49 protein-coding genes and 2 tRNA genes (1 of these 51 cut by a window edge) are annotated in these 57,671 nt (G+C 50.8%); 39 read left to right on the forward strand and 12 right to left on the reverse strand.

Annotated features, from left to right (window positions below; genetic code table 11):
* Positions 1 to 93 precede the first annotated feature (93 nt).
* From AC23NW_RS15205 to AC23NW_RS15225, 5 genes are all read left to right on the forward strand, one after another.
* On the forward strand, positions 94 to 555 hold the full coding sequence (locus AC23NW_RS15205) for a hypothetical protein (RefSeq protein ID WP_487450491.1): 462 nt from the start codon (positions 94 to 96) through the stop codon (positions 553 to 555).
* Positions 555 to 2,717, forward strand: coding sequence for a DUF5977 domain-containing protein (locus AC23NW_RS15210; protein ID WP_487450492.1), 2,163 nt, complete (start codon positions 555 to 557; stop codon positions 2,715 to 2,717). Before AC23NW_RS15205 ends, AC23NW_RS15210 begins: the two co-directional genes overlap by 1 nt.
* Before the next feature lie 2 nt (positions 2,718 to 2,719).
* A complete protein-coding gene (locus tag AC23NW_RS15215; protein WP_071501665.1) occupies positions 2,720 to 3,256 on the forward strand; it encodes a hypothetical protein in 537 nt (178 codons plus the stop codon).
* A gap of 67 nt (positions 3,257 to 3,323) precedes the next feature.
* Positions 3,324 to 7,703: a phage tail tape measure protein gene (locus AC23NW_RS15220; RefSeq protein WP_487450493.1), complete on the forward strand. Its 4,380-nt coding sequence runs from the start codon at positions 3,324 to 3,326 to the stop codon at positions 7,701 to 7,703.
* Between the two features lie 53 nt (positions 7,704 to 7,756).
* The gene (locus AC23NW_RS15225) at positions 7,757 to 9,163 is read left to right on the forward strand and encodes a hypothetical protein (protein ID WP_487450494.1); all 1,407 of its coding nucleotides are present in this window, start codon (positions 7,757 to 7,759) and stop codon (positions 9,161 to 9,163) included.
* Between the two features lie 52 nt (positions 9,164 to 9,215).
* Here the strand turns inward: AC23NW_RS15225 and AC23NW_RS15230 are convergent, their stop codons facing one another.
* From AC23NW_RS15230 to elbB, 4 genes are all read right to left on the reverse strand, one after another.
* Entirely contained in the window at positions 9,216 to 10,784 is a 1,569-nt protein-coding gene (locus AC23NW_RS15230; protein ID WP_487450495.1) for an ATP-dependent nuclease, read from the reverse strand.
* Positions 10,785 to 10,830: 46 nt separating this feature from the next.
* Positions 10,831 to 12,111 carry a tyrosine-type recombinase/integrase gene (locus tag AC23NW_RS15235; protein ID WP_487450496.1) on the reverse strand — a complete coding sequence of 427 codons (1,281 nt, stop codon included), beginning with the start codon at positions 12,109 to 12,111 and terminating at the stop codon, positions 10,831 to 10,833.
* 2 nt (positions 12,112 to 12,113) lie between these two features.
* A tRNA-Leu gene (locus AC23NW_RS15240) sits at positions 12,114 to 12,195 on the reverse strand.
* A gap of 73 nt (positions 12,196 to 12,268) precedes the next feature.
* Positions 12,269 to 12,961, reverse strand: coding sequence for an isoprenoid biosynthesis glyoxalase ElbB (elbB, locus tag AC23NW_RS15245; RefSeq protein WP_487450497.1), 693 nt, complete (start codon positions 12,959 to 12,961; stop codon positions 12,269 to 12,271).
* A 216-nt stretch (positions 12,962 to 13,177) separates the two neighbouring features.
* On the opposite strand from elbB, the gene AC23NW_RS15250 reads away from it, so the two are divergent.
* Positions 13,178 to 13,561 (forward strand): DUF3127 domain-containing protein, encoded by a 384-nt coding sequence (locus tag AC23NW_RS15250; protein ID WP_487450498.1) that lies wholly within the window; start codon positions 13,178 to 13,180, stop codon positions 13,559 to 13,561.
* Between the two features lie 33 nt (positions 13,562 to 13,594).
* On the opposite strand, the gene AC23NW_RS15255 is transcribed toward AC23NW_RS15250, so the two are convergent.
* Positions 13,595 to 13,667, reverse strand: a tRNA-Lys gene (locus AC23NW_RS15255).
* 258 nt (positions 13,668 to 13,925) lie between these two features.
* On the opposite strand from AC23NW_RS15255, the gene AC23NW_RS15260 reads away from it, so the two are divergent.
* On the forward strand, positions 13,926 to 14,468 hold the full coding sequence (locus tag AC23NW_RS15260) for an SH3 domain-containing protein (RefSeq protein ID WP_487450499.1): 543 nt from the start codon (positions 13,926 to 13,928) through the stop codon (positions 14,466 to 14,468).
* A 24-nt stretch (positions 14,469 to 14,492) separates the two neighbouring features.
* Here the strand turns inward: AC23NW_RS15260 and AC23NW_RS15265 are convergent, their stop codons facing one another.
* Genes AC23NW_RS15265 through AC23NW_RS15280 form a run of 4 tightly spaced genes read right to left on the reverse strand, consistent with a single transcriptional unit; the run spans position 14,493 to position 19,396 of the window.
* Complete coding sequence (locus AC23NW_RS15265; protein WP_487450500.1) at positions 14,493 to 16,595, reverse strand: ComEC/Rec2 family competence protein; 2,103 nt, start codon at positions 16,593 to 16,595, stop codon at positions 14,493 to 14,495.
* Positions 16,595 to 17,047: a GNAT family N-acetyltransferase gene (locus AC23NW_RS15270; RefSeq protein WP_487450501.1), complete on the reverse strand. Its 453-nt coding sequence runs from the start codon at positions 17,045 to 17,047 to the stop codon at positions 16,595 to 16,597. The genes AC23NW_RS15265 and AC23NW_RS15270 overlap by 1 nt, the downstream gene beginning before the upstream one ends.
* A 56-nt stretch (positions 17,048 to 17,103) precedes the next feature.
* The gene (locus AC23NW_RS15275; protein WP_487450502.1) at positions 17,104 to 18,465 is read right to left on the reverse strand and encodes a M43 family zinc metalloprotease; all 1,362 of its coding nucleotides are present in this window, start codon (positions 18,463 to 18,465) and stop codon (positions 17,104 to 17,106) included.
* Positions 18,446 to 19,396, reverse strand: coding sequence for a PhoH family protein (locus AC23NW_RS15280; RefSeq protein ID WP_293839015.1), 951 nt, complete (start codon positions 19,394 to 19,396; stop codon positions 18,446 to 18,448). The genes AC23NW_RS15275 and AC23NW_RS15280 overlap by 20 nt, the downstream gene beginning before the upstream one ends.
* A gap of 287 nt (positions 19,397 to 19,683) precedes the next feature.
* Here AC23NW_RS15280 and AC23NW_RS15285 point away from each other — a divergent pair, with 287 nt between their 5' ends.
* Positions 19,684 to 23,613, forward strand: coding sequence for a replicative DNA helicase (locus AC23NW_RS15285; protein ID WP_487450503.1), 3,930 nt, complete (start codon positions 19,684 to 19,686; stop codon positions 23,611 to 23,613).
* Positions 23,614 to 23,681: 68 nt separating this feature from the next.
* Here AC23NW_RS15285 and rlmD read toward each other — a convergent pair whose 3' ends face one another.
* Positions 23,682 to 25,133: a 23S rRNA (uracil(1939)-C(5))-methyltransferase RlmD gene (gene rlmD, locus AC23NW_RS15290; protein ID WP_487450504.1), complete on the reverse strand. Its 1,452-nt coding sequence runs from the start codon at positions 25,131 to 25,133 to the stop codon at positions 23,682 to 23,684.
* A 122-nt stretch (positions 25,134 to 25,255) separates the two neighbouring features.
* Here rlmD and AC23NW_RS15295 point away from each other — a divergent pair, with 122 nt between their 5' ends.
* Positions 25,256 to 27,514 (forward strand): T9SS type B sorting domain-containing protein, encoded by a 2,259-nt coding sequence (locus tag AC23NW_RS15295; protein ID WP_487450505.1) that lies wholly within the window; start codon positions 25,256 to 25,258, stop codon positions 27,512 to 27,514.
* Between the two features lie 138 nt (positions 27,515 to 27,652).
* On the opposite strand, the gene AC23NW_RS15300 is transcribed toward AC23NW_RS15295, so the two are convergent.
* Positions 27,653 to 29,134 carry a Gfo/Idh/MocA family protein gene (locus tag AC23NW_RS15300; protein WP_487450506.1) on the reverse strand — a complete coding sequence of 494 codons (1,482 nt, stop codon included), beginning with the start codon at positions 29,132 to 29,134 and terminating at the stop codon, positions 27,653 to 27,655.
* Between the two features lie 281 nt (positions 29,135 to 29,415).
* On the opposite strand from AC23NW_RS15300, the gene AC23NW_RS15305 reads away from it, so the two are divergent.
* Complete coding sequence (locus AC23NW_RS15305; RefSeq protein ID WP_487450507.1) at positions 29,416 to 30,723, forward strand: tyrosine-type recombinase/integrase; 1,308 nt, start codon at positions 29,416 to 29,418, stop codon at positions 30,721 to 30,723.
* A 189-nt stretch (positions 30,724 to 30,912) separates the two neighbouring features.
* Here AC23NW_RS15305 and AC23NW_RS15310 read toward each other — a convergent pair whose 3' ends face one another.
* Complete coding sequence (locus AC23NW_RS15310) at positions 30,913 to 31,104, reverse strand: hypothetical protein (protein ID WP_487450508.1); 192 nt, start codon at positions 31,102 to 31,104, stop codon at positions 30,913 to 30,915.
* Positions 31,105 to 31,265: 161 nt separating this feature from the next.
* On the opposite strand from AC23NW_RS15310, the gene AC23NW_RS15315 reads away from it, so the two are divergent.
* From AC23NW_RS15315 to AC23NW_RS15455, 29 genes are all read left to right on the forward strand, one after another.
* Positions 31,266 to 31,616 carry an HNH endonuclease gene (locus AC23NW_RS15315; RefSeq protein ID WP_487450509.1) on the forward strand — a complete coding sequence of 117 codons (351 nt, stop codon included), beginning with the start codon at positions 31,266 to 31,268 and terminating at the stop codon, positions 31,614 to 31,616.
* Positions 31,617 to 31,809: 193 nt separating this feature from the next.
* The gene (locus AC23NW_RS15320; RefSeq protein ID WP_487450510.1) at positions 31,810 to 32,139 is read left to right on the forward strand and encodes a hypothetical protein; all 330 of its coding nucleotides are present in this window, start codon (positions 31,810 to 31,812) and stop codon (positions 32,137 to 32,139) included.
* Between the two features lie 44 nt (positions 32,140 to 32,183).
* A complete protein-coding gene (locus AC23NW_RS15325) occupies positions 32,184 to 32,393 on the forward strand; it encodes a hypothetical protein (RefSeq protein WP_487450511.1) in 210 nt (69 codons plus the stop codon).
* 12 nt (positions 32,394 to 32,405) lie between these two features.
* Positions 32,406 to 33,356 (forward strand): hypothetical protein, encoded by a 951-nt coding sequence (locus tag AC23NW_RS15330; protein WP_487450512.1) that lies wholly within the window; start codon positions 32,406 to 32,408, stop codon positions 33,354 to 33,356.
* A gap of 238 nt (positions 33,357 to 33,594) precedes the next feature.
* Entirely contained in the window at positions 33,595 to 34,053 is a 459-nt protein-coding gene (locus AC23NW_RS15335; RefSeq protein WP_487450513.1) for a phage terminase small subunit P27 family, read from the forward strand.
* Between the two features lie 35 nt (positions 34,054 to 34,088).
* Positions 34,089 to 35,792 carry a terminase large subunit gene (locus AC23NW_RS15340; protein WP_487450514.1) on the forward strand — a complete coding sequence of 568 codons (1,704 nt, stop codon included), beginning with the start codon at positions 34,089 to 34,091 and terminating at the stop codon, positions 35,790 to 35,792.
* Between the two features lie 35 nt (positions 35,793 to 35,827).
* Complete coding sequence (locus tag AC23NW_RS15345; protein WP_487450515.1) at positions 35,828 to 36,031, forward strand: hypothetical protein; 204 nt, start codon at positions 35,828 to 35,830, stop codon at positions 36,029 to 36,031.
* An 81-nt stretch (positions 36,032 to 36,112) separates the two neighbouring features.
* On the forward strand, positions 36,113 to 37,429 hold the full coding sequence (locus AC23NW_RS15350; protein ID WP_487450516.1) for a phage portal protein: 1,317 nt from the start codon (positions 36,113 to 36,115) through the stop codon (positions 37,427 to 37,429).
* Positions 37,386 to 38,093, forward strand: coding sequence for an HK97 family phage prohead protease (locus AC23NW_RS15355; protein WP_487450517.1), 708 nt, complete (start codon positions 37,386 to 37,388; stop codon positions 38,091 to 38,093). Before AC23NW_RS15350 ends, AC23NW_RS15355 begins: the two co-directional genes overlap by 44 nt.
* A gap of 105 nt (positions 38,094 to 38,198) precedes the next feature.
* On the forward strand, positions 38,199 to 39,446 hold the full coding sequence (locus AC23NW_RS15360) for a phage major capsid protein (RefSeq protein WP_487450518.1): 1,248 nt from the start codon (positions 38,199 to 38,201) through the stop codon (positions 39,444 to 39,446).
* A gap of 13 nt (positions 39,447 to 39,459) precedes the next feature.
* A complete protein-coding gene (locus AC23NW_RS15365; protein ID WP_487450519.1) occupies positions 39,460 to 39,759 on the forward strand; it encodes a hypothetical protein in 300 nt (99 codons plus the stop codon).
* Positions 39,759 to 40,280 carry a head-tail connector protein gene (locus tag AC23NW_RS15370; RefSeq protein WP_487450520.1) on the forward strand — a complete coding sequence of 174 codons (522 nt, stop codon included), beginning with the start codon at positions 39,759 to 39,761 and terminating at the stop codon, positions 40,278 to 40,280. The genes AC23NW_RS15365 and AC23NW_RS15370 overlap by 1 nt, the downstream gene beginning before the upstream one ends.
* Positions 40,277 to 40,435, forward strand: coding sequence for a hypothetical protein (locus AC23NW_RS15375; protein WP_487450521.1), 159 nt, complete (start codon positions 40,277 to 40,279; stop codon positions 40,433 to 40,435). The genes AC23NW_RS15370 and AC23NW_RS15375 overlap by 4 nt, the downstream gene beginning before the upstream one ends.
* Positions 40,432 to 40,761: a phage head closure protein gene (locus AC23NW_RS15380; RefSeq protein WP_487450522.1), complete on the forward strand. Its 330-nt coding sequence runs from the start codon at positions 40,432 to 40,434 to the stop codon at positions 40,759 to 40,761. Before AC23NW_RS15375 ends, AC23NW_RS15380 begins: the two co-directional genes overlap by 4 nt.
* Positions 40,762 to 40,779: 18 nt before the next feature.
* Positions 40,780 to 41,268: an HK97-gp10 family putative phage morphogenesis protein gene (locus AC23NW_RS15385; RefSeq protein ID WP_487450523.1), complete on the forward strand. Its 489-nt coding sequence runs from the start codon at positions 40,780 to 40,782 to the stop codon at positions 41,266 to 41,268.
* On the forward strand, positions 41,265 to 41,651 hold the full coding sequence (locus AC23NW_RS15390; protein ID WP_487450524.1) for a gp17 family tail completion protein: 387 nt from the start codon (positions 41,265 to 41,267) through the stop codon (positions 41,649 to 41,651). The genes AC23NW_RS15385 and AC23NW_RS15390 overlap by 4 nt, the downstream gene beginning before the upstream one ends.
* 26 nt (positions 41,652 to 41,677) lie before the next feature.
* Complete coding sequence (locus tag AC23NW_RS15395) at positions 41,678 to 42,139, forward strand: phage tail protein (protein WP_487450525.1); 462 nt, start codon at positions 41,678 to 41,680, stop codon at positions 42,137 to 42,139.
* An 83-nt stretch (positions 42,140 to 42,222) separates the two neighbouring features.
* Positions 42,223 to 42,600 carry a hypothetical protein gene (locus AC23NW_RS15400; RefSeq protein ID WP_487450526.1) on the forward strand — a complete coding sequence of 126 codons (378 nt, stop codon included), beginning with the start codon at positions 42,223 to 42,225 and terminating at the stop codon, positions 42,598 to 42,600.
* Positions 42,601 to 42,611: 11 nt separating this feature from the next.
* The gene (locus tag AC23NW_RS15405) at positions 42,612 to 42,914 is read left to right on the forward strand and encodes a hypothetical protein (protein ID WP_487450527.1); all 303 of its coding nucleotides are present in this window, start codon (positions 42,612 to 42,614) and stop codon (positions 42,912 to 42,914) included.
* Positions 42,914 to 45,799: a tape measure protein gene (locus tag AC23NW_RS15410; RefSeq protein WP_487450528.1), complete on the forward strand. Its 2,886-nt coding sequence runs from the start codon at positions 42,914 to 42,916 to the stop codon at positions 45,797 to 45,799. Before AC23NW_RS15405 ends, AC23NW_RS15410 begins: the two co-directional genes overlap by 1 nt.
* Positions 45,796 to 48,075, forward strand: a complete 2,280-nt coding sequence (locus tag AC23NW_RS15415) for a hypothetical protein (protein ID WP_487450529.1) — start codon at positions 45,796 to 45,798, stop codon at positions 48,073 to 48,075. Before AC23NW_RS15410 ends, AC23NW_RS15415 begins: the two co-directional genes overlap by 4 nt.
* Before the next feature lie 88 nt (positions 48,076 to 48,163).
* Positions 48,164 to 48,853 carry a hypothetical protein gene (locus AC23NW_RS15420; RefSeq protein WP_487450530.1) on the forward strand — a complete coding sequence of 230 codons (690 nt, stop codon included), beginning with the start codon at positions 48,164 to 48,166 and terminating at the stop codon, positions 48,851 to 48,853.
* 2 nt (positions 48,854 to 48,855) lie between these two features.
* Positions 48,856 to 49,788: a hypothetical protein gene (locus AC23NW_RS15425; RefSeq protein WP_487450531.1), complete on the forward strand. Its 933-nt coding sequence runs from the start codon at positions 48,856 to 48,858 to the stop codon at positions 49,786 to 49,788.
* A gap of 3 nt (positions 49,789 to 49,791) precedes the next feature.
* Positions 49,792 to 51,198, forward strand: coding sequence for a hypothetical protein (locus tag AC23NW_RS15430; protein ID WP_487450532.1), 1,407 nt, complete (start codon positions 49,792 to 49,794; stop codon positions 51,196 to 51,198).
* A gap of 218 nt (positions 51,199 to 51,416) precedes the next feature.
* Positions 51,417 to 52,595, forward strand: a complete 1,179-nt coding sequence (locus AC23NW_RS15435) for a putative Ig domain-containing protein (RefSeq protein ID WP_487450533.1) — start codon at positions 51,417 to 51,419, stop codon at positions 52,593 to 52,595.
* Positions 52,595 to 53,359 carry a hypothetical protein gene (locus tag AC23NW_RS15440; RefSeq protein WP_487450534.1) on the forward strand — a complete coding sequence of 255 codons (765 nt, stop codon included), beginning with the start codon at positions 52,595 to 52,597 and terminating at the stop codon, positions 53,357 to 53,359. The genes AC23NW_RS15435 and AC23NW_RS15440 overlap by 1 nt, the downstream gene beginning before the upstream one ends.
* A 52-nt stretch (positions 53,360 to 53,411) precedes the next feature.
* Complete coding sequence (locus AC23NW_RS15445; protein WP_487450535.1) at positions 53,412 to 54,803, forward strand: hypothetical protein; 1,392 nt, start codon at positions 53,412 to 53,414, stop codon at positions 54,801 to 54,803.
* Positions 54,804 to 54,813: 10 nt separating this feature from the next.
* On the forward strand, positions 54,814 to 57,483 hold the full coding sequence (locus tag AC23NW_RS15450) for a phage head spike fiber domain-containing protein (protein ID WP_487450536.1): 2,670 nt from the start codon (positions 54,814 to 54,816) through the stop codon (positions 57,481 to 57,483).
* Positions 57,483 to 57,671, forward strand: partial view of a hypothetical protein gene (locus tag AC23NW_RS15455; RefSeq protein WP_487450537.1) — the start only. The gene runs 363 nt beyond the window's last position; only the first 189 of its 552 coding nucleotides appear in the window; the start codon lies at positions 57,483 to 57,485; the stop codon falls past the right edge of the window. The genes AC23NW_RS15450 and AC23NW_RS15455 overlap by 1 nt, the downstream gene beginning before the upstream one ends.

Here is a 57,671-nt window from a genome sequence, read left to right on the forward strand (position 1 = left end):
TAAGAAATTATTTTTTTGACATGATACTATTAAAGATTATGTCCTGTTTCCGGCAATTGCCGCTTGGCATCTTTGCCGGAAACAGGATTTTGTATGAAGACAGGTACCCTGCTAAACTATGTGGCCTACTTTCAGGAATGGGCCGACAATGATCCGGAACTAACCTTTTTTATGTTCGGGTCAGTCGAACTCGGACTGGAAGCGCCCCGCTCGCACCCCGATTTTAACTACCCCTTTGCCTGGCTGGAGCAGCCGACCATCATTTCCGACTCGACCGGTAATCATAACTTCAACGAAGTTTTTCAGTCGGGTATCTCCGTACTTTTTGATGCCCCTCAGGATGATCATGACGCGCAGATCAGGGCGTATGACAGCGCTTTGTCCATTCTGTACCGGCTGCAAAGCAAGCTTCACAAAGACACAAAAGACGGGTCAATTATCTGTGAGGTCACGGGTATTAAAAAGGAGGCCGTCAGTCAGCTCTGGCTGGATAGTCATTACGGTTTCCGGATGGAGTTTATGGCTACGTTTAACCTGTCAACCGTTTATAAGTGATGATTGATCCGTTTGCCACCGCTATGTATCTGCCGGTCCGGCTGAGCCGGAATTATCTGGTTATCCGGCAGGCCTCGCTCGACCCTGTGACCTATCCCAACCGGGCCGAAATCCGCTACACGGCCGATCTGTACGTGCAGGAGTTTTTCCGCGCCAACACATTCACCAAAATGACGGCCAATCCGCTGGAGGCCTCCGAAGCACCACCCCGGCAGTTTGGCGGGAATCTGGTGTATGCCGGTGCGTCGTTTGAGCTTCAGGATATTGCTGATTCACTGCTGGCCGTCTCGCTGCCTAAGTTCAATCAGCAGTATATCAGCATCTGCGAGCAGATGACACGGCAGTTTTACACCATTCAGACGATTATTTACGAGAATAATACGGCGAGCTCTGATCAGTCAAATACCGAATGGATGATCAAAGCCGGTATTGCTGAGCGCGATTATGCATTCTGGGGAATGGGCGTATTTGTAAGCCCGTTTGCACTGGCCGGAAGGTTCCTGACCTGGCAACCTGACAGCAAGAAAGTTCTGCCCGGTCAACCGGAGTTCCTGTATTTTCTCAATAACCTGAGTCCGTCGCCAGTGGAGCTCCGGTTACGGGTGCAGTATACCTTCGATGATGATACGACGGAGACAGTAACACTGCTGACAGCAACTGATGTATCATCAATGACGGTGTACTGTATACCGGTCGGGCCAGCTGTAGTGGGGGCGTTTGCAAAAGAAAAGCGGGTTAAGTTCTATCAGGTGTGGCTATCGAACGAGAGTACGGAACGGATCAGCGCAGTACGCCGGTATTATCCCGATCAACGGTATTACCGGCAATGCCGGTTTATTCTCTTTTCGAATTCATTAGGCGGGGTCGATACGCTGAGCCTGGTCGGTACCGGCAGCGAATCCCTGAAACCGGCGCGATCGGTAGCCGAGCGGGCGGGGGATACCTATGGTGTTGCCAGCTATACCGAACAGGTGGTTACCGACGTGCAGGGAACCCGTGAGCTCATTGTCAATACCGAATACCTGACCCCCTTGCAGCGTACGTGGCTTCAGGAGCTGGCCATGTCGCATGATATCTTTCTAGTAACCGACCGTGCCCATCTGCCGCTGGTGCTTCAGGGCGATAGCTATCTGGCCGCAAATGACGACGAGCAGCTGATCGGCCGGCAGTTTTCGTTTTTGTATGCCAATAAGGAGCGTAATATCTCTAACCTGCCCACGCCGGTGGCATCCAGTACCCAGCCGACAGCCTGGGAGAGCTTTACGTTTGCCTGTGAGCTGGACGCCAACGGAAAGCGTACCGGTCGTCAGATTACCACGCTTCGCCGTCAGATTTATCTCAATACCGGAGAGCCGGTTATCCCGCCGGTGATTGTGATCAATCTGCCGGACAGTACCGATTACATTCCGCCTCAGGAAGCGGAGTCATGTGCGGTGACTCCGTTTCTCAATGTCCGGATTGAGCGGTACGGAACGTTCCACCGGAATAACTGTCAGCCAAATCAGGTAGGGTCAACGGCATTGATTGTGATTGAAGCCGGTACCTATGGTTCTGAAATCTCGCAGGCCGATGCGGACAACAAAGCGGAAGTGGCCTGGTCTTCCTTCAATAGTCAGGCGTATGTAAATCAATACGGGGGTTGTACGCTGGCTCCATATCTGAACGTGGCCATTAACCGGTATGGGACCTATGTTAAGCAGGGGTGTGGGACTGGAACCATCGGGTCGAGTGCCTTAATCAATGTAGCCGCCGGTCAGTATGGTTCCGGGATCAGTCAGGCCGATGCCGATGCGAAGGCTGAAGTAGCCTGGTCGGCCATTAACACGCAGGCGTATGCCGATCAGTGCGGAGCCTGTGTCAATGCCACCCAGTCGGTTTATGATAACGGGACGGCCATCTATATTCTGTTAACCCGCAATCCGGATCAGAGCTACACGCTGACAATGAAGCTTCGGTTTGTGGCATCAATGACCAACATGCAATGGTCGGCGGGTCCGTGTGTGATCAATGAGCCGTTTGGTGCGTTCGTAACCCAATACATACTGCAATTGCCCGCGTCACTGCGGGGAACTGTTGTACCGGCAGCGACGGCACACTATTATCAGAACACCGGTGGTGTTTATGCTGCAACGGAAAACATTGGCTCCTTTACGTTTTTCTGATCATGGATTTAACCTTCGACGAAATTGCGACGGAAGTGCTCGAGGAGCTGACGGCCGACGCGTTGTTGTACTTCCGGCGGGCGCTGGAAGCCAAACGGCTGGTGCTGACCGAAGAGCTGATGCGCTCATTCCGGTATCATATTGTGCGGTCGGCTACGCAGGTGGCCGCTGAAATAGATTTGCTGAATTATGGCCGGTTCAAGGATATGCGCCAGCTCCGCTATCGGGGCAGTATGCCGCCCATCGATGCGATGGAATTCTTTGTGGAGAAAGTGGGTATCGGAAATTTTGCTTATGTATCCGGTTACTGGGACCGCACCGGATCACGCATTGCAACCGTACCTAATGCCGTGCGCAGGATTGCGGCCGGTATCAGCTTCAGCCGGAAGGTGTATACCACTAAACGGCCGTATTCCGGAACGTGGTACAACGAAACCAAAATGAATATGGTGAATGTCGGTAAGAAGCGACTTGCCTGGCGTACCTCGGAATGGATTGCCGCACAGATCAAAATGACTGCAGAAGAAGATACTGACTGAAATATTGTCCTGTTTTGCCCGAAAGCCACGCCGCACCTTGCAGCGTGGCTTTTTTTATTCACATCCAATGGGACAATTAGATGAAAGCGTAAAGCTCCGGACTGAGATAGATACCGATGAAGCGTCGGTGTCGCTGGAAGGCCTTAAGTCCGAGCTGCGTGAGGTTAAAGGCGAGCTCCGGGAAATGGGGCAGGTGTCGGACGAATGGACCGATGAGCAGAAAGAAGCCTATACCGAGCTGCGCAGACGTCAGGCTGATCTGACCGACGAAATCAAGGAGTATACCCGCAGTATTGATCTGAATGATGCCAGTCTGAACGAGCTCAGGGCCAGTAGCCGGCTGCTGCACCAGGAACTAAACCAACTCAAGATCGGCTCGGAAGAGTGGCTGGAAAAGATGGAGCAGGTCAAGGATGTCGACGGCAAAATTGCCGACGTCCGGCAGGAAATGCGCAATCTCAATGATGCCGTTGATCAGCAAAGCAGCCTCTGGGGACAGCTGAAAGATGATTTCCTGAGCACTTTTGCCGCCATTCAGCTCGATGACGTCATCGACGCCGTTGTCGATTTCGGTAAGGAGTCCGTAGAAGCAGCTGCTAAGCAGTCCGATGCATTTGCCGACATCCGGAAGGCCACCGGTATGACAACCGAAGAAGTCGAAGGGCTGAACGAAACGCTGAAAAATCTGGATACCCGCAGTAGTCAGGAAGCGCTGCTGGATATTGCGCAGGTAGGTGGTCAGATCGGTATTGCCACCGATGAAATGCGCGGTTTCGTCGAGATGACCGACAAAGCCAACGTTGCGCTGGGGGATGAGTTCTCGGGAGGAGCTGAAGAAGTGGCGTCTAAAATGGGAACGCTATCGCAGCTTTTTAAGGAAACCAAAGACCTGAACGCCGGCGAAGCTATCAACCAGATCGGTTCGGCCATGAACGAGCTAGGGGCGGCCGGATCGGCGACCGCTCCGGTAGTGGCCGAGTTTACCACACGGATCGGTCAGCTGGGCAACCTCGCTCCGCAGATATCGGAAACGATGGGTTTGGGTGCCGCCATGCAGGAGCTTGGGCTATCGGCCGAAATCGCCGCCGGTGGTATTACCAATATCATGCTGACGGGGGCAAACGAGATTGACGCGTTTGCCAAGCAGATGGGCATGGCTAAATCAGAAGTTCAGGGGCTAATTAACACCAATCCGAATGAGTTTCTGCTGAAACTGGCCGAATCTTTCAAGGGGCTGAGTAATACGCAGGTGGCCCAGCGACTGGCAGAAATGAAGGTCGGTTCCCAGGAGTCAATTAAGGTGATGAGTCTGCTGGCCAGCCAGACCGATGTGGTACGTGATAAGCAACAGCTGGCAGCCAAAGCGATGGCTGAAGGTACCTCGTTGACCAATGAGTTTAACCTGAAAAATCAGACGGCCGCTGCCGAGCTGGAGAAAGCCAAAAAACAGGTCGAAAACTTCAAGACTGAACTGGGTGTGGGCCTCATGCCGGTGGTCACCACGACAGTTTCCGGTCTGGTCCTGTTTTTAAATGCAATCCGGAACATTCCGCAGTTTGTGACCGAGAACAAAACAGCGATCGGCTTACTGGCGCTGGGGCTGGTGACGCTGAACGCTAATATGATTCAGGCGCAGGTAACCACCCTGGCTAAAGTCGCGGCCGACAAGGCGGCAGCCGCAGCATCTACGCTGGCCGCTGCTGCTGATCAGGTACGGGCCCAGCGCACAGCTGCTACCACGACGGCTGAGACGGCTGCCGGTGCTGCTACCAAATCACGCACGTTGCAGGAAACACTGGCCAACGCTCAGACCACCATCAGTAACGGACTGACACAGGCAAAAGTGGTGCTGACCAATGCCTGGACGGTGGCTCAGAATGCACTCAATACAGCTTTGAAAGCCAACCCGATCGGTATCGTCATTACGGCAATTGCCGCTCTGGCGGCTGGTCTTGTCATTGCCTATGAAAAATCGGAAACCTTCCGTGGAATTGTCAATGGTGTATGGGCTGCGCTGAAGGTACTGTGGGATATGCTTTCGCCGGTGCAGGATGCCTTTTCCGGTTTATTCTCGCTGTTGCAAAAAGGTGTTGCATTATGGCTAAATCTGCAACAGGCCGTCGTCGGTTTTGCGGCCGGTGCCCTTCAGGCGATTCTGGGGGCATTCTATGAGCCGGCCAAAAATGCGATCATGTCGCTCTGGAATGCTATCGCTGATTTCGGCAATAAACTGCTGGAGTTCGGTGGTAAAATAGCCGCTTTCCTGGGACTCGACGACGTGGCCGCTAAAGCCAAAGCCGCCGGCGAAAAGATGGGAACCGCTTTCAAAGAGGCCTATGATAAGGAGCTGACCGCTGCCCGGACGAAAGATGCCGCCGATCACGATGCTCATGTAACGAAGAAAACCAGTGCTGATAGCGCCGCTGCTCTGAAATCAGCTCAGGCGATGTTAAATGCCAATAAGGATGCACTCACAGGTATGGGTTCCGATAATGACGGCCACCGCACGAAAGAGCAGCAAAAAGAAGCCGAACATGCCAAAAAGGTAGCTGAAGAAAAGAAAAAGGCCAATGTTGATGCGGTTAATGATATCCGGAGCCGAAACATTGAACTCATTGCCGATGAGCAGACCCGCAAGCTGGCACAGCTCGAATTTGAGCGGGATAAGGAACGGGCACGGATTGCTGAATCGAAGGCCGATCATGCGCTGAAAACCCGGCAGATGCAGCTGGTCGAAAAACAGTATGAAGCCGATGTGGCGGCCGTGCAGAAAGACTTCCGCGATAAGAAAGCAGCTGAAGAAAAAGCGGCCATGGAGAAATATCTGGCCGATCAGGAAGCCAGAAAGCAGAAGGAGAAGCAGTTATTTGATGAGCTGATCCAGTATGAGCAGGCGACCAATAAAACCAACTCGGAGTTTCAGCTGAACCTGACCACGCTGACCGAAAGCCAGAAACTGAACCTGCGTAAACAGCAGCTCCAGCAGTCGTATAACGAAACGGCGGCGGCCATCAATAAGGAATATGCCGATAAGGTAAAAGAGATTCAGGATAACGTGCGCGACAATGATGAGCGCATGAAGGCGATCAAAACCCTGAATGAATGGAAGAACAGTCAGTTGTCGGCCGCCGATCAAAAGCACGCGCAGGATATGACGGCCCTGAATCAGGAACATCTGGAGAAACGCCGGGCCAATACCAAAGAGTTTTTCGATGGTATCAATGGCCTGATGAATGGCGACTACACTGCCTTCATGGGCTTCCTGAACAAGAAGCTGGCCAATGATAAAGCGGCCAATAACCAGAAACTTCAGGATTTCACGCAGAAGGGTACCGAAACATTGGAGGTGGCCGGTCAGGTGGTGCAGTCCTTACAACAGCTGAATCAGAAGTTTCTGGATTCCCAGCTGAAGAAAATCCAGAAAGAAAAAGATACGCAGGTCAAGAGCTGGGAGGATCAGTATAAAGCCGGCAAGATCTCGAAAGAGCAGTTTGATAAGGAGGTAGATAAAATCAATCAGGATTCAGCGGCCAAAGAGAAGGAAGCCAAACTAACCGCCTGGAAGCGGGACCAGAAGTTACAGATTGCCATGGCGCTGATCAACGCAGCAATGGCGGCGCTGAAATCGCTGGCCACGATGGGCTTTCCGCTGGGTCTGATCGGGGTAGCAGCTTCGGCCGCGATGGCCGCGATTCAGATCGGGATCATCAAATCCCAGAAACCACCGGATTTTGCCCGTGGCGGGTTTGTCAACGGCGGGGTGCCGGTGGGTCCGCGTCACGGCTCCCGTTACGGGGAAGCCGGTCTGGCCATCGTCGAACGTAATCCGGATGGTACCTATGGCGAAGAAAAAGGCGAGATGGAAGGCGGGGAGCCGGTTATGATTCTGAGCCGTAACACTTACGCCAACAACAGACCGATCATTGACCGGCTGCTACACTCCAGTCTGCACCGCAACGGTGCACCGATCTATAAAGCCGGTGGTATCGTTGGGTCAGACGGCGGCAGTTACCGCGATTATCTGGAGCCGCTCCGGAAAGGACAGATGTATCTCTTTGGCAGCAAGAAAAAGCGGGAAGCCGAAGAAGCGGCGGCGGCCGCGCAGGCCGAAGCGGATGCTGCAATGTCGGACATGGGCGGCGATTACAGCGGAGATGACGGCGGCTACAGCAGTACCACGGCCGGTTCTGCCGATGATACGGTATCTATGACCAATGAGGAAATCGGTAAGTCACAGAAACTGATGGAAGGCATTGAGACGAATACGGCCGACACCGTAGATAAACTTGGTAATGCCAACTTTGCTCTGGGAGCCATCTCCATTAAGCTCGATACAGCCAATGGTTATCTGGCACAGATTGCGGCCAAGAACCTCAATGTGAGCGTCACCAATATCATTAACATTCAGAATAACATTGAAGCGGTCAACCGGGATTCGAATCTGTAGGCCGTTACAGCGTTACAAAATTTCAAAAAGTTGCAGCGTTAGCTCAGTTAAGCATGTTAGACATTAGACTGGAAGGCGAGTCGGTAGATATCAAACCCGGTACACAACTGGTGCTGGAGCGGTTTAACCCGATGTTTGATTTTGATACCATTCAGGGAGCCAAAGTGCTGGATTTTAACCTGCCCGATACACCGGCAAACCGGCGGATTCTGGGGTATGCTCATCTGCCGCAGGCGGGTAACCCGCGTCGCCGGTGGTACTGCGAGAAGTATCTGAGCACAAACCTCATTGAGCGCGGGTTTATCAAACTTCGTGAGGTTAACCCTGAATACAACCTGTATTTTACCCAGAATCTGGGGGAGCTGTTCGGGGATTATCAGGACGTGCTGTTGTCGGAAATGCTGGAGCTGGGCAGTGAAGCGGCACCGGCGGCACCGGTGGCTGATCCGGATCTGACTACGGCTAAATATTGCCTGCCGAGCATCCTGAATCCGTCGTTTTACGGTAACGTCGCCGTGGCGGGCTATAACGGCATCATGAATCAGTATGCGTCGGGTTATATGACCAATGCCCGTGTGCCGATGTTCTTTGTGCGATGGGTGCTGGCTCGGATCGGTCAGCTGACGGGCTGGACCTTCCGGGGCGACTGGTGGGACAGCAATGTCGGGCAGCGGCTGATCTTTTACAACCTGCATAGTCTGGATCAGGCTGCCACGATGACTTACTGCAACCATTTGCCGCCCATCTCCCCCCGGAATCTGCTGAAGGAACTCCGGAAGATGTTTAACCTGTACCTTGACTTTGACGTCCGGCGTAAAGTAATTACGATGGATTTCGTAGATGATGTATTACGGCAACCGACCTTATACAACTGGACAGAAAAGAGTGATCCGCGGCATACCAAGCTGCCTGACCTGCACGGCCGTCTGGAGCTTTCGTTTGATATTGATCAGAACGATGCGACCATGAAGCCGCTTCCGCTGGTGCTGGATAAGTATACCACGCCGGAAACGGCCGAAAATGAAGGCGGTGCACTGATCTCGGTGAAGTGTGCGTTCTCGACGCTGTTAACCGATGGCGGATCAGGGTTTGCCCATACGGATCAGCAGGGCTACAGCCCGCTGAACAAAGACAGTAAACCGGTGGCCACCGTGCGCTTTTTGATCTGGAACGGTATGCAGAACGGAGCCCCGAGAGCTACCGCCGGCGATGGCAATATGATACTCAACTGGTCAGGAGCCAACGGGCTGGCAAAAAAATACTGGAGGGTGTATGAAGGATTCCGATCACGAACGTTTGCGCTGAAGAAAATGCTTTATCTTTCACCGGCCGATCTGGCCAGCTTCAGCATGCGGCAAAAGATTCATGTCAGGGGAGTCGATTATGTGATTGGCGATATGAAGGCCGGTATAAGCGACAGTAATTTGATCCCGTGCGAAACAACGCTATGGCGATGGTAGTAAGAATTGGCGAAAGAATTTTAGGAATAAAATTCTTTCGCCAGTATTGTAGTTACTTGTCTAGTTTAATTAAACATTGCTCAATAGCTCTCAGCTTTTCAATTACTTCTGAAGCACTTTTTTCAAACTCTTTCTTTGCTCTCTCTTCATCTTCAATAATCCATTCTTTTACTTTTAAGAGCAGCTCCCTTTTGGCAGCCCTTTTTTTACTGTCATCTATAATTGCTAAAGCACTTTTTCGCTCTGCGTAAAAATGATCAGGGTAATATGATTCAAAATCATGTTCTGAAAATTGAACAAAAGAACTTTCATTCCATCCAGCTTTTGTATATATTTCTTTTAAGTCTTGAATTAATTTGTCTTCTTTAGGGCCGCTATCAATCATTATCCATGATCTGTTTTTGTACATTTCCTCTAAATGTAAAAACAAAAACATCTCCTTCATTGTATTGAATCTTTGCTTAACTTTATCTACTCCTCCAGCAGAAACAATTTTTACTTTATTCGATATTCTTATAAAAAACCATTTTATTAAATACTGAATAATTGTTTGAGCGGATGCCTCTTCTAGAATTAACCATCCACTCCAAAGACCATAGTCAATGAAATCATAACCTAAATCTTCCAATGCCAAACGTCTTTCTTCCGAAGTTGATATTTCAAATACTTCAGAGATAGTCATTTTAGGTATATCAGGACTTTTCTTTAGGTTATTTGTTTTGAAAATCTTAGCGGTTGTTTCTGAACCGAGCATTGTCATAACAATATGTGAGTGAGTAGAGATAAAAAACTGATTATATTGAGCACTTTCGACAATTAACGTGAGAAGTTTCTTTAGCGCACTGGGATGTAGATCGTTCTCTAGCTCTTCAATGATAAAGATTTTGTCTTTTGCAAGAATTAGATTGAGAATAAGGCCAAGAATTTGAGTCACTCCTTCCCCCATTTCATTTAGCGGGATTTGTTGCTCGCTATTAATATATAAGCCAATAGAGTTTTTTTTATTTGCATTTGTGTCATAAGTTGTATAGTTCCTGATGACAAAGCCTATAGTATCTATGCAAATCTCTTTATATCTATCTCTAACTTCATCGTCAGGATGGTTAGATATTTCATTAACTTTGTTGACTAGGTTTTGGAAAGGGTTACTGCTTATTGAGATGTTTGCATTATCAGACAGTTCTGAGCTTTTTTTTCTTGAAAGATAATTGATAATATTTAGATGATATTTAAGATTATTTATTTCAAAGATAGGCTGTTCCGGTCTAACCAATTTTCGAATATTCGTATCTTCAGCAGCGATAGTTACACTTGGAGAATGTTTTTTTGTAGTACTGTTTTCTAATGAAATATATTTTGTTACAATGGGTGAATATGTTCCTTTTACATCAGATAAGGATAATGAAATAGGATCTTGAATCGTATATTTTACATACGAAAGCTTTTCACCTATAGTAACTTGGGGATAAATTCCTTTTTGTAGGCAATTTATAGTATTTAATATGGTGCTTTTTCCGGAATTATTTGCACCAATAAATACATTGATTTTTGAGCTAAGCTCTAATTCGAATTTATCTTTGAAACAACGAACACTACTAATTTTTAAAGCTGAGAGTTTCATGTCTAAGTCTAGTTTAATAAAAGGAGGGTTTATTTGTATATGTCTTTTATAGGCTTGGAAAGCTATTAAAGTCTTCGAATTCAGCAAAAAGCCCCAAGTCGCGTAGATATTGATCTGTTTGCTCTATGCTCGTATGCCCGCATTGTCGTTGAATTTCCTTCATGTCGCGGGTGGCTATGTACAAACTGATAACGCCGGTGTGTTTCCAGCCATACAGATCATATCCTTTGGGGAGCTTCAGACCGTCAAGCATTTTTTTGTGGCGATCATAAAAATAGGCTTCACCAACCGGCTCCGGTCCCGGAATGCCGCTTCGACTGAAAACATAGTAATGGGAGGGAGCCAGCCGAATCCTGCATTGTTGAAGTAGCTGCTCTAAGCCAGGCGGAATTTTTTTGTACAGAACACGGTTACCCTTTGCGGTTGATGCATCAATCCGGATTGTGTTCCTTTCTATGTCGGAAACCTTTAGCAGACGTACTTCCTCATGCGGTCTGGAGAATGTATAGTAGATGAAATTGATAAAAAGCCAGAGCTGACGGTCGTTTGTCTCTTCGAGGTACGTTTTTATTTCGGCAACCTGATCGGGCTTGAATGGCTTGTGATTGCCAGCATTTTCCGCAAGTTCAGAAATTGCCTCACATGGATTTTCTGTTATTGTTCTCCGCTTCAGATAGAAGTTGAAAAACGTACTAATGAAGCCAAGATGCTTGTTGTGTTTATTGTTTGAGCCTCCTGCCTGCAGGAGCCGGTCAAAGTACAGGTTTGCCTGATGTGTATCGAACCGATTTAAGGGAAGGTTTTGCAGTTTGTTTTTCTTCAGATATTCGGCGAACAGCTTAGCAATGGACGTATATGTCCGGCCGGATTGTTTACTCAGAGTAGGCAGTTTGGTCGCTTGGTAATATTCCAGCGCTTTCTTAATCGTGCTTTTGCCGGTAATGCCTTCTGATGGCTTTGGTTGCTTTTCCTTTTCAGGCTCGCCGAGAGGCTCAACAAACACATCACCGTTCTTAAAGTAATCGTTCAGGTACTTGATTACTTCGTCAGCTTGCTTCAGACGCTCTTCTATGGTGTCGCCGGATAAAGTTACCCGTTTGCGGATTATTTTGTCTCTAACCTGAGAATAGGCGCCGTATTCGACGCACCACTGCTTAGAAAGATCGTTATTGGCGGGTTTAGAGAGCTTCGGTTCTTTCCAGGGGTACTTCACTTTTCTGGAATCTCTTTTGGTTTCTCGGTGTATGGAACGTTGCCATTTTTCTGCCATAAAAGCAGTCAGCAATAAAAAAACGGTTGTAAATGCCTGATTTACAACCGTTTGCAAAGTGACCACGGGGAGACTCGAACTCCCATGCCGTGAAGCACCACCCCCTCAAGATGGCGTGTCTACCAGTTTCACCACGTGGCCATTTCCTGTAAGTGGGTGCAAATATAGACGTTTTTGTGCCGTTTGTCAATCCCACTGTACAAAAAGTCAAGGTTTATACGGCGGCAGGTATAAACGCCAGCATGGCCTCAACAGCTTGCCGGATGTTAGTACGTACCTCTAAAATGCTGGCTTCCATCATGTAACAGGGAGCTGTAATGATGCGGGTTGCCGGGTCAACCGCGATTTCACGAACAGATTTTTTTACAGGTATCTGTCCGGTTTTTTCCATACCACCCGCAATTCCCGCAATGTCATAAGGCGATGCTTCGGCATCAGTACCAACGGTAAGCATACTTTTAATACCTGATCCTTCGAGTGCCCTGGCAATCGTTGTCGGGCTCATACAAAGGCCGGCGATCGGTTTTTGTTGGGTGACCAGGTCAAGAATTAATTGTTTAACCGCAGGAAGAATCGTTCCGTCCGGGCCGGCAAATGCCCAGTTTGTAATATTTTTGGCAGTGCCGAAGCCGCCCGGCATCACAAGGCCGTCAAGGTCATTTGCCGAAATGGTTGCCAGATCCGCAATCTGACCGCGTGCGATCCGTGCTGATTCAATCAGAACATTGCGGGTTTCCGGCATTTCTTCACCGGTTATGTGGTTCAGTACATGATGCTGAGCTACATTCGGGGCAAAACAAACGGCCTCTGCGCCGGCCTCGGCAAGTGCAAGTAACGTAAAGACAGCTTCCTGAATTTCGGTGCCGTCGAAGACGCCGGAACCGTGTAAAAGAACACCAATTTTCATGTAGTTTAATGGGATTGTTTGGCCGGAATATCGTGAAAAAACGCTGAAAAATCGTAATTTTAACCTTTCGTTTATAAAACAGCAAACAGGTTGTCCTACACGGTTTACCGCACTGTCAATGTCATATCGCTGGTGTTTCTGATCATGCAGAAATGGCTTCTGATAGCGCAAAGGCAGGTAAACAGTGGTAGACAAACTGTTAATTTCAACTAAAACATGGCGTTAGAATTAACCGGTAAATTAGTTAAAACCCTGGCAGAGGTCACAGGGCAGGGTCGTAACGGTGCCTGGAATAAGCAGGAGTTTGTTATCGAAACCATCGATCAGTTTCCTAAAAAGGTGTGTCTGGCTGCGTGGGGTGACAAGGCAAATGATCTGAAACAATTTACGCCCGGCGATACACTGAAAGTAACATTCAACATTGAGTCCCGGGAGTGGAATGACCGTTGGTTTACGGAAGCCCGTGCGTGGCGTATCGAACTGGCTGAGGGTGATTCAATGCGTCCGGAGTCGTCGTCACCGGCTCCCCGGGCAGAACGGCCGGCAGCCTCACCGTTCGGCATGTCATTTGAAGAAGAATCGAATGATTTACCGTTCTAAAACAAAAAAGCCCCGGTTTCGGGGCTTTTTTCGTGATCCGGCTGGGATTCGAACCCAGGACCCATACATTAAAAGTGTATTGCTCTACCAGCTGAGCTACCAGATCGTTACTGGCTGCGATATGTATCAGCGTTGTGCTTTCCCTGAATCGCGGTGCAAAACTATGCTCTTTGATTTGTAAATGCAAGTGTATACCCTAAAAAAAATACTATTTATTTTCTTTTTGCCTGTCTGTCTTGTAGTTAAGGGACAAAATTTTTCTGCGACCAAACGGGCTGATTCGCTGTTTTCGGCAGGTTTGTACAATGACGCTGCCACATTATATCAATCAGAATTGTCCAAAGGAGAGGTTGCTACTGACGGAATGATTCTCAAACTGGCTTATGTAGCCGAAAAAAACAACGACGTTCCCAGATTACTCTATTTTCTGGAAATGTATTTCGAGCGGCACCCCAATGAGTCTATCCTGCAAAAGATGAACGACATTGCCCGCGCCAATGGATTGATTGGGTACGAGACTGACGACCTGAACTATTTTTACCTTTTTTACAAGCAATACGGACTGTATGTCTTGCTGGCGCTGCTGGCCTTAGGCATGTATGTGTTTGGCATAATTGTCATCCGGATTTACAATCGGGAAGGGGCTCCGCTGCGTTACAAATGGGTTGCTTTCGGATACCTATTCATGCTGTTTATCTTCGTAAATCTCCCTGAAGGATACCAGTCCGGCATTATTAACCGCGATAAGGTCCTGTTGCGGGCTGAGCCTTCTTCGGCCGCTCCGGTTGTGGAGGTCATAAGCCGGGGCAACAAAATTAACATCCTTGGCAGTGCTGATATCTGGCTCCGCGTTTTCTGGAACGACCGGCTTTATTACATCCGGAAAGATGATGTCTGGGTGATTTAGCGGGATGGTTCTGCTATACCGCACCTACTTCTCCGCCAGATAGGCTCCCTCCTGATTGACCGCGTAGCAAGAAATAGTCAGCGCGCTGGCTTCTGACAAAAGTCTTGCCGTTAAACGGGGCGAGTTTGACGAATCCAGAATCACCTGACGGGCTACAACGCGGCCATCGAGCTGTTGCCAGTTTCTGAGCGCATTTTTGCGGATAACTGCATAGTCAACCACCGCTGGTAAACGCCAGAATGTCGTATGGCTTAACTTGTTTATCAGCAGGATACGCTTACCGTGGACAACCCAAAGCGTATAGGCGTCTGTACGGAGAATAGGAGTGGCTGTTCGTGTACTGTCGTCAACCGGGCTGATTAGCGCAATCCGGTTCACTGCCCACTGACCAAACGTATTTTTAAGATGAAAATCGAACGCTTTCTGATCTTTGGCGGCGTCAAGATCGGTCAGTAGTGTAGCGGTATGGCCGTTGACAAGGCTAATGGCTGTATAGTGAGGCAGGTAATGCACTGTAAGCCGTTGCTGCCGGTCCTGCTGGTACAGGTCTATCAGCAGTGAACCCGATAGCCAGAAGCTGAGGCAGGCAGCCAAACCGAGCGCCATAACTTTTCGGGAGGTTATGGCCCAAACAGCCGCGAAAATCAGCCCGTAAAGCAAAATCAGTTCTTCTGTCGACAACCAGAGGTTTTCAATTGCTGCATCAGGTAGTTGCCCGACGAGCCGGACACTACCGTTCATCAGCCATACGATTTTTTGCAGCAGAAAACCCGCCAGCGTATTGATGAAGGGTATCCAGGAGAGGAGCAAGGCCGCCAGTCCGGTATAAAGTAATAGATTTGATAAGACCAGAACCACCGGGTTCGCCAGCAGGAAATAAGTCGGGAACTGGTGGAAATAGTAAATCGCCAGCGGGAAGGTGATCAACTGGGCTACAAGCGCAACCGACGAAACTTCCCAGAGCCGGTTGGCCCATGTATTGTTAAAGGTGATGGATTGATATAACCCCGGATGCCATGCCCCGATGCCGGCTACAGCCAGATAAGACAACTGAAATCCTGCCGAAAATAAGGTGTAAGGACTGAAAAAGAGCACAAACAGGGCCGAAACAGCCAGACTGTTTGCCAGTGCCTGCGGCCGGTCCATAGCTTTGGCCACAATAAGTACCGTAAACATGCCGGCCGAACGCAGCACGGCCGGTTCCAGCCCGGTCATCAGGGCATAAAACCAAAGGATGCAAAGCTGGATGGCGGGCCAGATCCACGGATACCGGGCTCTACGTTTAAATAAGCCCACTATCCACGTAAGGGCCAGAAACAGAATGCTGACATGCAGACCCGAGACTGACAGAATGTGAATCGCACCGGCAGTGGCGTAATCCTTGTACGTATCGGTGTCGAGCGCGTCGGTTGCGCCGAGCAGCATGGCTTTGACAATACCGTATTCTGTACGGCTGCTGATCTGGCGGGCGAACACACTGTCTGCCCATTGGTTCAGCCTGATCGCCAGCGTTTTTACCGGATTCGCCGTTCCGGTACCGAGTATCAGGCGCTGATGGGGCCGGATAAACTGCTGGTAATAAATCTGCTGATGGCGCAGGTAGCGTTGGTAATCAAGGGCGCCGGGATTTTTAGGTGGTTCTACGCTCGAAGGGGCACCAAAGACAAGCCAGCGCTGACCGTAAACCGGCTCACCGGCCGCAGCTGCTTTATCGAGATAGGCAATGACCTTTCCGCTGACCGGTTGCCACCCACGGGAAGTTTTCCCGCGATGCAGAGCCAGAATGACCCGATAGCTGTTGGCACGGGCCTCGGGCTGTTCAGTAATAACAGCTTCGTAAGCCTGTAGCGTGTCCGTTATCTGTGTCAGGTGGTGGGGAAAATTCCGCTCATCATGCTGCCATGTTGTATACCATCCTACGATAAAAAACAGCATGATAGCGCCGGACTCCTGAATCAGTTTTCTTATTGTTACTGCTCTGTTATTCAGGTGAATAAAGCCCTGTAGAAAAGCAAAAAGGCCTATACTTCCAATCAAGTAAATAGGCCATTTTGGTAAAGGGATGGTTTCGTAGGCGACGATGCCCGTCAGCAGGGCAAGGACAAAACGAACAACCGGATATGTCATTAGTTATGCGGATACGCCGCAGGCGGCAAAATCATTTTAAAATGTTGAATAGCGCATTCTTCAAACATCGGGCCTACCGGAACAAAACCAAAGCCGGCGTATAGCGGCATCGCCGATACCTGAGCGTGCAGGTAAATCCGTTCGATCGGTTCGGGCTGTTCGCTGAAAACATCGTCCAGGACGGCTTTGACAAGCGCTTTCCCGACTCCTTTTCCCCGGAAGGCATTTCGCACAGCAAACCGCTCGAGTTTAATGCCCCCTGAGGTCCGGCGCCAGCGCGACGTACCGGCCGGTTTACCGTCAATCAGCGCCAGAAAGTGGCGGCTGGTTTCTTCAAATTCGTCGTATTCGTCTTCCGGGCTAACCTTTTGTTCATCCACAAAAACTTCCCTGCGGATGGCAAAAGCATCGTCCAGATGGTCTTTTTGTGAAATACGGATAACGTCAATCATACAGTTGACAATGCTGTCGGATGGTTTAAGGCAAAGTACCGAATCCGGACAACAAATCAAAGAACCAGCAATCGTTTACTGACGGTTTCCTGATCGGCTTTTACCCGTAAAATGTACGAACCTGCCTGGTAATTAGCCATGCTCAGTGAAATCGTTGTACTGGTCGTAGCAGCATAGCCGTTCTGATAAACCAGTCTGCCCGTTACGTCATACAATTCTACCGTAAAGGCTTTGGAACCCTTAAACAGAATTTGCGCATCCGCCGTTGAATTCGTAACCGGATTGGCAATATTTACCGTCAGCGCATCGCTTTCGGGTAATGGCCCGCTGGAAGCCTGCACCAGTTTCACCCGGCGCGGACTTAACTGCAGAACGGCACGCATCCGCTCCCGCTGACCTTTAGTAAACATATTCATGCAAAAGTCAGGCGAATAGTCCATGTAGTTCTCGATAAGGTTGCGGGTACGGGTTCCCGAACAATTTGAGTAAACATCGGTACAGGTCGTACCGGTATAACTGCTTTCGGTAACCGGTGTATCATACACATAATCATTCCCGCAGAAAGCATCACCCCAGGTGTGAATCAGCCCCAGCCAGTGACCGATTTCGTGGGTGGCTGTCCGTCCCAGACAGTTGTACCGGTATTGTGACGGGCAAACGCGTCCGAAGACAAGGGAACTGATCAGCAAACCATCCGTTTTTTCGTCAGTGGTAATGCTAAGCCCCTTCAATGTGTCGGCGGCAGTGGGGTATTTGGCAAAGCCAAGGTAGTCGTTATTGAGTTTGGGAACTACCCAGATATTCAGGTACTTGTCACTTGGCCAATAGGCAATGCTCGATGCCAGTTCCCAATCAGAATTAACATTAAATTCGCTCCGGTTATAATACGTTCGGGTAATGCCCGATGTGGCGTTTCCGGACGGATCCGTTGTCGCCAGATAAAATTCAATCCCGGTATCGGAACCAATAGGACTGGTGTTATAGCCCTTAGTGCCCTCTTTTCGTCGAAAATCTTCGTTCAGTACCGCGATCTGATCCTGAATCTGGGCATCCGAAATATTAGGGTTATTGCTGCCGCCGATAAAATTTGAGGTGTTATTGTGAATGACATGCACAACAACAGGAATCCGGTAAACGGTCTCATCCGTTGATTGCGCAATGCGTCCCTGCGCTTTCAGATCCGAGAAACGCTGAATGTTCTGGTTCAGGGCTTCAATCTGCTTGCGGCGCAGCGGGTGTACTTTCTGTAGAAATTGTTCATAATCAGCGGTTCCGCAGCGGTTTGGATTAACCGGTTCTGCATTTTGTGCAACGGATTGTGAAATGGTTAAAAGAGAGAAAAGGCAGCAGGCTGCCATTTTAACGGCTGCCCACTGCCCTTTACGTTGACTCGCTGCCTTACTGGCCTGCATCTTCATAAGCTTTGATAATGTCTTTAACAAGTCGGTGACGAACAACATCCCGTCCGTCCAGTTCAACGAAGGATATACCCTTGATATTTTTCAATACGTTAACAGATTCGATCAGGCCTGACTTTTGCTTATTCGGTAAGTCAATCTGAGAGCGGTCACCGGTAATAATCGCTTTTGAATTAGGGCCCATCCGGGTTAAAAACATCTTCATCTGCATCGGCGTTGTGTTCTGTGCTTCGTCGAGCAGGATAAAGGCGTTATTCAGCGTCCGTCCGCGCATGTAGGCGAGGGGGGCAATTTCAATGGTCCGGTTTTCGAGATACAGTTTCAGCTTTTCGGCCGGAATCATATCATCAAGCGCATCGTAAATCGGACGCAGGTAGGGATCGATTTTTTCTTTCAGATCCCCCGGCAGAAACCCGAGGTTTTCACCGGCTTCAACGGCCGGACGGGTTATGATGATTTTACGGACTTCCTTATTCTTAAGCGCCCGGACCGCAATGGCAACGGCAGTATAGGTTTTACCGGTACCGGCGGGGCCGATGGCAAAGACAAGATCAGCTTTTTCGGCGGCCTCTACCAGCTTTTTCTGGTTGGCAGTCCGCGCGCGTACCACAATCCCTTTCGTACCATATACCAGCACATCTTCATCCGAAACGTCTGCTGCAAGCCGGTTAGCCTCAGGGTTACCATTCAGGTATGTTTTTACATTTTCATGCGTAAGCTTCCCGTAGGTTTGATAATGTTGCAGGAGCGATTCCAGAATATCTGAAATACGGGAGATTTCAGGTGTCGTTCCTTTTATGCGTATTTCATTTCCGCGTGAAATGATTTTACTCATCGGAAACGCGGCCGCAATCTGTTTAATGTTGTTGTTTTCAACGCCCAGAAAATCAATGAGCGAGACATTGTCGAGGGTTATTACTTTTTCAACCAAATGCGTCAAGCTGTTAATTGTGATAGATAAATTTAAAGTGTCAGGCTAACTTTACAACAAAAAAGAACAAAAAAATATTCAAAGTTCAGACGACTGTCTTACGGAATGGTTATTGCTCAGCGGGATAAAAAGATGAGCGCATCCGGTTAAACAATTCCTGAAGACGTTTACACATTGCATTTGTTTTACCATCAGCCGGTTACGTTGGCTGTATTACCGGATTGTTAAGAAACAATCGGTAGCGTTGCTATCATAACTGCGATGAATTCCGTAAAATTGCATTAGTCATGGAAAACGCACGTCCTAATCAACACTTACGCAAAGCGGCATCTCAGTTTGGAAGCCGGTCGCAGTCAGGCAATCACTGGCTCGATACGGGTTTGGGTAAATTACCTCCTCAGGCGGTAGATGTAGAGGAGGCGGTATTGGGAGCATTGATGATTGAAAAAGATGCGCTGTCCGCCGTAGTCGACATTTTAAAGCCGGAAACATTTTATAAAGAGTCTCATCAACGCATCTATAATGCGATTCTAACACTGTTCGCTAATTCTGAACCGATTGATTTGCTGACGGTTACGCAGCAACTCCGGAAGGCGGGTGAACTGGAGTTCGTTGGTGGCGCTACCTACATTTCAGAGCTGACGATCCGCGTTAACTCGGCGGCCAATATTGAATATCACGCCCGTGTAATTTCGGAACATGCCCTGAAGCGGGCAATGATCACGATGGCGTCGGTCATTCTGCGGGATGCCTACGAAGATACAACCGATGTCTTCTCCCTGCTGGATCAGGCGGAGCAGTCGCTGTTCCGGATTTCGGAATCGAATATTAAGAAGAACTATGCCGACATGAGCAGTATCGTGCGGCAGGCGCTGGCCGAACTGGAGACGAAGAAAAACAACAAGGACGGATTGACGGGTGTGCCCTCGGGCTTTAGCGCACTCGACCGCCTTACATCTGGCTGGCAGCGTTCCGAATTAGTGATTCTGGCCGCGCGGCCGGCGATGGGTAAATGCCTCGGTAAAGGAACAAAGGTAGTCATGTTCGATGGCAGCCTTCGAAACGTAGAAGATATTCAGGCTGGTGACCTGTTGATGGGTGATGATTCAACACCACGCCGTGTGCTTTCACTGGCGCGCGGACGGGAACGAATGTATTGGGTTCATCAGAATAAGGGTATTAGTTACCGGGTTAATGAAAGCCACATCTTATCGCTGAAACGAAGCCGGAATGAAGGACCACATACAAAAGGTGAGGTTCTGAATATCGGGATCCGCGATTATCTGACGAAATCAGATAAGTTTAAGACGAATTATAAAGGATATAAGGTTGCTGTCGAGTTTTCTGAACAGGCACTTGCCCTTGATCCTTATTTTGTTGGGCTTTGGCTTGGTGACGGTCACAGTTATAGCTCCCGGATTACAAATGTAGATCCGGAAGTCATCAGCTATCTGGGGGATTATGCTGAATCGCTCAATTTATCGCTGGTAAAATATGAGCAGACCGGTAAAACTGCCAACTACGCAATCACTACGGGTCAGCGGGGTGTCCGCTCTGAATTCTGTATTCAGAACGAACTACGCGGGATGAATGTCATTGAGCACAAGCATATTCCTCAGGCGTACCTGATAAATTCCACTGAAAACAGACTCAGGCTGTTAGCCGGTTTGATAGATAGCGACGGCCATTATCAGGAGGAGTTCAACTGTTATGAAATCACCCAGAAAAACAAGGCGTTTGCAGAACAAATCAAGTATTTGTGTGACACGCTTGGCTACCGTGTTTCGTTAAAAGAAAAAACGGCGAGGATCAGTTCGATTGGTTACGAGACAACTGTTTACCGGATACGGCTGTTTGGTAATCTGGACCGAATTCCGGTACGGATTGAGCGCAAAAAGGCAAGGCCGCTACGGGCCCGTGCTGACTGGCGCGTAACCGGCATTCAGGTTGAATACGATAAAGTGGATGACTATTACGGCTTTACCATCGATGGGAATCACCTGTTCCTGCTCGAAGATATGACCGTAACCCATAATACGGCATTTGTCGTTTCAGCGCTTCGCAATGCAGCGGTTGACTTCGGGCAACCGGTGGCGATTTTCTCCCTTGAGATGTCGGCCGTTCAGCTCGTTAATCGTCTGATTTCGGCGGAAGCGGAAATTGATAGCGAGAAAATTAAAAAAGGAAGCCTGGCACCGCATGAATGGGCACAATTGCACCATAAAATCCAGCGGTTATCGGAAGCACCGATTTTTATTGATGATACACCGGCCCTGTCCATTCTGGAGCTCCGGGCTAAATGCCGCCGTCTGAAAGCCCAGCATGATATCCAGATGGTCGTTATTGACTACCTCCAGCTGATGTCGGGTGACTCGAAGTCGGGTGGTAACCGCGAACAGGAAATTGCGTCGATTTCGCGGGCGCTGAAAAACCTTGCCAAGGAGCTGAACGTACCGGTAATTGCCCTGTCGCAGCTGAGCCGGGCCGTTGAAACGCGGGGCGGCGATAAGAAACCACAGCTGTCTGACCTTCGTGAATCGGGCTGCCTGACTGGTGATACATTGCTGGTAGATGCAGTGACCGGTAAGCGTACAACTATTCGGGAATTAGCTGAAACAAATGCCCACAATTTCTATACGCCGGGCACCAGCGAAAGCTGGCGCGTTGGACCTGAGCGTGTTACGCACGTGTTTCCGACAGGAAGAAAACCGGTTTTCAAGCTCACAACCCGTTCAGGACGAACGATCAAGGCAACCGCCAATCATGCCTTTCTAAGGCTTACAGGCTGGTATCAGCTGGATGAACTAACGGTTGGAGACCGGATTGCGGTTCCGCGGTCGATTCGGGTATCAGCCCCACAAAACCCGCTGTCTGAGCATGAAATAATTTTGTTAGCGCACCTGCTGGGCGACGGATGCGTGTTGCCAAAACAACCATATCACTATACCAGTGCCGATGAGGCTAACCTTGCGATTGTTGAAGAAACGGCAAAAGCGCTTTTCGGCATTACCCCGCGTCGGGTAAAACAAGGAACCTCTGATGAGGCTGGCTGGCAGCACGTTTACCTGCCGGCACCTTATGCCTTGACGCATGGTGTCCGTCATCCGATTACAGATTGGTACAATCGTCTGGGACTGGACCGGGTACGTAGTTATGAAAAACGTATTCCTCATGCGCTGTTTACCTGTGATGAGACACGTATTGCCCTCTTCCTGCACCACCTTTGGGCAACGGATGGCAATATCAGCTGGAAACGACAGGCAAAACGTAAACCAGGTGCTGCTATTTACTATGCCACATCGAGTGAACAATTAGCCCATGAGGTACAACATCTTTTGCTGCGGTTAGGAATCCTGTCGACAATCAGACAGCAAACAGGCGGAAAGCACCGCCCGATGTATCATGTTCATGTACAGGGTAAAGAACAGCAAATGGCCTTCCTGAAGCTGGTGAACAGCTATGGGCAGCGGGGTGAGCTGGCTGATGAGCTTCTGGCTGCACTTGATGAGGTGAAGGAAAATACCAATATAGACGTTATTCCGCAGGAAGTCTGGCATTCGGTTGTTGTTGGTTGCAAAACAGAGGATAAGATTAGCTGGCGACGATTGTCTGAACAAATTGGTACAGCCTATTCCGGTTCAGCCATGTTTAAAGCAGGCGTTTCGCGTCAGCGAATGTCCCGTCTGCACGAAGCAATGCCCCATGATGTGTTGAAACAATTGGCAGAATCAGATGTATTGTGGGATGAAATTGTATCCATAGAGTCGCTTGGAGAGGAGGATGTTTACGATGCCACCGTACCAAGTGTGCATAATTTTGTAGCCAACGATATTATCGTCCATAACAGTATCGAGCAGGATGCTGATATGGTCTGCTTTCTGTATCGTCCTGAATACTACAACATTACGCAGGATGAGAACGGTAATTCAACGATGGGTATCGGCGAGGTGATTGTGGCGAAAAACCGGAGCGGCTCGCTGGATACGATTCAGCTGCGGTTTATCAATAAATTCACTAAGTTCTGCGACGTTGACACGTACTTTGAGCCGGTGGCAAACCAAGGCTTCCCGCCGGGCGGCGGCTTCGGCAGCAACGTATCGGGACTAAGCAGTTTTGATGCGCCGGCAGCGCCACCGGTAGGTGGTACATTCCGCAGCAAGGCCAACGACCTGTCAAACTTCGGCCATGCCGACCCGTCCCAGCAGACACCTTTTTAAATTAAAGAGCGAGATAATGAAAGAGTGAAAGAGTGGCGTTTATGCTACCCTTTCACTCTTTTGCTTTTTCACTCGTTCGCTCTTTTCTCCAGCACGACAATGTTTTCCACATGGTGCGTGTGCGGGAACATATCAACCGGCTGAACGGCCGTAACCTCATACAGTTCATCCAGAATCGCCAGGTCACGGGCCTGTGTCGCCGTATTGCAGCTCACGTAAACAATCCGTTGCGGGGCGGCTTTCAGCAACTGGCGCGTCACTTCTTCGTCCATACCGGCGCGCGGCGGGTCAGTGATGACCACATCCGGATGCCCGTGCGTATCCATAAACTCATCGGTCAGCAATGCTTTCATATCGCCGGCAAAAAATGACGCATTATCAATGCCGTTAATTTTTGCGTTCACGTTTGCATCATTCACCGCCATTTCGACGTATTCAATACCGACGACCCGTTTCGCCATGCGCGCTACAAACAGGGCAATCGTACCGGTACCGGTGTAGAGGTCATAGACGAGTTCTTCGCCGGTCAGCTTCGCACCGTCGCGGGCGATGCGGTAGAGCTCATAGGCCTGTTCGCTGTTGGTCTGGTAGAACGATTTCGGGCCGATGCGGAACGTCAGCGGTTCGCCGATGCCCGGGTCCATCCGTTCTTCGATGTATGGGCGGCCTCCCACATTGATAACCTCCTGATCCTGATAGCTGTCATTCATTTTGCGGTTCAGGATGTAATTAAGGGAGGTAATCTGCGGGAAACTGGTTTGCAGGAAGCCGAGCAGTTGATTCAGGGTTTCGGGATGGTCTTCGCCGACCTGTACGGTAACCATTACTTCGCCGGTAGAGGCCGTACGGATAATCAGTGTACGGAGAAAACCGCGGTGGGTTTTCAGGTTGTACAGCGACAGGTTATGCTCCTGCACATAGTTGGCTACCGCCAGCCGGATATCATTGGACGGATCTGCCTGCAGGTAGCAGTGTTTAATGGGCAGTACCTTGTCGAAGCGCTTCGGCACGTGAAAGCCTACCGCCCGCTGGTCAATGTGTTCGCCGGAGCGTACTTCGGCGTCGGTCATCCAGCGGCCGTCGGCGCAGGTAAACTCAAGCTTGTTGCGGTAGTATTGTTTGCCTTCCGATGGCAGAATCGGCTGGAAGGGAGGGAGAGCTACTTTCCCGATCCGGGTCAGGTGGTCAACTACCTGCTGGTGTTTAAACCGGAGCTGCTCGCTATACTGTATGTGTTGCCATTTGCAGCCGCCGCAGGTCCCGAAGTGCTCACAGAAAGGCTCTGTCCGGACCGGACCATATTCGTGAACGTGTTCGACAACGGCTTCGCGGTATTGTTTTTTTGTATTGGTAATCCGGATGTCAACCAGATCGCCGGGCGCAACGGCAGGGCCGCCAAGCCGGCCTTCCACGAAAATAACGCCTTCGTCGGTACGGACCAGACATTTGCCTTCTGCGGCCACATCGTCGATGCGGATTCGTTCCAACCGGACGGCTGGTTTATGGGTCTTATGTCGCATATTCTATTGTAAAAACTGCTAAATTAAGGAGTCGTTTTGATACTGCGTGCGCTGAGCTTTCAAGTTGCGGAATTATTACAGTGTAGAGGATAGCCGGCACATGCAAACCTAACCCAATTGTTATGCAACAAAACTATACGTTACGAATTTTTAAAGTACTTATAATCTGTTTGTTAGGTCTTTTTGCACCCCGTCAATTGCTGGCAACACACATCGTCGGAGGTGAATTTGAGCTACGGTATCTGGGAGCAACCAGTCCGTATTCCCATCGGATTAACATGAATATGTATTTCGATGATATCAACGGTAATGCTCAGGCTAACGATCCGACGGTAACGATTTTCATTTTCCGGAAGCGGGATAATACCTTCATGGCAAGTGTTACCATGCCCCGCGTCAGTCAGGAACTGATCAGTTATACCAACCAGTCCTGTGCGGTCGGAGATTTACGGACAAGGCTTATTCAGTACAGCGTTGATGTTACTTTTCCGTCCGATTTCAACGACACAGGCGGCTATTACATGGTCTGGGAGCGCTGCTGCCGGAATAACATCATCAGCAACATTACCGATCCGGGCGGGGCGGGGTCTGTATTTTACCTGGAGTTTCCGGCACCTTATGTAGGGCGGGCAGCGTTTGCCAACACATCCCCGATATTTGGTAAAGCCATCGGTGACTACATTTGCATCAACCGGCCGTTCACATTTAGTTTTGCCGCAACCGATCCCGACGGCGATAGTCTTACTTATAAAATCGTAACACCCTACAATGGGTATAGTGACCGCAACCAGCCGAATCCGAGTCAGGCAGTACCTCCAAGGGCCGATGCGGGTCCGTATCCGAATGTAACCTGGGTAAATGGTATTTCGGACCGAAACTCAATTCCCGGATCGTTGCCGCTTCAAATCAATCCCCGAACGGGTTTGCTTACGGTTGTTGCCGGTACGACAGGCTTGTATGTCTTTTCCGTTGAAGTAGACGAATACCGGCGGATTCCGGGCCAGGCGCCGGTGCGTATCGGTCGTGTCCGGCGGGATTTTCAGCTGAAAGTCCTCGATTGTCCGATAAATAATCCGCCCAAAATAGCCATGAAGCTTGAGGGGCAAAAGGAGTTTTATAAAGAAGGTACAGTCATTACCATTCAGGAAAAAGACCAGAATTGCTTTGACCTGTTTGTGACGGATCCGGATCTCAATCAGCGGGTGACCATCGTCAATGCCAGCGGCACGCTCCCCGGATTGTCGCTTTCGGCTACGGACATGGTTATCCGGAGTAAATCCGATACGCTGAAATCGCGGTTCTGCTTCGGAAAATGCGTCGGGAACGGAGGAGTGGTCACGCTGGCCATCCGGGCCGTTGACGAAAGCTGTCCGCAGGGGCTTAGTGATACGCTCTATGTGCAGGTGCGCATTGTGCCGGAACCGGTAAACCGGCCGGATATTATTACCAATCTGACCAACAACAAGGCAAGTATATCGGTTGGATCGTCGCTGAGTTTTAATGCGATCGGGACCGATACCGATGGGGATGTCATTTCGGTACAGGCCATCGGGCGGGGTTTCACGCTTTCTCAGGCCAATATGTCGTTCACGACCACTAGCGGCACCGGTAAGATCTCGCCCAGGTTTGTCTGGAACCCACAGTGCGCGCAGGCGACCCGACCGGAGTATATTGTTGATTTTATCGTGACCAAACAACGGTGCAACCGCACCTACAGCGACACCGTAACGGTCAACCTTGCGGCTATTGGCAAGCCGAGTCAGCAACCCGTCATTACCACGTCGCTCAGCCAGTCAATCGTAACGATGGTAGTCAGTCCGACCGATACTACATCCATCCGCTTTACTGTGCTGGCCAATGATCCGGAGCGGGATTCATTGACGATGAAAATGCAGGGACAGGGCTTCGATCCGAGAGCGTTAGGGGCGACGTTTGCGGATAAAAACGGGGTACCGATGCTCTCCTCCGGCTTTAGCTGGCGACCGACCTGCGACATGCTGAACGGTAAAGACGAAGCGATTTATACCATCAACTTTGTTGCCGATGACCGAAGCTGCCAGCCGGATCATACCGCTACCACGGCTGTTCAGGTACGCCTGGTGAATCCGGCAGCAACGGCCGTTGATGTCAGCATTCCGAATGTGATTACACCGAACGGTGACGGGAAAAATGATACCTGGCGAATTTCAACTCTACCGGTTGATAACTGTTCGGAGCAGTTCCGGTTTGTTCAGATTCTTAACCGCTGGGGTAAGGAAGTCTTCCGGTCGACCAGCCGGGATTTCCAGTGGGACGGCGACAATCTGCCTGTCGGGACTTATTTTTACCTGATTCAGTACACTACCAAACAATACAAAGGGCCGCTGACGATTATCCGCTGATGGGGCATAGAGCGGGGGGCATAGTGGATTGGGTGGCGCTATGCCCCCGCTCTATGCCCTATGCTAACAAAAAAAGGGCGTAGAGTCCCGGACATCATTGCCCGTGGCCCTACGCCCTTTGCATTGCGCTCTCTGCCGTTAAATCAGCTTCCAGCCATCACGGTATTTACGGGAAACGAACTGGTTCGCTTCGTCGAAGTTCGTGATCTTCATGTTTTTGCCGTCCCATGTCAGCTTTTTGCGGCCAGGGTAGTCGAAACCACCACCGTTGCGGGCTGTCCGCACATTGTAGCTGCGGATAGCAAGGTTACCCATCAGAACAGATTCGGTCAGCGGGCCGGCAAAGTCGAACGACGATGTCAGCTCTTTGTGCTCTTTGCTGTTGAAGCCGGCTTTGCAGGCATTGGTCCACAATACCTGGTGGCCGTATTCCGGATAAGTCTTATCGTTCTGGCGGGCAACTTCTTCGGCCGACAGTTCGAATTTCTCGCCTTTTTTCGTGAATACTTTCGGATCGCGGCCATACATGCCACACATCATCAGGCCTTTATCACCGATCATAAAAACACCGTTAGCGCCGCCGTCATCGCTCATCGGCTCGTTTTCCGGCAGAAATTCCGGACGGAACGGGCGGATACCACCGTCTGACCAGGTCATTTTCACCGGTGTTTTGTTTTTGTCAGTTGCCGGGAAGGCCAGCTGCACATACGACGATGGCGGGCAACCTTCAGGGATGTATTCCGGCGTCCAGTCTTTGAGGAATACGGCACCAATGCTGGCTTCTACTTCAGTAGGGTAGCCCAGGCCCAGTACCCGGAATGGAGCGTCCATCTGGTGGCATCCGATATCGCCGAGAGCGCCGGCGCCGAAGTTCCACCAACCACGCCATTTAAACGGGTGATAAGCAGGTGTAAAGCCAACCTTTTCTGCCGGCCCGATCCAGGTATCCCAGTCCAGTTCCGATGGTACTTCGCCCGCTCCCGCAGGAACCGGAATGCCTTGCGGCCAAACCGGCCGGTTCGTCCAGATATGAATGGTATGTACTTTACCAATCAGACCTTTATCAAACCATTCGACCATTTTTTTCTGTGACGGGTTTGATGACCCCTGGTTACCCATCTGCGTAACCACTTTGTATTTACGGGCAGCTTCCGTCAGCATCCGCGCCTCGTAGATGTTGTGGGTCAGTGGTTTCTGCACATACACGTGCTTACCCAGCTGCATCGCGGCCATCGCCACAACCGCGTGTGAGTGGTCAGCGGTCGATACCGTTACGGCGTCGATGTTTTTCGCTTCTTTCTCCAGCATTACGCGGAAGTCCTTATAACGGGCCGCTTTTGCGTGGGTCTCGAAGTTCTTTTTCACCTGATCGCGGCCCCAGTCCACATCGCAGAGGGCGACAAGATTGTTAGCGCCTTTATTGAACGCATTGTTGGTATCAGAAAAGCCTTTACCGGCAACACCAACACCGGCAATATTTAGTTTGTCTGAAGGGGCGATGAACCCTTTCCCGAGTACGTGCCGTGGGACGATAAAGAAACTACCGGCGGCGGCTAAGGCTCCTGCCTGGATAAACTGCCGGCGGCTTGTTGTGGTTGAGTTTTGTTCTTTCTGGCTCATGAACGAAGTAAGTGGCATTTATTGCAATAAAGGCACAATCTTAATTTTTTTACTAAATCGGGCGAAGATTTGTTAGAAAGTTTAACGTGAGCCGGAACCGCCCCGAAGGCGGTTTTTTTATTATAACCTGCTTATTCACTACCGTTTATTTATGTGTACGATTTGTCTTATTGTAGGTATTTATTGAATTGTGTACATACCAAAGTACACAATCTGGTATGTAATTTGTACAAAGGCGTATTTTTCACACTTAAATAAACTTCAAATGTTCCACAAAAAGAATGGCGATTACGGTTCGCTTTTTTCTCCGCTCCCACGGCAAAGACAAGGCCGGTAATAAAAAACCTTTCTCTAATCCACACCCGATTACCTGTAGAATTACAGTTGATGGCTGTATTGATCCGGGATTTGCTACAGGTGTTCGCGTTGATCCTGATCTATGGGATCAAAAAGGACAGAAAGCCGGTGGCCGTGGTGATCATGCTCAGAGGGTCACAAGGCTTATTACCCAAATCCGCACAAAGCTTGAGCAAATCCACGACTGGCAGTTAGAGCGATACCAGAACCAGAACGGCCCTAAGCCAACCCCAAAAACAGTACATTACGAGTATAAGACGGGTAAACGACCTGATGTAATGGAGGAGGCTGGCCCGGTGCCGGTAAAGGGCATGACGCTGATCCGGGCTTTTGAATCCTTTATTGCTAAACTCAGGGAAGAACAGCATACACCTATCGGGCTTCACAGTGCTACTATCGGGGATTACGAACATGCCTTAAAGTACCTCAAATCATTTCTTGGTAATGATACCTATCTGAGGGCTGATGAGGTAACAGCCGGTTGGCTGAGGCGTTTTTATGCATGGTTGTTAAGCCAGCCTAAAGAGCGTAAGAGTAAAACAAACCGGCCACGTTCCCTCACCGTCACGGCCCGCACGGTATTGCGGGTTTCTACCGTACTGGATTATCTGAGGGAGTTTGAGGTATTACCCGGCGGAAATCCGCTGAGGGACATTAAGCTACAGCAATCACCGGATAAAGACGTTTACTTTATGGAGATTGAACACATAGAGCGGCTTTTTGATCTTAAGTTGAAGCGTACAGCCGGTATAGCTTTATGGTGGGCAAAACTCATGGTGATTACCGGTATGGATTATCCTGATGCGGTAGTATTTGCACACAACAGGGAAAGATACACACAAAGAACACAGTACGGTGATAAGCTGGCAATCAGGCGGCTTAAATCCGGTGTAAAAAGTGAGGTTCCGGTGACAGGAGTAGCATTGACGCGGTTAAACGCCCTGTTTGATGAATACCCGGCAGGGCCACGGGTTTACGATCACACATACATTAACAAACTCCTTGAGGGGATCGCCGGAAAGATCGGGTTTACCGATAACCTTACGGTTAAGATTCTCAGGAAAACGGCAGGTGCATGGATGTTATGGAGAGGCTTTCGCCTTGAGGCTGTCTCAAAGGCTTTAGGGCATAGCAGTATAACGACTACCCAGCGCTACTATGTTAAGATCACCGGCACGCTCATAGATTTGGAAATGCAGCGATTAAGTGAGGGCGGATCAAAAGCCGCTTAAATGCTGAGGCCCGACGATTGCCGGGCCTCTTTTCAGTCTTCAAACTTGAATACTTCGTTGATTTGCCGCACCTGTTCGGCCAGCTCCTCCGGTGTAATCGGTTTAATCTCCTTCTTCTTTGCCATTTCTTAAAAAAGTACAACGGTCTTTCGGTAAATCCCGTGGGTTTGTTTTGCTGAGGTCTTGGTTTTATCCTAATTTATTGGCCGCTTTGTCGCGCTCTATCTTCTCCTGTACGGCCTCTACAATCCAGTCAATTATTGATATTGCTATTTTACGCTCCCTGGGCTTTGGTCTCAGTTCCCGCAGTTCGTTAATGCTGTCTACCTCCTCCGTGGTCAGCTTTACATTAAACGCTTTCAGTTTACTATTGTTATCCATTTCAGCACTAAAATTAGTGTTAATTACAGTGTTAAATTTAACCTTGTGAACTTTAGGGCCAAATCAGCACTAAAAATAACACTTTTTCCAGCGGCGTTTGCAACTGATGCGATCACGTACCGATAATTGTGCCGTTAACATCGTAACTCAGAGAAAACACTATGCCTTCACCCAATAAGGTACTAAGGCCGTGGGAGCGTAAACCCGCTACCACGACGGCCCGGCCTTATGTCGATCTATCCTCCAACAATCAGGGCCGGAAAGAAGCAAACCGGCAAGTCTACGGCTCGCAGAGGTGGCGGGAAGCGTCAAAACGACATCTGGCCGAAAACCCGCTTTGTGTGCATTGTAAGGAAAGAGGAAACCTCACAGAGGCAACCCAGACCGACCACATTACACCAATCAATCAGGGGGGAGACCCCTGGGACAAATCAAACTATCAGGGGCTTTGTAAGCCCTGTCACGACAGGAAATCCGCAAAGGAGCGGCATTTGTATGGAAATAAGCTTTAATGAATGGTTTGACCTCTTTTCAGGTCAGCTACGCGGTTTAGGCTGGCTCGGGCCTATTGACAGAGAAGCCGCAGAGGAGGATTTTGATAATGGCCTGTCTCCGGAAGAGGCGGCAAAGACCTTGTACGACGACCTCGTAACTTTTTGATAGTCCACGCAACGCGTGACTACCTTCAACATTTTTCTAATTGACATGAACTATACAGAATACGGCATTTTTGGCATTATGGCCTTAGTTTTCCTTGCTACGTTTTTTGTAATACGAGACCTGTTTAAAGCGACCGCAGAAGAGGAGCCGTTACCAAACCTGACCGCAGAGGAGGCCAGACGTATAACCGATGAGGTGAATAAGGCCGAAGCCCTGACACTGGCGGATGTATTGGTAAATGTTAACCGACGCGCTTCTATAGGTTTTAGTTATGCTCGTGTAAGAGGTAGTATACCAACTGAGGTTCGCGGGCAACTTCAAGCGCTTGGTTATTCTATTTGTGGCGATTTCCCGCACTACGGCATTACCTGGTAATAATCAATCAACTTTTCTTTTACTCACTTTTAACTTGTTCTAAAATGTCTAACGCTCTGTTAGTGCTTATCAAGCTTCTTTGGAATCTCACCTTTAATGCGGCGCTGGTTTATGTGTTTGCGCTGGTATTTACAGACCTGCCTTACAACATACTGAAATGGAGTCCCGGCTCTCTGGTATTTGGCGGAGCGCTTACTGTTCTGTGGCTGGGAACTGCCTATAGTATTGAGGAGAAATATATTAAAGGAAAATAACTACACCGACCAATGGAAACGAAGTATTTTGTAGATGGGACTGTTCATGTATTCCCTGTCGCGCTAACAACTGCTCAGGTGCATAGAATTTCACGAATAATAAGTGAAGGTGGGCACGAGTTTGTGGGGACTTATAAAGGGGAACCAATCTTTAGGTTTGCAGGAGTCTTTTACTGTGGAGTACGCCCGGACGGTGGTTTATTCTGTTATGGCGAAAAGATTGACAAAGAGCTTGAGCGCCTTTATGGGACTACCACCGCAAAGCCTGTTGCTGTTGAGCAAAAGGAAGCGGCCATTATGGATGAGTACCACAAGCATAAGCCTACGGCCGTAAAGGTGACTGTAAGCGGCGCGGCGCTCCGTGAGGCACTGGACAACTACACAGAGCGGCAAAAAGAAGCGCTTGAGCGTAAAGTAGAGGCAGCAAAGGCAGAACGCAAAGAAAAGGTAGATAAGGCTATCCGGCATATGAAGGGCCGTACACTTAGCTTTGAGTGGGAAAGATTCGAAGAGGTGATACGGGATGTGTATGATAAATATGAAAGCCCCTCTTTTTCTTTTCGTCTTTATCCGTTTAGGGTCGGAAATTTGATAAATGTTGTGCATGGCGAGCCAAGACTGACTACACCCATTGAGTTAAGCGAGCAGGAGGAGGAGGAGCTACTAACTGACTGCTTCAATAAGGTCTTGAGTAAGGGTTGTGTTACCCCCGTGCAGCATGATAGCTTTCCGCTTGGCACAAGATTTATCCTGCCATATGACTACCTGCATAATCCGGACTTTAGGCGGCTGGATGGTTTGACGTTAGAGCCTCAGGTATGGGATGCGCTCAATTTCATAAAGACAGGTATCGACATGCTGCATAAGGTAGAAAAGGAAGAACTATCCGTTGTGCAGTACAGGGCAATAATTGATCAGGTATCTGTACTTAGTGAGCAGTTAACTGATGCTGCATTCAGTTAATAACACAGTTTAACGGTATTGAAAGGCCATAATGAGCGCTTAATGTGCATTGTTATGGCCTTTTTTATTACCCTCTCTGCTGAGGTGCTTTCCGGCCCTAACTGGCTGAGGCAGAGGGGGTGGGGTCAAATCCCAAACGAGCCGGTTTTTCCGACCGGACATCCAGGAGTAGAGATGTGCGTGCAAAATTTTTTCGACCCCGGCACCCCCCGGGGCAATTCAAACTCAACGTAACTTAATGGGACGATCTAAAACAACTGACGACGATAAACGTAAACGTGGTACTAATCAGCCATGTAGAACGAAAAAGGAGGCAGAAAAATCCGAACAGAAGCCACTTTCACGGATGCCGGTTTTGCCGGATTACATCTGCGAGCAAGGTAAACGAATATGGCGCGAATACGGCCCGAAGCTCCTTGAAGCCGGTCTTTTGGCAGATAGTGAAATTTTAGCGTTCGGCCGGTACTGTCACTACATGGGCCTCTACATGCGGATCATGGGAGAGCTGAATAAAGAGGATTTGATTATAACAATGCCTAACGGTGTTGAGGCTCCAAGCCCCAAATGGAAAATGGCCAATGATTGTCAGGATCGGGCGGACAGGCTCGGCAGACAGTTTGGTTTATCCCCCTCTACCCGTAAGGATGTACCGGCCAAAGAACAGAAAAAAGCCCACCCGTTAGCCGGATTACTGTAATGGCCCGGCAGCGGAAGAATTACAACCCCACGGTAATGAAATACTGTGAGGAGGTATTGTCCGGCAGACAAATAGCGGGTAAGTATACCCGGCTGGCCGTTGAGCGTTTTTTGTCGGACATCGAATCAGGGCGTGACCGTGGGTTAACTCTCGATCATAAGACAGGAGAGCGGGTAATTAACTTCTTTCACCTCCTCCGGCACCATAAAGGGCAACTGGCCGGTAAGCCGATACACCTTGAGCCTCACCAGCAATTTTATGTATACAATTTGTTCGGGTGGAAACGGGAAAACGGTACGCGGCGCTTTCGGCGGAGTTACAAAGAAGTTGCCAGGAAGAACGGTAAAACTACGGAGTGTGCGGGTAAGGCCATGTTTACCACGACGCTCGACGGTGAGCAGGGAGCACAGGTCTATTTTGTCGCCACGAAAGAGGAACAAGCGCGGATCGGGTTTGACGACGTTTGGAAAATTGCCCGCAAAACGCCCGGCTTTGAGTTCCGGAAAGAGAATCCGGACGGGCTGTTTGAGGTCTTTAAAAAGTCCGTTTTCGTCCCCTACACCGGCTCCTTTATCAAGCCCGTTGGTAGTGACTCAAAAACACAAGATGGTTTTGACCCTCACCATGCCATTATCGACGAATACCACGAGCACAAGACGGACGGTATGTTACACGTAATGTCTTCGGGGATGGGGGCACGCCGTCAACCCCTCATAGACATTATTACCACGGCCGGTTTTAACAAGACTTACCCCTGTTACGGTTACCGGAAACTGGTAACGGATGTGTTAGAGGGGCGGGTAAGTAATGACGCTCTGTTTGGCTTGATTTTTACGCTCGATGATGACGACGACTGGCAGAATACCGACGTTTGGGGCAAAGCAAACCCCAATCTGGGAGCCTCGATCTACCTCGACAACCTGAAAGACGACGCAAAAGAGGCACTGGACAGGGGCGGTGAGGCGCTGGTAAACTTTCAGACCAAGAACCTGAATAAGTGGATGGATGCCGCCAAAACGTGGATTCAGCACGAAAAATGGGTAAAATACGGTAAAACGATTGATCGTGAGGCGCTGAGGGGCCGGAAATGCTACGGAGGGTTAGACCTCTCCGCCACACAGGATTTTACGGCGTTTTCGCTCATTTTCCCCATGCCCGATGGCACGTTTCAGCTTCTTGTCTGGCTCTGGATACCGGAGGATACCGTAAAGGCCCGTATCGACGCGGGACTATCTGACCTCCGGAAGTGGATCAATGACGGGTGGGTAAAGACCTGTCCGGGCGGTACGATCAACTATAACCAGATTACATCTGAAATTCTGGCCTATTGCAAGTATTACAAGGTGGAATCAATCGCCCGTGACCCGTGGAACTCTACCAGCGTAGTACAGGATTTGGAGGCAGAGCTACCACCACGGACGGTAGAGGGAAAACAGATAAGCCGGTTGACCGATTTTGTCCAGGGGATAAAAACGTTTGCCACACCGACAAAGGAATTTGAAAAGATGGTGCTTGAACAGCGCTTGCAGCATGGTAACAACCCGGTTCTAACATGGATGCTGTCAAACGTGGCCATCCGCACCGATGCCAGCGGCAACCAGCGGCCCGACAAAGAGAAGTCCAACGAAAAAATTGACGGGATCGTGGCGGGTATTATGGCACTTGGAGAATTTCTAACCTGGAACTGGCAGGCTACCGGCTCGGTGTACGAAGAGCGGGGATTAAGGGACTTAGGATAATTGTAATGTACGATACAAACTCAACGAAAGATAAAATGCAAACCACCGCAGACGCTCCAAGTTTAAAGGATTATTTCCGGCTGATGGTCGAAACAGCCTACAAAACTGACCTTTCCGCAAGTCTTGAGCGGGCATTCTTCACAGCCTCCGCCCAATTTGAGGCAAAGCACGGTTTCCAGATTCCCTTTTCGTTTTCCGGCTTCAAAGAGTGGTATTACCCCCGGAAAAGTCGGGGGTAGGCTGGTGTTTGTCGGAAATCCCGCCAAAACAGCCACAGCGGCGGGCTTACGTTTGTATCGCTCAACGTAACTGTAACTATTGTGGCAAACAAACTAACGAATTTGTGGGAAAGTACTCTTAAGGCAATTGGCTTGGGGTCAGAGTCCCGGAGCCTTGAAAATCCGGCCGTACCGGTAACCGCTATGGATACCTGGGAGGAAATGACCGGGGAGAGTCCAAGCGCCGGGGAACACGTAAGCCCTGAAACAGCCATGCGGTTGTCGGCTGTCTATTCGGCAATCCAGATTATCTCTGACAGTATAGCGGTTTTGCCGCTGACACTGAAACGTGAGGTAAAGAACGGCTCGGAACATGCACGGGATCATAAGCTTTGGCGGCTGCTGGCTACTACGCCCAATCAGTTTCAGACCTGGTATCAGTTTTTTCAGGCGCTGATTAGTGATGCGCTCAGGCATGGTAACGGCTACGCTCATATTATCCGGGATGGTACGGGAGCGGTACGGGAGATTCAGCATTTAGAGCCGGGGGAATGTGATCCTGTGTGGCTTAAGATCGGCCGGCAAAAGTACCTTTACTACTACGTAGACGGGGAGCTTAAGGAAAAGCGGGATATAATCCACATTACATGCCTGGGTAATAACGGCGTAATTGGGAAAAGCCCGATTGCTTTACACCGTGAAGGTATTTCCCTGGCGCTGGCGGCTCAGAAATTCGGCGCAAGGTTCTTCGGTAACGGTGCCCACTCAACGGGAGGATTCAGCACGCCGGATGCGTTATCCGATGTGGCTTTCAAGCGGTTGCATAAGCAACTAAAGGAGAAGTACGCAGGGCTTAAAAACTCTCATGTACCGATGCTCCTTGAGAGCGGGTTAAAGTACGAACGGTTCTCTATACCCCCCAATGAGGCGCAGTTTATTGAAACCCGGAAGTTTCAGATTGCCGAAATCGCCCGTATGTACCGGGTGCCTCTCCATAAATTACAGGAGCTGGAACGTTCGACAAATAACAACATCGAACAGCAAACCCAGGATTTCAAGGATGATTGTCTTTTCCCCTGGATTGAGCGGATAGAGCAGGAGTTTAAACGAAAACTACTCCTCGAATCGGAGCAACTGACAATGTGGTTTGAATTTGACATGGATTATGCTCTACGGCCTAATCCGGCAACGCGGGCCACGTATTTTGAGAAACGGTTTAACACCGGCTCCATTACGCCAAACGAAATCAGGGAGCGGGAAGGTGACAATAAGTTAGACAACCCGCTTTGTGATGAGACGTTTATTCAATCCGGTTTCCAGCCGCTGAGAGAGGAAAATTTTGCACCAAAGAATACCACCGTAACACCTCAACCTAATGGAAATCCTAGAGGTAATCAGAAACAACCAGGGCCGGAATAATTACGATCAGCGCGTATTAAGTCCGGAAGAGTCAGCGATAACGACCGAAAGCAGGGCCACGGATGGCGGTAATGTTACGGTTTTGATGGGGACGGGCGTAGTGTTCGGGGCTTTATCGAAACCCATGCTTTTGATCCTGGATTCAGGGGAGGCCGTGGAGTTCCGGGAGGTCATAGAGCCGGGCGCTTTTGATGGCTGCGATATTACTGATGTAGTATGTTGCATTGACCATGAAGAGGGTGAGCTTTTGGGCCGTACACCGGCAACGCTACGGCTGAATATTGACCGGATCGGCGTTCGCTATGAATGCGATTTGCCGCCCCTGCCAATTTCTACAAAGCTGGCCGTATACATCGACCGCAGGGATATACGCGGAAATAGTTTCCGCTTTATCGCTGACAAGGAATCTGATGTCTGGGAGCGGCTGACAGACGGGACAATTATTCGCCACATCCACAAGATAAAGCGCCTGATTGACATTGGCCCTGTTGTTCGTCCGGCCTACCCGCAGGGTGATTTAGCCGCCCGCTCATACAGTGAAAACGGACTGACTCAACAGGAGACCGGCGTTCCTGAAATCGAACCCCCTAAAACCCAACTGGCCGAACAGCGGGCCAGACAATTAACGGCCAACGAACGCACATTGGCCATGCTCAAGGTATAAACCGAATGGTCAGCCCTCCCGGGGCGGGTCTCCAATCCGGGGGCGGCTGGCCGCTATAGCCTTACCAGTTTTTTTACTTTTTCTTTTTACTCAACGTAACTTAAAATGAGTGTAAACTTGCTTGAGCTGCAAAACCGGCTCGGTCAAATCGTTGTAGAGCAACGTTCAATCAATGACAAGGCAGACAAGGCCACGGGCGCTTTGGCTGCTGAGGATCAGGCAATCTACGACAAATTAGAGGAGGAGTTCCGGAGTATTGATACCTCTGTGAAACGACTCCAGGACGCAGAGGCGCGTAACCGCCAGTTAGCTGCTACGGAGTTTGAACGCCAGCGGAATGAATCCGGCAAGGGTAGCCAGACCGACGATGAGCGGCGCTCAGAAGCGTTTGAGCGTTATTTGCGTTACGGAGCGCACAGCCTTAGCGCAGAACAGCGCAGTTTGCTGACTCCGCACATTGAAGGCCGGGCGGCTACTCCGCAAAGCGGCGCTTCGGGTAGTACAACGGGCGGGTATCTGATTCCTGCTCAGTGGTCAAACAAGCTTATCGACCAGCTCAAAGAGTTTGGCGGTATGCTGAAAGTGGCGCAGCTCCTCAATACGTCGGATGGTAATATCATTAACTATCCTACTGGTGATGATACGGCCAACATGGGTTATATCGTCGGTGAAAACGCAGATGTGACAACCGGCTCTACACCGCTTACGTTTGGCGGAGTTTCGATTTCTGCCTTTACCTACAGTTCCGGCTTTATCCTGATTCCTTACTCTCTGGTTGAGGATTCAATCATTGACATTCAGGGCCACACAGCCAAGAAAGTTGCAGAACGTTTACAGCGCGTATTGAACAAACATGCTACTGTCGGTACTGGTTCGGGTCAGCCGCAGGGGCTGGTAACGGCATGTTCTACCGGCTTTACGGGTGCGGCTGCTGCAATTGATGTGGATGGCTTGATTGAGCTGGAACATTCGGTTGATCCGGCTTACCGGGATGCCGCTTCGTGCCGGTACATGTTCCACGATGATACGCTTAAGGCGCTGAAAAAGCTTAAGGACGCGGAAGGTAATTACATCTGGAAACAGGGTGATATTACCAAAGGTGTGCCAAGTACGCTGAATGGCTATCTGTATACGATCAATCAGGACATGGACAAAATCGGTGCCGGTAAGTCTCCGGTTGTCTTTGGTGATATGAGCGCGTACATGATCCGCCAGGTAAACGGCTCCCGTATCCGTCGTCTGGATGAACGTTTTGCTGAAAACGATCAGGTGGGTTATGTTGGCTTTATGCGTTTCGATGGTAAACTGTTGAATCCATCGGCTATCAAGAAACTGAAAAACGCAGCCAGCTAACAGCTAAAAGCCGATGCAGAAAGTTAAAGTCATCGGTCTGAAAAATTGTGCGGGGGTGGATTTTACACTCTCGCTCAATTTACAGACTGAATTAGAGCCAGAAACAGCCCGTTTGTGTGTCCGTGACGGGCTTTGCCGGTACGCAGAGGAGACACCCTCAACCTCTCCGGTAGTGGAGGAAACACCGGCTCCGGTAGAGGCAGAGCCAGCCCCCGTAGTGGAGGAAACGCCCGCTCCGGTGGAGGAAACACCCGCTCCGCCCGTGATTACAATCGCTCCCAGACCAGCACGCACCCGTAACGCCCCTAAGTAATGTATAACCTTCGCCCCAAAACTAATTACCCGAAAAGTGACCTCCCCGTAACACAGGAGGAGCTTTTAGCATATGTACAGGTTGATGCCTCCGAATGGCAACCCGTAGTATTGCCCCTTTTGCTGTCCGCTATGGATGAGGTAGAGGCGCAAACCAAACAGGCTATTTTCTCCCGTGAATGGGAGCTTATTACTGATAATCTCTATGATGGTTATTGTTTGCCCGGCTGCTATGTAACAGAGGTGAAGGAGATAACGGTAGACGGGGAGGAGGTTAACGAAGGCGCTTATGAGCTTATCGGGGATTATCTGCTGTTATTCGGTTCGTTTCCTCATGCCCGCAATTACTATGGCGTAACCTACAAACGGGGTTTTCCGGCTGACTTTGTGCCGGATGCCGTAAAACAGGCGCTTAAAATCCTTGTCCGTGAATGGTACGACAACCGGGGGGATAACGCCCGTAACTGGCCTACTGTCGTGGATAAGCTGCTTAAGAACTTCAAAACCCACAAAACACCGTGAAGCAAAAGCAAATCAGTTACACATTCCCGAAACTGAACGCAAAAACAGGCAAATGGGAGGTGGTGGAAACCGGCAGCGGTGAGCCGAAAACACACGTTTTCGCTGACTGCAAGGCCGGAACCGATTTCGTGATTAAAAAGGCGCTCGGACGATGAAAGCACGCAAACCCACGCAGGTACTTGATAGGGTGCTGGTGGTGGAACAAAAGGCAACAATTAAAAACGCGTTCAATGAGTCATTCCCGGTATGGGATATGGTTTGCCGTATCCAGGGCGCAAAGGTTGAAGGAAACGGAGACGAAAAGGAAACCGAATCGGGGCGGCTTACGAGCTTTTCTAAGGTGGTTTTTTACGTTCGTTTCCGGTCTGATATAACCCCCTCTATGCGGGTTCTCTGTGACGGCGCGGAATACAACATTCTGGCCGTATCGGAACAGGGGCGCAGACAATGGACGCTCCTCGAATGCTCCCGTAAAGATTAACGTATAGATAGCTACGTTATGCGTATTCAGGTTGAAGATTCAGACCTACGGGTTTTCGATAAGCAGTTGGCGCAGGTCGGGCGGGCGTTTGACGCTACGGTGACCGGCCGAACGCTAAGGGACTCGTTAAAGCCCATGCTTGAAGCAACACAGCGTAACGCTCCCGTGGGCGGAGCCGGTAAGGAGGGAATGAAAATCAGCCTCCGCCACCGTCGTAACCCGAACGCGAACGAATACCGCAAGAACGGGGCAACCCAGGCGGATCAGCGGATAAAAATTGTTCGCGGATCAGGGGAGGCGCTGGTAGAGGGGCTGGTAGGTACATCCAAAAAACGCGGTAAGGTCGGCTGGCGTACTCACTTCCTGACCCTCGGTACAAAGCATATGGCCGCAAATGACTTTTTAACGCGGGCCTATAATGAGACAATCGGGGAGGTAGTGAACGGGTTCGGCACATCGGCGGAACGGATCGTAAAACGGATTTTAAAACGGATTTTAAAACGATGATAGCAAAAGCCATTGTGGCTATCCTGCTCGGTTCGGCGGATGTAACCTCACTGGTTGCTGACCGGATCAAACCCGTAAAATTCAATCAGGGGGAGGCTTTCCCCATGCTCGAATACAGTACGGGAGACATTGAGCGTATCCCTTGCCGCTCGGCCGATAAGGAGTTTTACGGAACGCTCGCCGTGGGAGTACTGGCCAAAACCTACCAGGAATTACAGACAGTAACAGAAGCGCTAAGGCGGGCCTTAGATGACTTCGACGGGACAATAGAGGGATACTCGCTTTCTATTGATTCAGGGCGTGAGGGTGACGACTCGGAAGATTCGGAGCTTGGAGCCTATTACAAACGGGTAGAGTTCAGCGTACACGCTACGCAGCTTTAAACATACTTACTCAACGTAACTTAGAAATGGCGGCAACCGCTAGAACCAGAAAACAGGTGAAGGGTAAAGAAATTTACCTTGCCATCAAAAAGCCAGGGGGCACCGACTTTGTAATGGTCGGGTGTGCTGAGGATATTCAGTTTAAGAGTTCCAAAGGGGAGGATAAATACTCGTGCCGGTCGGGCACCGGTAAACTACCCAACGGCGAAGACCCGGACTGGTCTTTGTCAGTCAAAGGATTCTATTTCATCTACCCGACTGGTGAAAAGGCCGCAAACGTAAGCTATGAGGATTTTTCCGACTGGCATTTGGCGGAAGAGGTTTTAGACGCGAAATGGGGTACATCGAACATCGGTGATCCTGTGTTTTCCGGCCCGCTCTTTATCAAGGATTTGAACCTTTCCGGCCCTAATGCCGGTCTGGCAACCTATGATGTTGAGCTGTCAGGCTCCGGAGCGTGGTCTAAGGCTAACGTACCTGGCTCATAATCTCCTTTACTCACAAGCGGGCTACATCATGCAGCCCGCTTGATTTTTCAATTTTTACTCAACGTAACACAATCAGAACAGCCATGAAAGGCCAGCTAGTATTGACTTTGGGCGGTAAAGCCCGTACCCTGTTTTTTGACTATTTCTTTCTTTCCATCCTGAATGCAATCATTCCGCAGGATGAGTTAGAGGCGTATTTCGAAACCAACCCGTTTCAGATTATCCCGCTTCTGACCTATTGCGGTCTCAAGTCCGGAGAGGATGTAAACGACTTGCCGGAAGATTTCAGCCAGCGCACGGCCAGCCGGTGGTTACGGGACATTTCACCGGAGGATTCAGGGCGGATTATGGAAGAGTATAAAGAAGCAATGGGGTTTATCCAAATCGCCTTTTCTGGCTTGATAGCCTCAACGCAAGCCGTAAACGAAAAGCCAAAAAGCACAGTAAAAGCGAGCCGGTAAACTGGGACGAATTGCTGATACGGGCCTTTCAAATCGGGCTTACTGAGGCTCAGTTCTGGAAAACCACACCTAAAGGGTTTTCCCTGATGGTGGAGGCTTACGAGCGGAGACAGGATGAAGAATCCGCCCGTTTCCGCTCCCTGTTTACGCTTTTCTGCAATATCCACCGGAAAGAAAAAGCCCGGCCGGTTACGGGGGCGGAGGTGTGGCCGCTGTTTATGGATCAGTTCGCCCCGAAAGAGCAGACAACCCGGAAGGCTAAGAAAATACAGTCTGACAAGTTTCAGGCGCTCACCAAACGATTCAATTCATAATGGCAGGGATAGGAGCGGTTAATATATCTCTCGGGGCTATTGTATCGGGCTTTGTGGCCGGTATGAATCAGGCCCGCTCCGCTGTCGGTAACCTTACCCGTGACCTTAATACGAACCTGGCTCAGTCGTTCGCTTCGGCGGATCGGCAAAGCCGGGTTTTTGAGCGTGGATTGGGGCGGCTCGGCAGCGGTTTACAAAATGTGGGAGGCCAGCTCACGCGGTATCTGTCGTTACCTATTGCCGGGGCCGCTCTTGCGGCTCTTGGTCTTTTCGGTGATCTGGATACGCTCAGGCGCGGGCTTACCTCGGTAATGGGCAGTACAGAGGCGGCAAACGCTGAGTTTGTGAAGCTTCGGGAGGTTGCCAGGCTCCCCGGCCTGGGACTAAAGGAGGCCGTAGAGGGTAGTGTAAATCTACAGGCGGCGGGCACATCGGCAGAGTTCGCCCGGCGGTCTCTACTGGCAGTGGGTAACGCACTGGCCACGGTCGGTAAAGGGAAAGTAGAGTTGCAGCGGGTAAACGTGCAGCTCGTTCAGTTATTCAACAAAAAATCAGGATTCGGGGAGGATATACGGACGCTTTCGCAGTCGTTACCACAGCTTAGAAAAGCTATGCTGGCCGCTTTCGGGACGGTTGACACGGCGGAAATTTCTAAGAAAGTCGATGGTAAAGGCTTTGTGGAGGCGCTGGTAAGGGAGCTGGAAAAGCTACCTAAAGCCACGGGCGGATTTAAGAACGCTGTCGAAAATGCCGGGGACTCCCTGCAAATTTTCGGGGCTAAGGTCGGTGAAAGTCTGGTTAAAACATTCCGGTTAGAGGAGCTGTTAAATTCAGTCTCAAGCCTGTTTGATAGCCTGACAGAATCCTTTGACGCAATGCCCCCGGCAGCGCAAAAGGGAATTATAGCGGTAGCAACGCTGGCCGGTTCGTTCGGGCCTCTGCTGTTTGCGGTCGGCAGCGTAATGAAGCTTTTACCGGTGCTTAAATTAGGGCTGGCCACGTTTGCCGGGCCGCTCGGTATTACCGTGGCCGTAATTGCCACGGCCGCTACCCTGATTGTGACCTATTGGGACGAAATTAAAAGCGTGCTGGTAGATTCGGGTATCTGGGATGCGGTGGTAAGGGGCGTTACGGCTATGGTTAACCTGCTGAAAAGCGGGTTTAACAGTCTGGTTGGTTTTGTTACCTCAACCTGGCAGAAGCTTAAAGCGTTCCTGATTGATTCGGGTATCTGGTCAACGGTGGTAAATGTGGCCGTTACGGCGTTTAATTTCCTCCGGACGGCCATTACTCAGTTTGCGGCGGCGGCGCAAATTGTTTTTGGTGCCCTGGCGGCATACTACCGGGCAGTATGGACACCGATAATAGCGTTTACGTCCGCTATCTGGTCACGTATCGGCGGGGTGATAAAACTGGCCTGGGAAAACATCAAAACAATCGTAAAGGGGGCTTTTGATGTGCTGGTGATTCTGTTCAATACCGGTGGCAATGTGCTGGCGGGTATTTTTAAGGCGCTCACGGGCATTTTAACCGGTAACTGGTCACTAATCAGGGAGGGGCTGCAAAACATTACTATAGCGCTCTGGAATGGCATTATAGATTTAACCCGGACAGGTATTGTTACGGTGGGCGGATTGTTTGCCAACTTCCTTGACGCGGTAGGCGCTGACAAACTGGCCGGGTCAGTCCGTGACGGGCTGGCCAGGATCGGCACGTATGCAGACGGGTTAAAACTCAAATTACAGGGCGTTGCTCAGGCGGGGGCGGAGGTGGCCAGCTCGGTAAAGGCTGCAAAATTACCGGCCGTGACCGGCAAACCGGCAGGGACAAAAACCGATACAGGTAATGGTAATGCCGGTTCCGATGATGAGGCGAAGTTTAAGGCCCGTTTCTCGGATGTCTCTACACTGCTGGAAATCTACAAAAAGCGCTTAGAGGAGGTAGAGAAGGAAATACAGTCCTTTATCCTCAAAGGGAAAGAAATTCCTGATGTGCTGGCCGCAGTAGCGCAGGGATACCGGGCCGCAATAGAGGAGATTGAGCGTAAACCGCTGGTGCTGGATTTGTCCCTGAAACTCAACCGTAACAATAAGCTTACGGAAATCATGGACTCCACGGTGTTTAAGCAACCGTTACAGGGCGCTATTAAGGCCGTTCCGGACAGGCTTAACGCGACAATCGAACGGCAGGGGGCTAACCTGCAAAGCTTCACGGATTTAAAGTCCGCCCTGAAAGACTGGCCCAAATTTCTTGGCGGGCTAAACAGACAAATAAGTAGTGCAGTGGCGGGACTTGATCCGCTCGGGCCACTGCCAGCCCGTTTACTGGAATCGGTGCAAAAGGTCAAAGAAGCAATTTCCCAATCTACGCAGGAGCTGAAACAGGGCGGTGCTGATTTGGTCTTTTCTATCGGTGAAGGAATCGGTAGCGGGTTGGGTGCAAAGGATATTCTACGGCGGTCGCTGCAAATGGTGTTTGATGTAATCTCGGCTTATCTGGCCAATATCGGCCGGGCAATGATTATGGCGGGTCTTGCTATGCTGCTTTCTCCTGACCCAACCGGAATTACAAAGGTTATAGGTGCTAAACAACTTGCGGCTGGCGGAGGTATGACCCTGGCCGCTGGTGTGATCAAAGGGCTAGGGTCAAATATTGCGGCTTTTGCAAATGGCGGTCTGGTCTTCGGCCCTACAATGGGACTTGTGGGGGAAGGGATCGGGACAACGCGGCGCAACCCGGAAGTGATTGCGCCTTTGGATAAGTTGCAGTCTTATATCGGCGGCGGGCGTTCTGTCGAAGTGACGGGACAATTTGAGTTAAGAGGATCTGATTTGGCTGTTGCGCTTAAGCGGGCTGAAAGGAATAATAAATCATGGGGTAGATGAAAACGGGATACGGTGAACAATACAGAATAGAATGCCTGACCCGTAGCGCTACGGCCTACGGGAAAAGTAAGGGTAAGGTTTACCGGATTCGTTTCTGGCGAAAGGGGTATACAAACCCCTTTCAGCTCCTGAACGGAGCGGCTGAACCCTGGGAGGTTGAGGTAGGTGCTGATGAGCCGTTCGGACTGATGGCCACTAAGGTAAAAATAGGCGTCTACCCTCCGGCTACCGTCGGGCTTTCCGGATTCTATACGGAGAATGAACGGGAAATGGGGGTAACGCTTGAGGAGGAGACCGCCCCGAATGTGTACACTGTCCGGTTTACCGGCTGGCTCTCTCCGCTTTCTTCACGGGAGGAATACAAAAAGGGATCGGGGCCGGTAGAGATAACGGCCGTTTGCGGTCTTGGCTCACTGGCTGAGTATCCGTTTTATCAATACCCGTTCGGCTATCAGCTTACGGGTCTTACTACCCTGCATAGTATTGTCTGGAACTGTCTGATGTGGGTAGGCTATGAAATCCCGCTTCATGTTTCTGTGCATTGCTATGAGGAGTCTATGTTATCAGGCGGAGCGCCCGGGGCAACTTACAACCCGCTCCAACATGCAAAGCTAAGGCTTGCAAATTTTCAGCGTAACGGAGAATGGCTCAAGTGTAAGGATACCTTAGAACGGGTGCTGGAAGCTTTTAACGCCGTACTTTTTCAGGAAGATGGCGTATGGAAGTTAATGCGCCGGGATGAACTTACGGGGGATTATTCGTCGCGTTCATGGATTGCCTATACTGATGCTACAGTGACTAACGGCACGGCCTACAGTGAAAGCATACTGAAAACAGTAACCTTTAAAGGAACGGGCACACCACTGGCGGGCGGTATGCTGGGAGTGATGGAAAGTAAGCGGAAATGGGTAGAAACCTATGAGTATGGCGAGCCGGTCAACCTGTTGCGTAACGGTGATTTTTCGGGAGCCTTGAACGGGTGGACGCGAAACAACGGCGTGCAGATGTTGGGAGGGGCGGTCGGTGACGGCTCGGAGAATAACCCGTTTGGCCTTGAGATATTCGGTACGTCGTCAGGTGATCAGCAGTTGAATGCAATCGGCCCGCTTTATCAGGAGGTGATATTTCAGCGCACTGCCAACGTGATCACAACCAATGTACGGGGTCAGCTCCTTACCCGTACTGAACAGCCGGTGCATATTATCCGCTTTACCGGCCGGTATATTAACCAGGGTGTGGCCGGACCTAAAATCCGGATTACGGCATATGTGACCAACTTCGGTAAGGCAGAGGCCTACGACCTGGCAGCAGACGGGACATGGGGTAACGGCTCAAAGGTTGAACATTATCTGATGTACTCCAATGTGATCAAACAGGGTAGTACGCAGGTTTCACGGCCTACCTCGGGAGAAAGCTTTACCGTAGAGGCTACGCAGGATGTACCCGGCCAGGGAGCCTACACGATCCGGATTCAGTTATATGCCGGTGTGGCGCTTTACGGGAGCACTTCTCCAACGAACCGGATTGTTTACCGTGGGCTTGGTCTGGGTTTGCTGGATGGTAGTTCGCTTGAGCTGGTATCTGAACAGTTAACGGCAGAGCCGCCAAACCTGGATGCTTCGGCCATGCGGAAAAAGGAAGATTATACGGTATACATCGGGGATCAGACTACGGCGCAGGGCGGAGCCGGTATCCGTACTGGAGCGCTTTACCGCGAAGACGGCCAGACCCCTACCGTTCGCTGGGTAATGAACGGCGTAACTGACCGGCTGCAAAACCTGTCAGTACGCGGCCGGCTCAGGATAACAGGCAGACAGAATCGGAGTTATGAGGGTACGCTAAAAACGGATAATATCCGCTTTTCGGATGTTCTGCATTTTACGGAGCTTGGTTATAAGGCTATTGTGTTGCGCTATACCCGCAGACTGGTAGCCCGTACTGTTCAGGTAACCGCAATGGAGATCAGCGAAACGTCCGGCGCTCCCCTGTCCGGCAGCTACCTGAATACCAACGGAGATAAACTCCCGATGGGTGAAACTACCAGTTCGGCCGATATTGGCCAGACGCAGCCCCCCGTATATCTGCCACGGCAAAACAGTAATACCGGCAGTCTGACAGGCGGGGCCAGTAAAATATTGCAGTCTGTACTAAAGAATATCGTTAAGCTGGCCGGTGTCGTAGAGCCTATTAAGGATGCTTACTCCGGATTGCAGCCCGGCACCGGATCGGGTGTAGTAGAAGATAATAACGGGCTGGTATTGCATGTGATAAATTAGGGGGTGGACTGGTCTTTGTCGGAAATTCCGCCAAAACAGCCACGGAGGCAGCGTTACGTTTGTATCACTCAACGTAACTTAAAAAACAATGTCGCAACGCATACGCCTAATTTTTCCGCTAGGTGATAACATCCGTTATGCTCTCTCCTCGGATATGACGTTGGCGGGCATTGGCCCGGAGCAAGCCTCTACTGTCTTCGTGTCTCAGGTGAATGGCTCTCCTCTGCAAGAGGGGAGCTATTACCGGGTTTACTGGCGGACAACGGACGTAGAATTCAATGAAACGGACTACAACGATTTTTATATTCCGTATCTGGTTAACTCCACTAACCAGGCTGGCCAGCCCGCACAAATCCGGATAACGTCTCCGGTTGGTGATACTATCCGTTATGCTCTCTCTGCTGATATGACGCTTGGCGGCATAGGGGCGGAACAGACTTCAAACATTTTTACCTCTCAGGCGAACGGCTCTCCCTTTGTTGAGGGGGAACATTACAGGGTGTATTATCACATCGACGGTGAGGGGTGGGACGAAAACAACTTTGTTGATTTTTATTTCCGCTCTACACCGGCCGACCGCTACCACTATACCCACGTACAGAATACGCCCTCAAGCGCCTGGCAGGTTAAACACAATCTCGGCTATAAGCCGGGCGGAATTATTGTCCATGACTCGGCGGGGAATGAGTGGGAACCCCTTGTTACCTACGTCGATAACAACAACTTAATCCTGAATTTCGGCCCCTTCTCCTTTGCGGGAACGGCTGAATTATCATAGCTATGGCAAAGAAAATAGGTAACGGCCACGACTATAACCAGAGTGAAATACAGAATCCACGTATTCACAATCTGGGAGCGGCCCCGGCCAGTCCGGTGCCCGGCCAGATTTGGTACAATACCGGCGATGGCTACCTGTACCTACGCGATAACAGCGGGGTACGGCAGCTTGCAACCCTTACGCAGGTGTTGGGCCTCCGGCTCGATCAGCTCACGGCTCCTAATGTGGCGCTGTCGATGGGCAACCAGCGGATTATTAATCTATTAGACCCGACAAACCCGCAGGACGCTGTAACGAAAAACTACGTCGATGCGCTGGTGGCGGGTATGCGCTGGAAAGATGCCGCAAGGGTGGGCGTAACAACTAATATTGCCCTGTCGGGTCTGCAAACGCTCGATGGCGTAACGCTGGCCGCAGGTGACCGGGTGGCCGTAATGGGCCAGACAACCGGCTCACAGAACGGTATCTGGGTGGCCGCTTCGGGGGCATGGTCAAGGGCAACGGATGCCGATACATCGGCGGAGGTGTTTGCGATGAGCTTCTTTGTGTCGGAGGGCACGGCCAACGGTAATAAGGTGTACGTCTGTACAACGGATGCCCCTATATCGCTTAACTCAACGGCGCTTACCTTTTCGCTTATCGGTACATCTACCAGCTTTACGCAGGGAGCGGGCATTATCATTTCGGGTAATCAGATTTCGATTGATACAAACACCGTCGTTCGTAAGGTACTGGCGCAGGTGGGCAACGGTTCGGGTACGTTCTTTACGATTATTCACAACCTGAATACAAAGGCGGTAATCGTCGGTATGCGTAAGGTCAGCACAGATGAGGCATGGGAGCCGGATTATACATCCACAACCCTGAACAGCGTAACGGTGTACTTTACGACCGCCCCGGCAGCAAACGAATTTGAATGTGTTGTAATGGGGTAAGCGATGGCGAAAAAACAAAGCAACCCCGGCAAAGTCCCCGTGGCGGGTGACGTATGGGGATGGGACGGAAATAACATGAGCCTGATGGCTCCCCCGGCCGGGGCTTCGGTTTCGGCCAATTTCACGCAGCCGGTTCCCACGCAGTCGGTAACGGTTTCGCTGAGTAGTGCCCGCTGGATAGCCGTTGGTATGATTCTGTTTATTACGACGGGCGGCTATTACGAAGTTATAGCGGTTCCCTCTATCAGCTCGGTTACAATCAAGAATCTGGGCTACACCGGAAACCGGGTAGAGGGAGCTACCGTACTGGCCGGTAACGGCGTGGTGGCGGCTGGCCTGAAAGGAACGGACGGAAAGGGTATTATTTCGGCCAGCGTCGATCCGGTTAACGGGGCGGGCAATGACGGTGATTACTGGTATAACCAGAATACAGGAATATTTTTCGGCCCTAAGTCATCGGGCACATGGCCAGCCGGTTTTTCACTCAAGGGGGCAGACGGTAAGAATATCGAACTGCAATCAACCGGAGCCTATATCCAGTGGCGTACCGTGGGCGGGACAACGTGGAGCAATCTGGTAGCGTTAAGCAGTCTGCAAGGAGCTACGGGGCCACAAGGCCCGCAGGGGCCGGATAGTGTAATCCGGATTCTGTTGTCGAACGGCCCTGTTTTTCGCCGTCTGGCTACCTTGCCGCCAACCAGTGCGGGAACGTATGACGAAACGGTAGTAGAGGGTACTTTCGGCGGGTGGGGCGGTTACCATAAGTGTAAAATCTCGGCCAGCTTTTCAAACCGTGAGGGCTTCACGTATGATTACAGCTTTTCCGGTGTACAGTCTCAGGCCAGTATCAGAGCGTACCAGCAAGCGGACGGCTCTGTAATTGTCGGTCTCTACAGTACAGCTCAGTTTGCTTCGGCAGCGTTACAGGTGTACAGCTCTCAGGCGGTCGTTGATATATCGGCAACACAAATTACAGCCTCCGGAACGCTGGTTTTTGATTCGGCCGTTCCGGCTACCTACGTACCGGCGTGGCGCTATGATACGGGCGGCTTTCAGGTAAAAGCGGCGCTGGTATCGCCCCGGCGGTTCTCTACAGCCATGCCCGGAATGCCTACGGCGCTCAAGACAAGCAGAAGCCTTGATGTAGTTGTACGGGACAGAGGAACGACGGAGGAGTTTGCGTGTACGCTGGCCGATTTTAAATACCTGATGTCGGTAACGTCGTACTTTATTCCGAATGCAAATTCGGAGACAAACGCGGCGCTTACGCTCTACCTCGGGGATTACTTTGAGGAGCCGACCGGACACCCGCTTAGTTTCGTAATATCGGGAGGCCCGGCGGGAATGTCCGTAAATTCAAGTAACGGGGTCTATAACGGTTTCCCCTCTCTGCTGGTACGTATACAGTAACCGTTACGGCTACCGACATAATCGGGTGGACGTACCAGCGAAGTTTTACAATAGTCGTAACAGGGAGCGCTATTAACCGGCTATACTACGAGTGGGACACCAATTCAAAATCCTTCTGGTCGTATGCACAGGTGACCGACGCAAGCGAAAGCGTAGGGTACGAAACAATCTTAATCCCCTTGCAGGGACAAAGCGGCCCGGCCCAAACATACAGGACTATGGAGGCCGGTTCGTGGCCAATCGGCGGGGTAACCTATAACCGGCGTTACCAGTATCCGCCCGGCTTTGCGGGCGGGGTTGATGTGGTGGCGGGCTGGTGGCGGCAACGGGTCAGGAAGGTAACGGACACTAATATCAACCGTCAGGCCGATGTACAACTGGTTAACGGGGTCAACAGTAGCGGGGATATTACGAACAACCCTCCCTATAGCGGTGGCGGCGGGGGTAGTAATCAGGCTCCGATATGGGGCTTTATTCCGAATCAGCGGCTTTCGCGTAAACGCTACTGGTCGTATCAGGTGCCAGCGGCCAGCGATCCGGAAGGCCAGCCGTTAACCTACAGTATTTCCGGTCTGCCATCGGGCCTTAGCTTCGACGCTTCGACGCGGACAATATCAGGCACTACGGCCGTGGCGGTTAACAACTATCTGGTAACGGTTACGGCTACAGACCCGCAGGGAGCCAGCACCGGCCAGTCGTTTTATATTCAGGTGGAAATATCGCTCTGTAATGACTTCCGGCAGTATACCAGCGGTGATAACGTGGCGGGGTCACACCTGATTTATGAATATAACGACGGGAGCGGTTATCCACGGGCTTTTGCATCCACTACGGAGCTGGTTACGCTCATGGGGGCAAATACGAGTGTTAATTTTGATTTCTGTACAATAACCGGTGGTAATTGGGTTATCGGTAGCCGGATGTGGGGGAGCAATAATCCGACAATTATTGACAATGCTGTTGCTAATCCGGGGGTTGCTCCAAACCCTGCAACGTACAATGTTGATGAGGCGGGCTGGTGGGCACGCAATCCGGTTTACTCCGGAGGTTCGCTCCAATCGGTCGATATGGTTCAAACGGATACGTGCGGCTACATTATAGCCATTCAGCAATACGTCAAAGGCAGCGGGGCGGGGGTGGTTGGCTCAAAGGACATCTTTAACCCGTCGATTCAGTGGAGCGCCGGTAAGGCCCGTGTAGTGAATACGGCTACTCCGTCGATACCGTCAGGCTATGCCCTCTATTACTGGATTTCGGGCGGCGTTCCGTCTACCAGCCTACCGGCTACCTATGACTATGATCCGGGCGATCAGGTGACAATTTACGCGGCAATTGCCAACACGACTGACCCGGTTTCAGGTACGTTTTATCCGGCTTACTCAGTAATTCTATTCTAATGAAAAAACTTGATATTTCAGCACTTACCGACCGTGACCCGGCGGAATGTTTCGTACTGGTTTTTGACAGGCTTATGAACCTTGTCGGAATGCACAAGCCCGGCGAAGGAATAACGCCCGATGCTCCGGCTATCCCCGATACTCCGGCCGCTCCCGTAGAACCCGCTCCGGTTGAGTACAGCGTAACGGCTGTATGTACGGGTGATAAAATTGTTGTAACGCCCTTTCCTGACTCAAAAGACTGCTTTGTAGGAATTATGGGGCTGTCTGACTGGACACCGATACGGGAGTTTTACGTACCGCCCTATCAGATTGCGGAGGGGAAAAGCTTCACGATAAAGGCGCGGTGGAACGGAGCGGTAGAACGTGAGGTGGTTGTATCGACTTCCGGCAGCGTTCCGGCAGAAGTACCACCGGCAGCGGTTCCCGCAGAACTGGCCCCGGCCAATAAGACACCGGATGTTACCCGGCCCGCTGAATCGGTGGAGTGTGTAGGCAACCGGCATATTTTCAACCCCGTGATTGAATGGAAAGGGGATAAGGCCCGGATCGTGGCAAAAGATGCCCCGGACGGTCTTTTCTACTGGATTTCGGGCGGCGTTCCGCAGAGGGAGTTAGCGTCTGATTTTCTCTATGATCCGGGCGATCAGGTAACAATCTACGCAGCCCTGACCGATAATCCGGATGTGTATTACGGGGACTTCCGGCCAGCCTATTCAGTAATTACAATACCTCAACGTAACGATGATAGTAACCAGACCTAGTTTTCTTGTGCCCTCTGACCCGTGGTTAGAGTACGGGAGCGTTTCCGCTCCCATGCTTACCCTACCGGATGGACGGGTGCATATTACCAGCCGGAAAAGGGCAAATATTACCGTGGCCAGCATGATTGGCCGGTGTGGGGTAAACGCGGTGAAGGATTCCGGAGCCGCCCCCGGTCAGCAATACATGTGGTCTCGTAACGCGGAATGGCTGGTTTCCGGTATCGGGCCAACACACGGCGTTAACAATGAGGCAAGCGCCTATGATGAGCAGACGGTACGCAGTCTGGCCCGCTCCAAGCCGCTGACCTTTGCGGAGGGGAACGACTTTCAGGAGGGTATTTTAGCGATGCCGGAAACCAGCTCTCAGTTTCAGTGGTGGATGGATGAGCGCCGGATTATGTATGCTCAGGCGGGACAAACCCGGCGCGATCATGGCGGGCACGGCTCGCCCGTGACCTATCAGGGTGGTGTCGGTGGCCGGTGGCGTGATACGGGCGGGGCAAACGTAAGCCCGACACACAGCTACTATAAGGGTATGTACGCTTCTCAGAGCGCAGCCATTAACATGAGCGGCTACTACTTCGGGGTACTGGCAAATCTGGGTATCGGAACCAATATCAAGTACTATTGTGACCGCCCCGACTACGCACAGGATTACTACGTGAAAAAACACGCAATGGAGATTGTAGGGCGGGGTATGGGTAAAAACGGGGGTATCGGGCCAGGGTATCTGACCTATACGCCGTGGGGGAAACTGGAAGGTATCGACCCCTCCGCACATGACTTGCATAACAACATTTACACCCGTCGCCGGATTAGTTCGCCCGCCGGTTATGCCGTTACGACAACGCACCCCCGTGTAGACTATAACTACTTTGTGGCTTGTGCCTTTGTGATGGGTTTCTGTCTCTCTTCGGGCTACGTGCCCTTCGATGATGACGAACGGTACGGGACTGACCCCAACTACATGACAAGCTTAAACCCGGCCGGGAATCCGAACCGTGACCGGTACGTGGGCTGGGAGCCGGATGTATCAGGCACACCCGCCCCGGTCAGTTCGACGGGTTATCCGGAGGAGCCGGGCCAGTGGGTTGATGCCGGTTATGAGGCGGCGTACTACTACAGTCAGATGAACCGCACCGCTGGCCAGCCGTGGCAGTACATGAACTACCGGGAGGATTCCGGCTCCTTTGTGGGGCTGCAAACGGACGGCTCCGATATTCTCAACCATGCCGCAGCCAATGACGGCCCGCACAACAACGGGCGGCGCGGCCGTGGTGACAGTATGATGCGGGTAGCCGGTAACGCCCTCGACTGGTGGTATTTCGACCCGTCGCGGCCATCGACCGACAAACGCACCATTACCGCCCAATACGGCGGAAATACTTTCCAGATTCCGAACGCGAAAGGGCGAACGCTCTACGTGTGCCGGGAAACACTGTAAACCGTAACTTATGTTTATAACTCAGAAAGTGGCCGAATTTGCCATTTATGGGAATAGCTTTAATGCCTTTCGGGTCGCTCTCCGGTTTCCGGGGGGCGTTCCTGGCGGGATTGCGGCAAAAGCCTATAGAGGGGATGAGGCCACGGAACAAACAGCGCTCAGGCCCGCTATTATCCCGACCGCCCGCTTTGATACGGTGATCCTTGAAGTAAGCGCGGCGCAAATGGCACAGGTGGCGCTAATTGACTTTCTCTACGTAGAGATTGCATGGGGCGGGCTGGTACGGTATCGCGGGCCGTTCCGGGCTGACCGGCTACCGGCAGAGGGCCAGCCGGACGACATCGTTATTTTGCGTAACGCGATGGGTAACGCAATGTATGTTTTTGCAGAGGAGCTGTTAGCCCAAATGCTGGATGTGCAAAGCGATGTTAACCAGAAACTGGCACAGATTGAAGCGCTCCGCGAACAAACGCAGGATTTGCGCGATGAGGCGGAGGTGTTCGCCTCGCAGACGGAATCAGACCGGGCCGCAACCAATGCCGACCGTCAGGCCGTGGCCAGTGACCGTAATACGGTTCTTGACAGTACGAATCTGGCCAACCAGTATAAAACCAGCTCCTTTAATTCGTCTGTCGATTCCGGCGAACATGCAGACGCGGCCGAAGGGTATAAGAATGAGGCGCAGGGGTTCCGCAATCAGGCCGAAGGATTTAAGAACGCGGCTGAGGGCTTTAAAAACGATGCTCAGGGGTTCCGCAATCAGGCCGAAGGATTTAAAAACAATGCCGCTGACAGTGCCACGGCGGCGGGGGATAAGCTAACCCAGATTCTGCAAATCGCTACAGATTTTACGGGGTGGGTGCCGGTGTTCTCCCTTGTTGCCGATTCGGCCCGTGTGGTTGTCCGGGTCGTTAACTGGATCAGCGGCTACGGGACGAAACCGCAAACGGGATTATACATCGGGACTACCGGCATGGTGTCAGATATTACGCTGGCCCTTGATATTCGCGGCCCGATTGGGTTAACCTTCAAGGGAGATTATACCGTTGGAGCCTCCTATGTGTCGGGAGATAGTTTCGTATTCAGGGGCTCGCTCTACCGGGTAGATACTCCGTTTGTGGCGGCGTTACCGTTCAGCCGTACCAATGTTACCCGGATTGCGCGGGGTGTGAATCCGGTCGGAGCCTGGCAAGCCACGACACAGTATTACATTGATGATCTGGTGAGCGATTCGGGTAACACCTACCTACGTTTGACGGATGGCATTTCGGGAGCAACGTTTTCCGGAGTTGGTACGAACTGGCTTTTATGGGCGGCTAAGGGTGATCCGGGGACATTAACAGCCTCTGCCTTTGCTCAGTTGTCATTGCCTCTTGCTGCAACGGATCAGATGGTAATACAGCGGGCAGATAACACGCTGGGTAAAGTCAGTATGCAGACTACCGGCTTTCCGGACATCCGGCCCTCGGTGCTGTTTGACTTCGCGGGTTCCGGTGTCGTATCCCCCCGCCTGACCTATAGCCGTTCGGGGCAGGCAACACGGTATAATCGTACCGGACTTCGGGAGCTGATAGGGGCTAACGTGCCCCGGATCAGCTTTGATCCTGCTACGAAAAAGTGCCTGGGCTATCTGGCTGAGGAGAGCCGCACGAATATTCAGCTATACGGGGGGCAGTTGAACGGCAGCGGATGGTTTATTGGCGCAGGGCTAACCATAACGGCAGATGCAATTGCGGGGCCGGATGGAAAAACGACGGCTGACGCGATGGTTGGTGTTGCCGGGTCTGGTTTCGCGTATGTAAGGAGATTATATTCTACTGTTGGCGCCAATACAGTCTATACGGTTTCCGCAGACGTGAAATACAGCAATTACAGGTATGTTGCTATTCGAGTGGCGGGGGGTATGGCGACACCGGGCATAGCGTTCGATTTCAACACCCTAAGTTTCGTTGCAAACAACTCCGGTGCAAACTACACAACATTTGTCGAGCCGCTTTCAGACGGCTGGTACAGGATCAGCGCGAGCCGGACGGTTACTGTTGCCGAAGGTAGCTGGTATGCCGGATTACATCTAAGCAATGCAGCTCATGCCGAAAATCCCGGACTAGCTGGTGGCGAGACCGTCTATGTGGATAATGTGGAATTGTCTGTTGGTGCATTCCCGACATCGGCTAACCCGACCGGAACGGGCGGAGCGACTGCTGTACGCGGTAACGATCTGCTCTATTTGCCGGTTTCAACAAATTGGTTTAACAAATTTGAGGGGACGCTTTTTGTTGAAGTCTATACGCGTGGGTTCCCGAATGGGGCACAACAGCAGTTTGCCTTATCGTTAGTCGGACCTGTGTGGGGAATTGGCATTAGGCAGACATCAGCAACTACAATGCTTGGTCAGTTCAGGGATCAGGGTTTATCCGGCGATGCTGGCACACTTACTATCGTGCCTAATACGGTACAGCGTTTCGTCATTTCGTATAAAGATGGCCTGCCAGTTAAGTTTTACGGAGCGTCAGGTGTTAATACCAGCGCCGTTAATTATAGCGCGGCACTAGGTGCGTTGTACACACGGCTCTGCATTGGCAGTTACTACGATTCTAATGTTTTTAACAATTACGTCCTGAAAGCGGCTTATTGGCCGAAACAACTGACCGACGCTCAGGCGCAAACCCTTATTCAATAATGGGAATATTCGCTACGGGCAATGCGCCCGATACTATTACGCCTAACGGGCTGTTAGGGTCAGCGGCGTTTATTGACCTGCTGGATTTACTAACCATGTTCGGGGTGGTTATGAGCCTCGAACAGTTGAGGGGGAGTCTGAATTTCCCCGGGCGGGTGGTCTGGATTACAGACACCACGATACAGGGC

Source organism: Arsenicibacter sp. R0_47, from assembly GCF_057652235.1.

Coding starts and splice junctions, on each gene's coding strand:
- AC23NW_RS15205 (WP_487450491.1), top strand. CDS start 94: ATGAAGACAGGTACCCTGCTAAACTATGTGGCCTACTTTCAGGAATGG.
- AC23NW_RS15210 (WP_487450492.1), top strand. CDS start 555: ATGATTGATCCGTTTGCCACCGCTATGTATCTGCCGGTCCGGCTGAGC.
- AC23NW_RS15215 (WP_071501665.1), top strand. CDS start 2,720: ATGGATTTAACCTTCGACGAAATTGCGACGGAAGTGCTCGAGGAGCTG.
- AC23NW_RS15220 (WP_487450493.1), top strand. CDS start 3,324: ATGGGACAATTAGATGAAAGCGTAAAGCTCCGGACTGAGATAGATACC.
- AC23NW_RS15225 (WP_487450494.1), top strand. CDS start 7,757: ATGTTAGACATTAGACTGGAAGGCGAGTCGGTAGATATCAAACCCGGT.
- AC23NW_RS15230 (WP_487450495.1), bottom strand. CDS start 10,784: ATGAAACTCTCAGCTTTAAAAATTAGTAGTGTTCGTTGTTTCAAAGAT.
- elbB (WP_487450497.1), bottom strand. CDS start 12,961: ATGAAAATTGGTGTTCTTTTACACGGTTCCGGCGTCTTCGACGGCACC.
- AC23NW_RS15250 (WP_487450498.1), top strand. CDS start 13,178: ATGGCGTTAGAATTAACCGGTAAATTAGTTAAAACCCTGGCAGAGGTC.
- AC23NW_RS15260 (WP_487450499.1), top strand. CDS start 13,926: ATGATTCTCAAACTGGCTTATGTAGCCGAAAAAAACAACGACGTTCCC.
- AC23NW_RS15265 (WP_487450500.1), bottom strand. CDS start 16,595: ATGACATATCCGGTTGTTCGTTTTGTCCTTGCCCTGCTGACGGGCATC.
- AC23NW_RS15270 (WP_487450501.1), bottom strand. CDS start 17,047: ATGATTGACGTTATCCGTATTTCACAAAAAGACCATCTGGACGATGCT.
- AC23NW_RS15275 (WP_487450502.1), bottom strand. CDS start 18,465: ATGAAGATGCAGGCCAGTAAGGCAGCGAGTCAACGTAAAGGGCAGTGG.
- AC23NW_RS15285 (WP_487450503.1), top strand. CDS start 19,684: ATGGAAAACGCACGTCCTAATCAACACTTACGCAAAGCGGCATCTCAG.
- rlmD (WP_487450504.1), bottom strand. CDS start 25,133: ATGCGACATAAGACCCATAAACCAGCCGTCCGGTTGGAACGAATCCGC.
- AC23NW_RS15295 (WP_487450505.1), top strand. CDS start 25,256: ATGCAACAAAACTATACGTTACGAATTTTTAAAGTACTTATAATCTGT.
- AC23NW_RS15300 (WP_487450506.1), bottom strand. CDS start 29,134: ATGAGCCAGAAAGAACAAAACTCAACCACAACAAGCCGCCGGCAGTTT.
- AC23NW_RS15305 (WP_487450507.1), top strand. CDS start 29,416: ATGGCGATTACGGTTCGCTTTTTTCTCCGCTCCCACGGCAAAGACAAG.
- AC23NW_RS15310 (WP_487450508.1), bottom strand. CDS start 31,104: ATGGATAACAATAGTAAACTGAAAGCGTTTAATGTAAAGCTGACCACG.
- AC23NW_RS15315 (WP_487450509.1), top strand. CDS start 31,266: ATGCCTTCACCCAATAAGGTACTAAGGCCGTGGGAGCGTAAACCCGCT.
- AC23NW_RS15320 (WP_487450510.1), top strand. CDS start 31,810: ATGAACTATACAGAATACGGCATTTTTGGCATTATGGCCTTAGTTTTC.
- AC23NW_RS15325 (WP_487450511.1), top strand. CDS start 32,184: ATGTCTAACGCTCTGTTAGTGCTTATCAAGCTTCTTTGGAATCTCACC.
- AC23NW_RS15330 (WP_487450512.1), top strand. CDS start 32,406: ATGGAAACGAAGTATTTTGTAGATGGGACTGTTCATGTATTCCCTGTC.
- AC23NW_RS15335 (WP_487450513.1), top strand. CDS start 33,595: ATGGGACGATCTAAAACAACTGACGACGATAAACGTAAACGTGGTACT.
- AC23NW_RS15340 (WP_487450514.1), top strand. CDS start 34,089: ATGAAATACTGTGAGGAGGTATTGTCCGGCAGACAAATAGCGGGTAAG.
- AC23NW_RS15345 (WP_487450515.1), top strand. CDS start 35,828: ATGCAAACCACCGCAGACGCTCCAAGTTTAAAGGATTATTTCCGGCTG.
- AC23NW_RS15355 (WP_487450517.1), top strand. CDS start 37,386: ATGGAAATCCTAGAGGTAATCAGAAACAACCAGGGCCGGAATAATTAC.
- AC23NW_RS15360 (WP_487450518.1), top strand. CDS start 38,199: ATGAGTGTAAACTTGCTTGAGCTGCAAAACCGGCTCGGTCAAATCGTT.
- AC23NW_RS15365 (WP_487450519.1), top strand. CDS start 39,460: ATGCAGAAAGTTAAAGTCATCGGTCTGAAAAATTGTGCGGGGGTGGAT.
- AC23NW_RS15370 (WP_487450520.1), top strand. CDS start 39,759: ATGTATAACCTTCGCCCCAAAACTAATTACCCGAAAAGTGACCTCCCC.
- AC23NW_RS15380 (WP_487450522.1), top strand. CDS start 40,432: ATGAAAGCACGCAAACCCACGCAGGTACTTGATAGGGTGCTGGTGGTG.
- AC23NW_RS15385 (WP_487450523.1), top strand. CDS start 40,780: ATGCGTATTCAGGTTGAAGATTCAGACCTACGGGTTTTCGATAAGCAG.
- AC23NW_RS15390 (WP_487450524.1), top strand. CDS start 41,265: ATGATAGCAAAAGCCATTGTGGCTATCCTGCTCGGTTCGGCGGATGTA.
- AC23NW_RS15395 (WP_487450525.1), top strand. CDS start 41,678: ATGGCGGCAACCGCTAGAACCAGAAAACAGGTGAAGGGTAAAGAAATT.
- AC23NW_RS15400 (WP_487450526.1), top strand. CDS start 42,223: ATGAAAGGCCAGCTAGTATTGACTTTGGGCGGTAAAGCCCGTACCCTG.
- AC23NW_RS15410 (WP_487450528.1), top strand. CDS start 42,914: ATGGCAGGGATAGGAGCGGTTAATATATCTCTCGGGGCTATTGTATCG.
- AC23NW_RS15415 (WP_487450529.1), top strand. CDS start 45,796: ATGAAAACGGGATACGGTGAACAATACAGAATAGAATGCCTGACCCGT.
- AC23NW_RS15420 (WP_487450530.1), top strand. CDS start 48,164: ATGTCGCAACGCATACGCCTAATTTTTCCGCTAGGTGATAACATCCGT.
- AC23NW_RS15425 (WP_487450531.1), top strand. CDS start 48,856: ATGGCAAAGAAAATAGGTAACGGCCACGACTATAACCAGAGTGAAATA.
- AC23NW_RS15430 (WP_487450532.1), top strand. CDS start 49,792: ATGGCGAAAAAACAAAGCAACCCCGGCAAAGTCCCCGTGGCGGGTGAC.
- AC23NW_RS15435 (WP_487450533.1), top strand. CDS start 51,417: ATGGAGGCCGGTTCGTGGCCAATCGGCGGGGTAACCTATAACCGGCGT.
- AC23NW_RS15440 (WP_487450534.1), top strand. CDS start 52,595: ATGAAAAAACTTGATATTTCAGCACTTACCGACCGTGACCCGGCGGAA.
- AC23NW_RS15445 (WP_487450535.1), top strand. CDS start 53,412: ATGCTTACCCTACCGGATGGACGGGTGCATATTACCAGCCGGAAAAGG.
- AC23NW_RS15450 (WP_487450536.1), top strand. CDS start 54,814: ATGTTTATAACTCAGAAAGTGGCCGAATTTGCCATTTATGGGAATAGC.